56 protein-coding genes, 1 tRNA gene and 2 rRNA genes are annotated in these 55,511 nt (G+C 61.9%); 26 read left to right on the top strand and 33 right to left on the bottom strand.

The annotated features are described in order from the left end of the window. Positions 1 to 219 precede the first annotated feature (219 nt). The 3 genes from AAF563_14780 to AAF563_14770 all read left to right on the top strand — a co-directional run bounded on the left by AAF563_14780 (position 220) and on the right by AAF563_14770 (position 4,106). Complete coding sequence (locus tag AAF563_14780) at positions 220 to 1,929, top strand: type I secretion system permease/ATPase (protein ID MEM7122544.1); 1,710 nt, start codon at positions 220 to 222, stop codon at positions 1,927 to 1,929. Next, on the top strand, positions 1,926 to 3,257 hold the full coding sequence (locus AAF563_14775) for an HlyD family type I secretion periplasmic adaptor subunit (GenBank protein ID MEM7122543.1): 1,332 nt from the start codon (positions 1,926 to 1,928) through the stop codon (positions 3,255 to 3,257). Before AAF563_14780 ends, AAF563_14775 begins: the two co-directional genes overlap by 4 nt. A gap of 240 nt (positions 3,258 to 3,497) precedes the next feature. Next, complete coding sequence (locus AAF563_14770) at positions 3,498 to 4,106, top strand: TetR/AcrR family transcriptional regulator (protein ID MEM7122542.1); 609 nt, start codon at positions 3,498 to 3,500, stop codon at positions 4,104 to 4,106. A gap of 5 nt (positions 4,107 to 4,111) precedes the next feature. On the opposite strand, the gene AAF563_14765 is transcribed toward AAF563_14770, so the two are convergent. Genes AAF563_14765 through AAF563_14730 form a run of 8 tightly spaced genes read right to left on the bottom strand, consistent with a single transcriptional unit; the run spans position 4,112 to position 9,470 of the window. Then, entirely contained in the window at positions 4,112 to 4,366 is a 255-nt protein-coding gene (locus AAF563_14765) for an acyl carrier protein (protein ID MEM7122541.1), read from the bottom strand. After that, a complete protein-coding gene (locus AAF563_14760) occupies positions 4,363 to 4,938 on the bottom strand; it encodes a ferritin-like domain-containing protein (GenBank protein MEM7122540.1) in 576 nt (191 codons plus the stop codon). Before AAF563_14760 ends, AAF563_14765 begins: the two co-directional genes overlap by 4 nt. Continuing rightward, positions 4,935 to 6,026, bottom strand: a complete 1,092-nt coding sequence (locus AAF563_14755) for an SDR family oxidoreductase (GenBank protein MEM7122539.1) — start codon at positions 6,024 to 6,026, stop codon at positions 4,935 to 4,937. The genes AAF563_14760 and AAF563_14755 overlap by 4 nt, the downstream gene beginning before the upstream one ends. Then, complete coding sequence (locus AAF563_14750) at positions 6,027 to 6,848, bottom strand: hypothetical protein (protein ID MEM7122538.1); 822 nt, start codon at positions 6,846 to 6,848, stop codon at positions 6,027 to 6,029. Next, positions 6,829 to 7,098 carry an acyl carrier protein gene (locus AAF563_14745; GenBank protein ID MEM7122537.1) on the bottom strand — a complete coding sequence of 90 codons (270 nt, stop codon included), beginning with the start codon at positions 7,096 to 7,098 and terminating at the stop codon, positions 6,829 to 6,831. Before AAF563_14745 ends, AAF563_14750 begins: the two co-directional genes overlap by 20 nt. Continuing rightward, positions 7,095 to 7,949, bottom strand: coding sequence for a diiron oxygenase (locus AAF563_14740; protein MEM7122536.1), 855 nt, complete (start codon positions 7,947 to 7,949; stop codon positions 7,095 to 7,097). The genes AAF563_14745 and AAF563_14740 overlap by 4 nt, the downstream gene beginning before the upstream one ends. Continuing rightward, positions 7,946 to 8,899, bottom strand: a complete 954-nt coding sequence (locus AAF563_14735) for a 3-oxoacyl-[acyl-carrier-protein] synthase III C-terminal domain-containing protein (GenBank protein ID MEM7122535.1) — start codon at positions 8,897 to 8,899, stop codon at positions 7,946 to 7,948. The genes AAF563_14740 and AAF563_14735 overlap by 4 nt, the downstream gene beginning before the upstream one ends. Positions 8,900 to 8,906: 7 nt before the next feature. Further along, a complete protein-coding gene (locus tag AAF563_14730) occupies positions 8,907 to 9,470 on the bottom strand; it encodes an isoprenylcysteine carboxylmethyltransferase family protein (protein ID MEM7122534.1) in 564 nt (187 codons plus the stop codon). Between the two features lie 218 nt (positions 9,471 to 9,688). On the opposite strand from AAF563_14730, the gene AAF563_14725 reads away from it, so the two are divergent. Together AAF563_14725 and AAF563_14720 are read left to right on the top strand one after the other, a co-directional pair. After that, positions 9,689 to 9,838: a hypothetical protein gene (locus AAF563_14725; GenBank protein MEM7122533.1), complete on the top strand. Its 150-nt coding sequence runs from the start codon at positions 9,689 to 9,691 to the stop codon at positions 9,836 to 9,838. Positions 9,839 to 9,897: 59 nt separating this feature from the next. Beyond that, a complete protein-coding gene (locus AAF563_14720) occupies positions 9,898 to 11,913 on the top strand; it encodes an acyltransferase family protein (protein MEM7122532.1) in 2,016 nt (671 codons plus the stop codon). A 20-nt stretch (positions 11,914 to 11,933) separates the two neighbouring features. Here AAF563_14720 and AAF563_14715 read toward each other — a convergent pair whose 3' ends face one another. Further along, on the bottom strand, positions 11,934 to 13,841 hold the full coding sequence (locus AAF563_14715) for a hypothetical protein (protein ID MEM7122531.1): 1,908 nt from the start codon (positions 13,839 to 13,841) through the stop codon (positions 11,934 to 11,936). Positions 13,842 to 14,028: 187 nt separating this feature from the next. On the opposite strand from AAF563_14715, the gene AAF563_14710 reads away from it, so the two are divergent. After that, positions 14,029 to 16,563 (top strand): hypothetical protein, encoded by a 2,535-nt coding sequence (locus tag AAF563_14710; protein ID MEM7122530.1) that lies wholly within the window; start codon positions 14,029 to 14,031, stop codon positions 16,561 to 16,563. A gap of 64 nt (positions 16,564 to 16,627) precedes the next feature. Here AAF563_14710 and AAF563_14705 read toward each other — a convergent pair whose 3' ends face one another. Both AAF563_14705 and AAF563_14700 read right to left on the bottom strand, forming a co-directional pair. After that, a complete protein-coding gene (locus tag AAF563_14705; GenBank protein ID MEM7122529.1) occupies positions 16,628 to 17,500 on the bottom strand; it encodes an isocitrate lyase/PEP mutase family protein in 873 nt (290 codons plus the stop codon). A gap of 57 nt (positions 17,501 to 17,557) precedes the next feature. Then, positions 17,558 to 18,487 (bottom strand): LysR family transcriptional regulator, encoded by a 930-nt coding sequence (locus tag AAF563_14700; GenBank protein MEM7122528.1) that lies wholly within the window; start codon positions 18,485 to 18,487, stop codon positions 17,558 to 17,560. 120 nt (positions 18,488 to 18,607) lie between these two features. Here AAF563_14700 and AAF563_14695 point away from each other — a divergent pair, with 120 nt between their 5' ends. Next, complete coding sequence (locus tag AAF563_14695) at positions 18,608 to 19,630, top strand: sterol desaturase family protein (GenBank protein MEM7122527.1); 1,023 nt, start codon at positions 18,608 to 18,610, stop codon at positions 19,628 to 19,630. A gap of 82 nt (positions 19,631 to 19,712) precedes the next feature. On the opposite strand, the gene AAF563_14690 is transcribed toward AAF563_14695, so the two are convergent. Next, on the bottom strand, positions 19,713 to 20,603 hold the full coding sequence (locus tag AAF563_14690; GenBank protein MEM7122526.1) for a LysR family transcriptional regulator: 891 nt from the start codon (positions 20,601 to 20,603) through the stop codon (positions 19,713 to 19,715). Positions 20,604 to 20,691: 88 nt separating this feature from the next. On the opposite strand from AAF563_14690, the gene AAF563_14685 reads away from it, so the two are divergent. After that, positions 20,692 to 21,360 carry a class I SAM-dependent methyltransferase gene (locus AAF563_14685; GenBank protein ID MEM7122525.1) on the top strand — a complete coding sequence of 223 codons (669 nt, stop codon included), beginning with the start codon at positions 20,692 to 20,694 and terminating at the stop codon, positions 21,358 to 21,360. A gap of 33 nt (positions 21,361 to 21,393) precedes the next feature. On the opposite strand, the gene AAF563_14680 is transcribed toward AAF563_14685, so the two are convergent. Both AAF563_14680 and yghU read right to left on the bottom strand, forming a co-directional pair. After that, positions 21,394 to 23,427: a metallophosphoesterase gene (locus tag AAF563_14680; protein ID MEM7122524.1), complete on the bottom strand. Its 2,034-nt coding sequence runs from the start codon at positions 23,425 to 23,427 to the stop codon at positions 21,394 to 21,396. A gap of 100 nt (positions 23,428 to 23,527) precedes the next feature. Next, on the bottom strand, positions 23,528 to 24,370 hold the full coding sequence (yghU, locus tag AAF563_14675) for a glutathione-dependent disulfide-bond oxidoreductase (protein ID MEM7122523.1): 843 nt from the start codon (positions 24,368 to 24,370) through the stop codon (positions 23,528 to 23,530). A gap of 147 nt (positions 24,371 to 24,517) precedes the next feature. On the opposite strand from yghU, the gene AAF563_14670 reads away from it, so the two are divergent. The 3 genes from AAF563_14670 to AAF563_14660 all read left to right on the top strand — a co-directional run bounded on the left by AAF563_14670 (position 24,518) and on the right by AAF563_14660 (position 27,308). After that, a complete protein-coding gene (locus tag AAF563_14670; protein MEM7122522.1) occupies positions 24,518 to 25,219 on the top strand; it encodes a creatininase family protein in 702 nt (233 codons plus the stop codon). Beyond that, complete coding sequence (locus tag AAF563_14665; protein ID MEM7122521.1) at positions 25,216 to 26,214, top strand: CmcJ/NvfI family oxidoreductase; 999 nt, start codon at positions 25,216 to 25,218, stop codon at positions 26,212 to 26,214. The genes AAF563_14670 and AAF563_14665 overlap by 4 nt, the downstream gene beginning before the upstream one ends. Before the next feature lie 125 nt (positions 26,215 to 26,339). Continuing rightward, positions 26,340 to 27,308: a hypothetical protein gene (locus AAF563_14660; GenBank protein ID MEM7122520.1), complete on the top strand. Its 969-nt coding sequence runs from the start codon at positions 26,340 to 26,342 to the stop codon at positions 27,306 to 27,308. Positions 27,309 to 27,461: 153 nt separating this feature from the next. On the opposite strand, the gene AAF563_14655 is transcribed toward AAF563_14660, so the two are convergent. From AAF563_14655 to AAF563_14645, 3 genes are all read right to left on the bottom strand, one after another. Continuing rightward, on the bottom strand, positions 27,462 to 27,860 hold the full coding sequence (locus AAF563_14655) for a hypothetical protein (GenBank protein ID MEM7122519.1): 399 nt from the start codon (positions 27,858 to 27,860) through the stop codon (positions 27,462 to 27,464). A gap of 118 nt (positions 27,861 to 27,978) precedes the next feature. After that, positions 27,979 to 29,154: a M24 family metallopeptidase gene (locus tag AAF563_14650; GenBank protein MEM7122518.1), complete on the bottom strand. Its 1,176-nt coding sequence runs from the start codon at positions 29,152 to 29,154 to the stop codon at positions 27,979 to 27,981. A 70-nt stretch (positions 29,155 to 29,224) separates the two neighbouring features. Beyond that, a complete protein-coding gene (locus AAF563_14645; protein ID MEM7122517.1) occupies positions 29,225 to 30,481 on the bottom strand; it encodes a CmcJ/NvfI family oxidoreductase in 1,257 nt (418 codons plus the stop codon). Between the two features lie 350 nt (positions 30,482 to 30,831). On the opposite strand from AAF563_14645, the gene AAF563_14640 reads away from it, so the two are divergent. The 4 genes from AAF563_14640 to AAF563_14625 all read left to right on the top strand — a co-directional run bounded on the left by AAF563_14640 (position 30,832) and on the right by AAF563_14625 (position 33,752). Beyond that, complete coding sequence (locus AAF563_14640) at positions 30,832 to 30,960, top strand: hypothetical protein (GenBank protein MEM7122516.1); 129 nt, start codon at positions 30,832 to 30,834, stop codon at positions 30,958 to 30,960. 151 nt (positions 30,961 to 31,111) lie between these two features. After that, complete coding sequence (locus AAF563_14635) at positions 31,112 to 31,567, top strand: GFA family protein (GenBank protein ID MEM7122515.1); 456 nt, start codon at positions 31,112 to 31,114, stop codon at positions 31,565 to 31,567. Positions 31,568 to 31,664: 97 nt separating this feature from the next. After that, positions 31,665 to 33,170, top strand: a complete 1,506-nt coding sequence (locus tag AAF563_14630) for a serine hydrolase (protein ID MEM7122514.1) — start codon at positions 31,665 to 31,667, stop codon at positions 33,168 to 33,170. 117 nt (positions 33,171 to 33,287) lie between these two features. Further along, positions 33,288 to 33,752, top strand: a complete 465-nt coding sequence (locus AAF563_14625; GenBank protein MEM7122513.1) for a hypothetical protein — start codon at positions 33,288 to 33,290, stop codon at positions 33,750 to 33,752. 78 nt (positions 33,753 to 33,830) lie between these two features. Here AAF563_14625 and AAF563_14620 read toward each other — a convergent pair whose 3' ends face one another. Together AAF563_14620 and AAF563_14615 are read right to left on the bottom strand one after the other, a co-directional pair. Next, positions 33,831 to 34,238, bottom strand: a complete 408-nt coding sequence (locus AAF563_14620) for a DUF2852 domain-containing protein (GenBank protein ID MEM7122512.1) — start codon at positions 34,236 to 34,238, stop codon at positions 33,831 to 33,833. A 115-nt stretch (positions 34,239 to 34,353) separates the two neighbouring features. Continuing rightward, entirely contained in the window at positions 34,354 to 34,992 is a 639-nt protein-coding gene (locus AAF563_14615; GenBank protein ID MEM7122511.1) for a TetR/AcrR family transcriptional regulator, read from the bottom strand. 65 nt (positions 34,993 to 35,057) lie between these two features. On the opposite strand from AAF563_14615, the gene AAF563_14610 reads away from it, so the two are divergent. Continuing rightward, a complete protein-coding gene (locus AAF563_14610; GenBank protein ID MEM7122510.1) occupies positions 35,058 to 35,624 on the top strand; it encodes a DUF1993 domain-containing protein in 567 nt (188 codons plus the stop codon). A 154-nt stretch (positions 35,625 to 35,778) separates the two neighbouring features. Further along, entirely contained in the window at positions 35,779 to 36,507 is a 729-nt protein-coding gene (locus AAF563_14605; GenBank protein MEM7122509.1) for a glutathione S-transferase family protein, read from the top strand. 38 nt (positions 36,508 to 36,545) lie between these two features. Here the strand turns inward: AAF563_14605 and AAF563_14600 are convergent, their stop codons facing one another. Beyond that, the gene (locus AAF563_14600) at positions 36,546 to 37,799 is read right to left on the bottom strand and encodes an FAD-dependent monooxygenase (protein ID MEM7122508.1); all 1,254 of its coding nucleotides are present in this window, start codon (positions 37,797 to 37,799) and stop codon (positions 36,546 to 36,548) included. A gap of 383 nt (positions 37,800 to 38,182) precedes the next feature. Here AAF563_14600 and AAF563_14595 point away from each other — a divergent pair, with 383 nt between their 5' ends. After that, complete coding sequence (locus tag AAF563_14595; protein ID MEM7122507.1) at positions 38,183 to 40,150, top strand: Na+/H+ antiporter NhaC family protein; 1,968 nt, start codon at positions 38,183 to 38,185, stop codon at positions 40,148 to 40,150. A 7-nt stretch (positions 40,151 to 40,157) separates the two neighbouring features. Here AAF563_14595 and AAF563_14590 read toward each other — a convergent pair whose 3' ends face one another. The 4 genes from AAF563_14590 to AAF563_14575 all read right to left on the bottom strand — a co-directional run bounded on the left by AAF563_14590 (position 40,158) and on the right by AAF563_14575 (position 43,277). Further along, entirely contained in the window at positions 40,158 to 40,718 is a 561-nt protein-coding gene (locus AAF563_14590; protein ID MEM7122506.1) for a plastocyanin/azurin family copper-binding protein, read from the bottom strand. A gap of 4 nt (positions 40,719 to 40,722) precedes the next feature. Next, positions 40,723 to 41,121 carry a hypothetical protein gene (locus tag AAF563_14585; GenBank protein ID MEM7122505.1) on the bottom strand — a complete coding sequence of 133 codons (399 nt, stop codon included), beginning with the start codon at positions 41,119 to 41,121 and terminating at the stop codon, positions 40,723 to 40,725. Beyond that, complete coding sequence (locus tag AAF563_14580) at positions 41,122 to 41,934, bottom strand: RNA polymerase sigma factor (GenBank protein ID MEM7122504.1); 813 nt, start codon at positions 41,932 to 41,934, stop codon at positions 41,122 to 41,124. It abuts the gene before it with no gap. A gap of 416 nt (positions 41,935 to 42,350) precedes the next feature. Then, complete coding sequence (locus AAF563_14575) at positions 42,351 to 43,277, bottom strand: transcriptional regulator GcvA (protein MEM7122503.1); 927 nt, start codon at positions 43,275 to 43,277, stop codon at positions 42,351 to 42,353. Between the two features lie 199 nt (positions 43,278 to 43,476). On the opposite strand from AAF563_14575, the gene AAF563_14570 reads away from it, so the two are divergent. Genes AAF563_14570 through AAF563_14560 form a run of 3 tightly spaced genes read left to right on the top strand, consistent with a single transcriptional unit; the run spans position 43,477 to position 45,484 of the window. Next, positions 43,477 to 44,115, top strand: coding sequence for a glutathione S-transferase family protein (locus tag AAF563_14570; GenBank protein MEM7122502.1), 639 nt, complete (start codon positions 43,477 to 43,479; stop codon positions 44,113 to 44,115). Positions 44,116 to 44,168: 53 nt separating this feature from the next. After that, positions 44,169 to 45,086: an arginase family protein gene (locus tag AAF563_14565; protein ID MEM7122501.1), complete on the top strand. Its 918-nt coding sequence runs from the start codon at positions 44,169 to 44,171 to the stop codon at positions 45,084 to 45,086. A 50-nt stretch (positions 45,087 to 45,136) separates the two neighbouring features. Then, complete coding sequence (locus tag AAF563_14560) at positions 45,137 to 45,484, top strand: RidA family protein (GenBank protein ID MEM7122500.1); 348 nt, start codon at positions 45,137 to 45,139, stop codon at positions 45,482 to 45,484. A 70-nt stretch (positions 45,485 to 45,554) separates the two neighbouring features. Here AAF563_14560 and AAF563_14555 read toward each other — a convergent pair whose 3' ends face one another. Further along, positions 45,555 to 45,866: a hypothetical protein gene (locus tag AAF563_14555; protein ID MEM7122499.1), complete on the bottom strand. Its 312-nt coding sequence runs from the start codon at positions 45,864 to 45,866 to the stop codon at positions 45,555 to 45,557. Positions 45,867 to 46,096: 230 nt separating this feature from the next. Further along, complete coding sequence (locus tag AAF563_14550; protein ID MEM7122498.1) at positions 46,097 to 47,350, bottom strand: NAD(P)/FAD-dependent oxidoreductase; 1,254 nt, start codon at positions 47,348 to 47,350, stop codon at positions 46,097 to 46,099. Between the two features lie 374 nt (positions 47,351 to 47,724). Between AAF563_14550 and AAF563_14545 the strand changes: the two genes are divergently transcribed. The 4 genes from AAF563_14545 to AAF563_14530 are packed head-to-tail and all read left to right on the top strand — an operon-like array spanning position 47,725 to position 49,466. Then, a complete protein-coding gene (locus tag AAF563_14545) occupies positions 47,725 to 48,072 on the top strand; it encodes a HupE/UreJ family protein (GenBank protein ID MEM7122497.1) in 348 nt (115 codons plus the stop codon). Then, a complete protein-coding gene (locus AAF563_14540) occupies positions 48,069 to 48,602 on the top strand; it encodes a tetratricopeptide repeat protein (protein ID MEM7122496.1) in 534 nt (177 codons plus the stop codon). Before AAF563_14545 ends, AAF563_14540 begins: the two co-directional genes overlap by 4 nt. Before the next feature lie 10 nt (positions 48,603 to 48,612). Next, a complete protein-coding gene (gene sodN / locus AAF563_14535; GenBank protein ID MEM7122495.1) occupies positions 48,613 to 49,113 on the top strand; it encodes a superoxide dismutase, Ni in 501 nt (166 codons plus the stop codon). Continuing rightward, a complete protein-coding gene (locus AAF563_14530; protein ID MEM7122494.1) occupies positions 49,110 to 49,466 on the top strand; it encodes a S24/S26 family peptidase in 357 nt (118 codons plus the stop codon). The genes sodN and AAF563_14530 overlap by 4 nt, the downstream gene beginning before the upstream one ends. Positions 49,467 to 49,475: 9 nt before the next feature. On the opposite strand, the gene AAF563_14525 is transcribed toward AAF563_14530, so the two are convergent. The 4 genes from AAF563_14525 to AAF563_14510 form a co-directional block, all read right to left on the bottom strand. Further along, positions 49,476 to 50,879, bottom strand: a complete 1,404-nt coding sequence (locus AAF563_14525; GenBank protein MEM7122493.1) for an alpha/beta fold hydrolase — start codon at positions 50,877 to 50,879, stop codon at positions 49,476 to 49,478. A 234-nt stretch (positions 50,880 to 51,113) separates the two neighbouring features. Beyond that, positions 51,114 to 51,644: an alpha/beta hydrolase gene (locus AAF563_14520; GenBank protein ID MEM7122492.1), complete on the bottom strand. Its 531-nt coding sequence runs from the start codon at positions 51,642 to 51,644 to the stop codon at positions 51,114 to 51,116. A gap of 124 nt (positions 51,645 to 51,768) precedes the next feature. Continuing rightward, complete coding sequence (locus tag AAF563_14515) at positions 51,769 to 52,758, bottom strand: SDR family oxidoreductase (protein ID MEM7122491.1); 990 nt, start codon at positions 52,756 to 52,758, stop codon at positions 51,769 to 51,771. 77 nt (positions 52,759 to 52,835) lie between these two features. Then, positions 52,836 to 53,783: an alpha/beta hydrolase gene (locus AAF563_14510; protein ID MEM7122490.1), complete on the bottom strand. Its 948-nt coding sequence runs from the start codon at positions 53,781 to 53,783 to the stop codon at positions 52,836 to 52,838. Between the two features lie 110 nt (positions 53,784 to 53,893). Between AAF563_14510 and AAF563_14505 the strand changes: the two genes are divergently transcribed. Then, positions 53,894 to 54,496, top strand: a complete 603-nt coding sequence (locus AAF563_14505) for a TetR/AcrR family transcriptional regulator (protein ID MEM7122489.1) — start codon at positions 53,894 to 53,896, stop codon at positions 54,494 to 54,496. A gap of 195 nt (positions 54,497 to 54,691) precedes the next feature. On the opposite strand, the gene AAF563_14500 is transcribed toward AAF563_14505, so the two are convergent. The 3 genes from AAF563_14500 to AAF563_14490 form a co-directional block, all read right to left on the bottom strand. Beyond that, positions 54,692 to 54,768 (bottom strand) — tRNA-Met (locus tag AAF563_14500). Positions 54,769 to 54,928: 160 nt separating this feature from the next. Continuing rightward, positions 54,929 to 55,043 (bottom strand): 5S ribosomal RNA (rrf, locus tag AAF563_14495). A gap of 132 nt (positions 55,044 to 55,175) precedes the next feature. After that, positions 55,176 to 55,511: ribosomal RNA gene (locus tag AAF563_14490) — 23S ribosomal RNA — on the bottom strand; the annotation flags it as partial.

Below are 55,511 nucleotides of genomic sequence, written 5' to 3'. Positions count from 1 at the left end.
TGTCGCCGTCGTCGAAAGAGACGTGAAGAGCACCGCCCTTTGACGAGCCGGAAGTCGCGTGACGGGCACGAAGGCGGAGGAGGACATCGGACCTTGACGGTCGGCAAGCGAGCAAGCGGAGCCTGATCCGCCGGCCGCCGCGATCGGCCGGACCACTGTCCGACATGAGCATGACGGTGATTGACGCCTTGAAGACCGCGAAGCAGCGATGACATCACGATGACCAGGGAACGCACACCGCTGAAACAAGCCGTCCGCGCCATGCGCCGGACATTTTTGGCCGTCGGTTTCTTCAGCATGTTCATCAACATCCTGATGCTGACGGCGCCGCTTTACATGCTTCAGGTGTTCGACCGCGTCCTGACCAGCGGCAGCGAATCGACTTTGGTGTCGCTTACCGTGCTGGCCGTCGGCCTGGTTATGGTTATGGGTTTCCTGGAGGTCATGCGCAGCCGCATCCTGGTGCGCATCGGGGCGCGGCTTGACGAGCAGCTTGGCGATTTCGTGTTCACCGCAACGTTCGCGCGCAGCTTGTCGGCGGCGCGGCTGGACCGCGGCGAAGCACTGCGTGACTTGGTTTCGCTGCGCCAGTTCATGGCCACGACCGGGCCGGTCGCCTTGTTCGATGCGCCGTGGACGCCGATCTATTTGCTTGTCATCTTCCTGTTCCACCCGCTGCTGGGATTCGTCGCGCTATCGAGCGCGCTGCTTCTGTTCGCGCTGGCGCTGATCAACGAAGTCCGCACCAGGCCGCCGATTGAAGAGGCCGGCAGGCATGCGGCCGAAGCCGAGATGTTCGCACAGTCCAGCCTGCGCAACGCCGAAGCCATACAGGCCATGGGCATGATGCCGGCGTTGCGCAGCATGTGGCGCGGCCGCCACCAGTCCTCGCTTCACCTGCAGAGCGTTGCCAGCGACCGCGGCGGCACAATCAGCGCGATGTCGAAGTCGATCCGCCTGATCGCGCAGCTCGCCATTCTGGGAACCGGCGCTTACCTCGCCATCATGCAGATCATCACGCCCGGCGTCATGATTGCCGCGTCCATCATCATGGCACGCGCCCTGCAACCGGTGGAGCAGGCCATCGTTAGCTGGCGCGCCTTCGTCTCGGCGCGTCAGTCCTATCGCCGCCTGAAACAGCTCCTGACCAACGTCGGCGATCAGCCCGATCGCATGCGCCTGCCCAAACCGAGTGGCGCCGTGGCGTTGGATCGCGTCGTGGCGGTCCCGCCGGGCGCCAGCGCACCGTCCCTGAATCGAATCAGTTTCGAACTGCAGCCGGGCACCGCGGTCGGCGTCATCGGACCGACCGGCGCCGGCAAATCCAGCCTGGCGCGCATCCTGGTCGGTGTCTGGCAGCCCTATGACGGAACGGTGCGGCTGGACGGCGCCGAACTCTCGAACTATCTGCCCGACGAACTGGGCAGTTGCATCGGCTACCTGCCGCAGGATGTCGAGCTTTTCGACGGCACCATCGGCCATAACATCGCACGCTTCTGCGAAGACGCGACGCCGGAGGAGATCGTCGCGGCGGCGAAGCTCGCCAACGTCCACGATATGATCCTGCACCTGCCCCAGGGCTACGATACGCCGATCGGCGAAGGCGGGCGGCGCTTGTCAGGCGGCCAACGGCAACGCATCGCGCTGGCCCGCGCGCTATTCCGCGAGCCCTCGCTGATCGTGCTCGACGAGCCCAATGCCAGCCTGGATGCCGATGGCGACAAAGCGTTGAGCGAAGCTATCGTGACCATGAAGGAACGCGGCAAGACCGTCGTCGTCATGGCGCACAGGCCAAGTGCGATTGCCGCCGTCGATCAACTCATCATGATGCGCGACGGGCGGATCGAGACCTTCGGCGAGAAGCAGGACGTCCTGCGCAAGGTCATGGTCCGGCGAACCGAAGAGGTGCAGTTGGAGGACGCGTCATGAGTATGACGCTGCTCGGATCAGACGGCCGCGAGGTCGTGCCGATAAGGCGCTCGTCGGCGCGCCGTTTCATCGTGCTGGGCTTGATCGTCGTCGTCATCTTGTTCGGCGGCATCGGGACCTGGGCGGCGACCGCCCAACTGTCCAGCGCCGCAATTGCGCCCGGGGTGGTGGCGGTCGACACCAACTGGCGTACCATCCAGCACCTGGAGGGCGGCATTGTCGCCGCGATCTTCGTGCGCGACGGTGATTACGTCGAAGAAGGCGATCTGCTGCTACGCCTCGACGCGACAAGGGCCGAAGCCTCGATCACGATTATCGAAGGCCAACTCGATCTGGCGCTCGCCACCGAGGCGCGGCTGATTGCCGAACGCGACGGCGCCGATGCGATCGTCTTTCCCACGGGGCTGTTCGAACGGCACGGTGAACCGGAAGTCGCCATGATCATGTCCGGCCAGGAGCTCTTGTTCGTTGCCAGACGCGACAGTCTGGCTGGACAAGTCAGCATCTTGAACCAGCGCATCGACCAGTTGCGCAACCAGATTAAAGGGCTGGAGGTACAGCAATCGGCAAGCTACGCCCAGATCACGCTGATCGAGCAGGAGCTTGACGGCCTGCGCGAACTTTATGACGAGGGCTATGTCACGCGCAGCCGCATTCTGGCGCTGGAACGCGAGTCCGAACGTTTGCGCGGCGAGCGCGGCGAGGATCTGGCGGCGATCGCCGAGTCCGAGGCCGCCATCGGCGAGGCGTCGCTGCAGATACTTCAGCTTGAGAAGGGTCTGCGCGAGGAAGTCGTCGCCGAATTGCGTGACGTGCAGTCTGAGATCTTCGATCTGGAGCAACGCCAGATCGGTGCCGCCGACATCCTGAACCGCATCGAGGTTCGCGCCCCGTCCAGCGGTACGGTTCTGGGCTTGAACGCTCACACGGTGGGTGGCGTCATCTCGCCGGGCGACGACATCATGAACATCGTGCCCGAGGGTGACCCGCTGATCATCGAGGCCCGCGTCCAGCCCAACGACATCGAGAACGTCATCACCGGTCAAACAGCCGAAGTCAGGTTCTCCGGCTTGAGCCAGCGCGACACCCCGACGCTGAACGGCCAGGTGCTGACCATCTCCGCCGACCGCCTGACCGACCAGCAGCGCGGCGAGGACTATTACGAGGCCCGTGTCATCATTCCGCAAGACGAGATCGAGCGACTGAACGACGTCGAGCTTGTCCCGGGCATGCCAGCGGAAGTCATGATCCTTACCGGCGAACGCACGGCGCTGAACTACCTCCTCGAACCGATCCAGGCCGGACTGAACCGATCGTTCCGGGAATAGGCCGGGTCCCCTGCTCCGGGATACCCGCCTGGACCAGAGCCGCCGTCAGCAGGCCCCAGTCTTCCGGATAGCCATATGGCTGCGCTCCCTTGATGCCGCCTGCCGTTTTGGGCCCACCTACACCACGACGTCGACAAACTCGTCTTGGCCGACATGAAACGCGCGTGAGATCCCGACGGTTGACACCGAGCGATAAACGAACATTGTTCAATTCTATCGCTCCTGGCCGAAAGGAGAACCGTGGGACGCCGCAGCGATCACACGCGTGAGGAACTGACGGAACTTGCGCTTACCGCCGGACACGACATCGTCGCGACAAAGGGGCTCGCTGCCCTCACCGCGCGCGCCGTTGCCGAACGCATCGGCTATTCGCCAGGCACGATCTACAGCCTGTTCGAGAACTTCGATGAGCTCGTGCTGCACGTCAACGCCCGCACGCTGGACCGGCTCTATGAGCAAATGGCGAAGGTCGAGCTGGGCGATGACATCACCGCCAACCTCGAGGCCTTGCTGGTCTGCTACTTCAAGTTTGCCGAAGACCACCAACGCGATTGGGCCGCCGTCCTCGACTATACCGTTCCCGGACGGGTAAGCCTGCCGCCCTGGTACACCCCGCACGTCGATCAAACGATCGCCATTCTTGAGCGCGCTGTCGCGCCTGAGATCACCGCCAACCGCCGCCGCTCATTCGCGTTGATCGCCTGGGCCAGTGTTCACGGCCTGATGGTTCTCGCCAATGCCGGCAACCTCGCGGCTTTTGGCGAGCCAAAACCCGCTGATCTGGCGCATGACATGGTGCGCTACCTGGCCACCGGCGCCGCGGCTGACGAGGCCACGTCGGCCCGTTAGGAGCGTCAATTCAGCGCCCCGTCGTTCAAGGCGGCGACGCGATCATTGATGACACCGGACAAGTCGCCGACCGTCGCCATCTCGGCTAGATCACCATCGGACAACCGCAACCCGAACTGCTCCTCCAGATCCAGCGCCAGCTCGACATACGCAAACGAGTCGGCGACCGCATCGATAATCGGCGTTGCCGGATCGAAGCTGGCGATCGGATTGATCAGATGACTATCGACAACACGGTCGATCTCATTGCGCTCAATCATGATGACACCCTCTTCACGTTAAGGCCGATTGTGCGCGCCAACCGCTCTGTCGCGTCGCTGACCGTTTCGGAGAACACCGTGCGGTCGGCATCGCGGTAGCGCGCCAGCGTGGCTTCGACCGTCGCTTCGCCGTAGTCGGCCCACATACCTTTGAGCGCTTCGCGCACCCATGCGAGATGCCAGCGTTCGTCATCCATGATAGTCCGCAACGTCGCCGCCACCTGGGGCGTCAGTTCAGGCGCCTTCAGATGACGCGCGTACTGACCGATCACGCGCTGCTCGAAGACCAGCGTCGCGGCCAGCACCTCCATCAGACTGCCCGGCGCGCCGATCACCGACGCATACTGGTCCTGATAGGCGCGATCCAGCTTCAGCGGCTCCTTGCCGAGACGTTTCAGGCAGTCGGTCCAAAGCCAGGCGTGCTGTGCTTCATCGGCGAAGTGTTTCGTCAGTTCGCCCTGCAACGGGTGATCGCCGACCGTCTTGATCACGCGGCCGAAGAACAATGACCCCGTAATCTCCGAGAGGCGGTAGTAGCTGAGTGTCCATAGGCTGTCGTTGTCGATCATCATGAAAATCCCCATCGGGTGGCGACAAGATGGCGGCAGACACGCGCCGTCAAAACGGCGCGCGATAGGCTGGTGTGACACCGAATGCCGGGCATGGCAGCGCCGGTCTCGACGGCATGGTTGACGTAAAGCTGCCGCGCGAAAGGCGCAATCACGCGGTTGGCCTGGCGCACCAGATCCGTGCTGAAGCGGTCGACCGCCTCGGATAGAGCGGTAAAGGCTTGCCAGTCGCACCATGGCGGCAACGCCATTGTTCTCGCGCGATAGCGTGGTGTATCGGAAAAGGCCTCGTGGGCGCCGGCAATGATGTCGCCCAACGACGCAGGCTCCCGCGCATCCGGCACGACGTTGAAAACCTGCTCCAGCGGAGCTGACATCACGATTTCGCGTATCGGCTGATCGAGTTCTTCGGCCGTCGCCAGATAGAGCGGCGTTTCGGACTTGCCCGGAACGACGGGAAGCAGACCGTGAAACAGGAGCCTCAGCGCGTTATGCACCGCATTGACTTGCACGACCCGGCCGGCGTCGTTGTCGGCGACGACGGTCGGCAGACGCAGGATACGCCACGGCAGGTCGCCGGCTGACCGTCCGACAATCTCCTCGGCCATCCACTTGGAACGTTCATAATGGTTGGCGAACGCCTCGGGCATGGGCAGCAATGCTTCGGCGATCGGCGCCTCCTTCAGGCCGGCCACATAGAGCGTGCTGAGCAGGTTGATGGATTGGAGCCGCGGACAGGCGCGTGCCAGATCGACCACGTGTTGTGTGCCCGCCACGTTGATCGCGACGGCTTCGTCATACGCGACACCGAACTGGGTGACGGCCGCGCCATGAACGATATCAGTGACGGCATGCTGGTCGACATCGGCAAACGGGGCGTTATTTGTAAGGTCGCCATGAAGCGTCGTGACGGTGGCGCCTTCTCGTGTGAGGTCGGCACAAAGCCGCGCCGTCCGCGCCTTCGCGTCCTCGCGCGACGGCGCACGAACCCACAGCACAAGGTGCGCATCAGGATCGCGTGCCAACGCCCGCGCCACGCGTGCGCCCATATAGCCCGCCGCACCGGTGATCAGGATGGTTCGCGTTGTCATCTAGGCCTCCAGAACCTGTTGGGGACCGGGAACGGCGGGCCACGCCGCGGCATCGGTGCCGTGGCGTTCGTTCATGGCGGCCAGCCAGCGATCCAGACCGAACGCGACACAGCCGGTCGATGCGGTGTTGCCCGCGACACGTATATCGAAAGCGTTGGCGAAGTGGTGACGATGGTTGTTGAGCGACGCGATCGCCAGATCGTCGCCGACCGTCAGCTCCGTCTTCGCGCCCGCAAGCGTCTGGTAGAAGGCTTTCGTATCGCCGGGACCAAAGAACGGATCCGAAGCCGCCATCAATGAGACATTCAGGCCCAGAAGCCGCGCGATCGTCGCCAGGTGCCCACGCCATGCGTTCAAGAACGATCTGACATCACCATCCGTCCCGATGCACACGACTTCCCGCATCGTGAACGCCCACTGGCGCCGGTGGACGGCGTAATGGCGTTCATGGCGCCAGCACGTGTTGGAGGTCGTAATCAGCAACCGCCCGTCACGATCCGTGCCGGCAATAGCGTCATACAGCGGCAGACAGGCAGCCGGAGCCAAAGCATGTGGCTGGTGCGCACAGTCGACCGCAGCCTCACGGCTTTGCGTCATGGGCACGGGAACCGTGACATGCTGAGGAAACGAGTCGCAGTATCCGGCGCGCTGCAGCGTGGACATTGCAATCAAAGGCGCGAACCGCCAGACCTCTGCGCCATCGGCACGGGCCAATGCGACAATCATCGCATCGAGGTCATCAACGAAGTCGAGTTCGACGCCGTGCAAGGGCCTTGCGCTAAGCCCTGCCAGGTCCGAATGATCAAGACAGAGATGGTTCATAAGACGTCTCCGCAAACAGATGGCGCGTCATGGCGTTAATGCTCGCAAACGCATTGGGTTCGAAACGCGCGAGGTCTACCGGCCGGCCGGTACGCTCCTCGATCACCAGCAACAGCTCGACAAAGTCGGTGGAGTCCAGGAGGCCATCAGCGAACAGCGCGGTCTCATCGTCGAACGACGACACCGGTTCGCCACTTGTCTCGGCCACCCAGTCGCGCAGCCAGCTACGAATGTCAGCGTGCGCGGTCATGACACCGCCGGACCGACAGGATCCAGACGCGACAGCAGGCGCCGGCAGCCGCGCAAGGTCCAGTCGCGACGCTGTTGTGACGCCTCGCTGGCTATGGCGCGGCGACGCAGCGCGAAGACGTCGCCAAGGCCGGCATCGGCATAGACTTCGGGATTGAACAAGAGTCGCCACGACTGATCGGCAAACCGCTCCAGCTTGTGAGCGACGGCATGGCGCTCATCCGCTGTCCAGTCTGACGCGCGCGCGGCTACAATGTCGTTCAAGAAGCTCCTGCCAAATGCCAAATGGCGGGCTTCATCAACGTGATGGCGGCGGTGGATCTCCCGCACGACGGGCGCCAGCGTTTGATCGCGCGCCATCGTGCGGTTGAACGCATCGACGATCTCCTCGAAGACGGCGATGCGGGCAAAGAACAACAGGTCGCCGTCCGGCCCGTGGTCATCGGACATGGCGAGCGAACGTTCGGCGTAAACCTTGCCGGCATAACGGCGGCAGAACGTCGCGAACATCGCGCTATGACGCACCTCCTCTTCCAGAAAGTGCTGGAGATAGCCGCGATGGGCGGCAAATCGCGGTTCGTTCAGGCGCGCGGCGATGCCTTTGATCACGTGAGTTTCGCCGTGGATGTTGAGGCTGAAAAAGTTCGCCGCCTCGAACAGGGTAAGCCGTCGCCGCGCCGCATCATCCATCCCGGCATAATCCTCGGTGCCGGCAAGCGACACCAGGTCGGGCGCGAAGCATAGATCGTCATCATCCAGGTGTTCCGGCCAACGGATCGGCGCTTCGCCGGCCGACTCTTCGGACAGTGTCACCAGGCGGTCGTAGCCCTTGGTTTTGGCGTGGTTCATCATGACGTCACCTCCAGAAGCACCGCCTGCCAGTTCATGCCGAAACCGGCCATGACCATAAGCACGCGCTCGCCTTGCTTGAGCTGACCACTCGCCGCCAGGCTGTGCAGGTTGATGATGTTGTCCGCGGCTATGACGTGGCCGACATCGCCCAGCGTGGCGCAGGCAACGCGTTCTTCGGGCAGCTGCAGCAGTCGCGCCATGACCAGCCATGCCGCGCGGTTCATGTTCTGCGGCACCAGCCAATCGACATCCGCAATGCCGAGTCCGGCACGGGCGACGGTCTCGCCGATCAGGCGCTGGGTGTGGGAAAAGTACGCGCCGACCGTCTCGTCGTCCGACGCTGCGGCCAATGTACCGTTGGTCAACTGATGGCAGGCGAGCACGCGGAAGGGACCTTCGCACTTGCTGATCCGAAATGCCGCCGACCCGTCGGAGATGACGTTGTAGCTTTGCTCATAAGTCGCACCTTCGGGAAATCGATCGGCGCTGACACAGATGACCTGACCCAGATCGGGTTCGGCGGCCAGCAGGCCGCGCGCGACCCGGATTGCGCCCAACGTTGCCGTGCACGCCTGTTGGTTCAGTCCGATGACCGCCGTATCGGCGAGGCCAAGTTGAACCTGGAGACGGCTTGCCGGGAAGTCCATGAGGTGACGGACATCGCCGGTTTCCTCGCACGTCACGGGATCACCCAGATTGCCGTTCGGCGTTAACGCCGTTGCGAAGATCAGGATCGGCGCGGCGCATAGCGGCGCTTGAAAGCGATCCAGACTCCGCGCGGCAAGATCGACCACCGTGGTCTGTGGTCGGCACAGATGGTGTGTCCGGAAACCCGCGTTTAGGAGGGCGTCGGGATCGGAGACCAGCCGGCCCGCCTTGGCGCTCTCATGCACCGTGACCGCATCGTCACCCAGCGCATAGGCAAGATCGCTTAGGAAGATGTCTTGCATGACTGTTCTATCCCCTCAACGGAAGGAAATGACCGGTGCGACGCATATAGGCCTCATACGTGGCGCCAAGCGTCGAACCCAGAAGCCGCCGCTCCTCACGGCGCGCCGTCAGGAAGAGCGCGGCAAACCCCCACAGCAGGCAGACCAATGTGACCGTTGACGGCGCGGCGAAGACGGCCGCCAGAAGCGCGGCCAGAAAGGCCGTGTAAAAGGGATGGCGCACCAGGCGATAGGGGCCGTCGGTAACGATCTCCTCGGGCGCGTCATCGCTCTGGTGCCACAGCGCAATACGGCGGCGATGGATGCCGAGCGTGTAGGTCGTCAGCGCCAGCGCGAATGACGCCGCCAGTGTCGCCAGTATCGTGAAAGCCAAGGCAACCGGTTGCGGCAACTGCCAGATCGGCGCGAGCCCCAGATAGGTGACCGGCAGCGCGGCACCGGCGACAAAGAACGGTGCCGCCGTCAGCCACCAGCGCAGGTTCAGCCCACCACGCCGCTGGAAGAAGATCACCGGCAGGGCGCCGATCAAGGCAAACAGACCGCCAATCAGAACAAACAGAACGGCATCCATGGAGAACCTCCCGCCCCTTTTGGAACATGTCCGAAAGGCGCATTAATTGAACACCGTTCAGTTATATGGGATCAATTAAACGTCGTTCAATTAATTTCTTGAGATGCCGCCGTTTTGGGCCAAATAGCCCAAAAACTGCAGGATTCAGCGGTTTTTCTGTCGTCGGGAATCGACATGGCGCGCGCCAGCGCCTATGCAGGTGGTGGGAGGCAGGTGACATGATCTCAGCGCTTTGGACGAGCTTTGCGACCATCATGGGCGTATGGTTGATCACGATGATCAGCCTGGTCGCGAACCTTCTGGCCACCGTCTACGCGACGGCGACCCGGTCGCGGCAGCTTGGCATGCGCCACGCCACCGACCGGTAAACGCATCGCGGCCATACCCACCATCGCCTCGTCACGGTTAGATCCACCAAAGCACCGCCATGCAGTACAGAGCAGAGATTGACGGCCTTCGTGCTCTCGCGGTTATCCCGGTCATCCTGTTCCATGCCGGCTTCGATCTCTTCGGCGGCGGCTATGTCGGTGTCGACGTCTTCTTTGTCATCAGCGGCTACCTGATCACCACCATCATCCACACGGAGATCCAAGCCGGTTCGTTTTCAATCCTCGGCTTCTATGACCGGCGGATCAGACGAATATTGCCGGCGCTCATGCTGGTGTGCCTGGTCTCGATCCCGTTTGCCTGGATGTGGATGCTGCCGAACGAGTTCCGGAACTTCGCCCAAAGTCTGGTCGCGATCAGCGTCTTTGCATCGAACATCCTGTTCTGGCTGGAAAGCGACTATTTCGCCGCGGCCGCCGAGCTGAAACCCATGCTGCACACATGGTCGCTGGCGGTTGAAGAGCAGTTCTATGTCTTCTTCCCGCTCTTCCTGTTGTTGTTCCGGCGCCTGACGGTCAAGTCGCTGCTCGCCGTCATCATCCTGTGCGCCATTGTCAGCCTGGCACTGGCCGAGTGGGCCTCGACAACGCACCCCATCGCCAACTTCTACCTGTTGCCGACACGCGCCTGGGAACTGGCGGTGGGCGCCATGCTGGCGCTGACAGCGCCGACCTGGCTGCGGACCGACGGCGTCGTCGCACAAACCGGATCGGCCCTTGGCTTCGGCATGATCCTTTATGCCGTCTTTGCCTTCGATGAGAGCACGCCCTTCCCCAGCCTTTGGGCGCTGATCCCGGTCATCGGCACGGCCCTGGTTGTCGCGTTCACACGACCGCGCACGCTGGTCGGCAGGATGTTGTGCTGGAGCCCGGTGGTCGGTATCGGGCTGATCAGCTACAGCGCCTATCTCTGGCACCAGCCCTTGTTCGCGTTCGCGCGTATCCGCTTGCTGGATCATGTCACGCCGGATGTCTATCTGGGCCTAAGCGTCGCCGCCCTGGTCCTGGCTTATCTGTCGTGGCGATTTGTCGAACGCCCGTTCCGACAAAGGACGGTCTTTTCACGCAGGCAGATCTTCGTCGGCGCGGCTTGCGTCTCGGTTCTGGTGGCCGGCTTCGGCATGTTTGGCCATCTCACCCGCGGCCTGCCACAACGCTTGCCGCCCGACGCCATTCAGATGGCCGCATTGAGCGGACGGCCGGATGCCAGGACCCGAGACTGCCATGCCAACATTGCCGACCAATCTGTCCTTGATGAATCCTGTCTCCACGCCGGTGAACGGTCCGACAATTTGATCATCTGGGGCGACAGCCATGCGGTCGAACTGGCGGGCGCACTGACCGATACCCTTGCCGCGCATGATACGTCGGTCCGTCAGTTCTCTAGCAGCGCCTGTGTTCCCGCTCTCGGCGTGTATCGTGCCCGAGCCGGACTCGAATGCGTCCGCTTTACAGAGCACGTCATGGACTACCTGTTGGAACAGCCGCCCACCACGATTGTCGTTGTGGCGAGATGGCCGGTGCACCTTGAACTCGAGCCATTTGACAACATGGAAGGCGGTGTCCTTCCCGATCACCTCAATGATGTATCCATCCCGCTTGGCAGTGAGCGCAGCGCGGCTTTCGATCCCGACCGTATCGACAAGGTCGGAACGCTCTATCGCGAAACGGTCGAGAGCCTTCTGGCCAACGGTCATCGCGTCGTGCTGGTCTATCCGGTGCCTGAAGTCGGATGGAGTGTCCCGATCCATCTGGCGCGCGAAATCCAGTTCGGCATCGAGCGCGAGGGGCCGCTTTCCACCAGCCACGATGTCTTTCGCGAGCGCACGGCACAATCCTACCAACAGCTCGACTTGCTGGGTGAGAACGCAAACCTGATCCGCGTCAAACCCGAGACCGCTTTCTGCGACACCTATGTCGCCGGACGGTGCGTCGCCCAGTTGGATGGTGATCCGCTCTACTTCGACGGTCACCACGTCAATACTAAGGGCGCGACGATGATCGCCGATCAGATTATTGACGCCATGACACAGAAGGGTTGGCTGGCAGGGCCCTGAAGCCGAATGGCGGCTCGCGTTTACTGCTCGGGAATGCCCGCCCGCACCAGGGATGCCGTCAGCGTCTCCCAGTCTTCCGCATTGCTGTAGGGCTGCGCACTATCGATGCTGCTAATGCTGAGGTCCGGCGACAGGGCAAGCGCCTCAGCAGCGGCGGCTTGCGCATCGTTGGGCCGCCCTGCCTGGTCGTAGACGAAGGCCAGATTGACCAGCGTCCAGGCGCGACGGTTGTCGTTCTCGGCCCGGCTCACCGCATCGAGCGCCCAGTCGACGGCCTGGTCCACCTCACCCTTGAACGTGTAGTCGCGCGACAAATAGAGCGAGTACCAGCTTGGATAAACCGGATTGATAAGCATTGCCCGGTCGATCAGCTCGATCGACTTGTCGTATTGCCGGTTGAACGACGCGAGGAACCCGGCAAGCGCCAGGACGAACGAGTTGTTGGGGTCAAGCTCGGTCGCGCTTGACGTCTTCGCCATGGCCTCGTCGTAGCGGCCCGCGACCTGATCGATAAAGGCGTTCAGAATGTCGAGCTCGGCCTGTTCGGCGTCGGAGGTCTGCTCGTCTAATGCCGCGGCCTTTTCAAGAAGCGTCGCCGCTTTCTCCAGCGACGCCGTGGGGTCGTCGCTATGGCCCCATTGGGCATCGCGGATATAGGTGCGCGCCTCCAGCAAATAGGCTTCGCGGTAATTGGGATCGAGCGCCAGAACTTCCTTGATCAATCGCCGCGCTTCCATCGACCCCTGGCGACTGTACTCGCGGAACTCGGCCTCGGCCCGCATCAGCGCCAGATAGGCATCGACATTGTCGGTGCTGGCGCCGCGAACGGCCGCCTGATAGCCCTCTGTCAACTGCACCTGGAGCGAAACGAGCACCCTGAGCGCGATCTCGTCCTGGAGACTGAAGAGATCGCCGACATGGCGATCGTAGCGGCCGGTCCATAGGTTCTCGCCACGCAAGGTATCGGCGAGCTCGACAAGTATGCGCGCGTTGTCGCCGGATAGCTGCACCGTGCCGTCAACGACATAGGCGACGTTCAGGTCCTGACCGACCTGACGGACATCGACCGGCTGATCCTTGTAGCTGTTGATGGAGTTGCGCGAGATCACGAAGATCTCGGGCACATCAGCCAGCGCGCTGATGATGGATGCCGTCATGCCGTCGGCAATCATGTTGCCCTCGTCGCTCATCGAGAGGTTCTCGAACGGCAAAACGGCGATCGAGGGCCGGTTCGGAAAACGTTCGGACGAGGTCTCCGGTATGACTGTTGTCTGATTTTGGCTCAGGACAAACCAGGCGCCGCCGGCACCGATCAGCACCAGCACCAGCGCCGCGGCGGCAGTCAACATCGTTGTCCGTTTGATCTGCCGTTTGGACCTGACCTTCGGTGGCGCTTCCACGAACGCCGCGGCCTTTTCGTCCAGCACGACGTCATAGACCGCATCGGGCTCGGGATGGATCTTGACCCGGCGCTCGACAATCTGGTCGAAGTTGAGATCGGCGGCGGGGGTGATGTCGTCATGCACCAGGCCGGAGATGCAGACACCGCCCAGGAAGGCGAGCTCGGAAAGGCCGCCGGCTACGCTCTCCGGACCGCCGGATCCTCCAGCATCGGCCTCGGGATCGGTGACGGCCTCGATGCCGATCCGGTAGTGGATCTGCCGATCCTCGCGCCGCTTCTTGTTGCGTTCGCGCATCGCGATCTGCATGTCGATCGCGAAGGCGACCGCCTGCATGCAGGTCTCGAAGGCGATCACCAGGCGATCGTCGACCGCCTTTGTTATCGAGCCGCCGTGACGGGCAAGCCGAATGTCGACAATTTCGGCGCGGATACGCTTCAAAGACGCCGCCGCGCGCGTCTCATCCATCCGCATGAGGCGCGAATATCCGACGATCGCCGTCGACAAAATGGCCGAATATTGGTTCATAGAGGCTCCGTGCAGCGGGAGATTATCGGAGCGGCCGAGAATAATCCACGCAGGCCGGAAGCCTTGGCCGGATCGGATTCATCTGAGTAAACCTCCGCAGGATTGTCCCGATCACGCCACGACCGACTTGTACCCGACACCGACACCTGGAAAACTGGCTCATGCCGCTACAAACCAGGATTGGCGTGTGACCGACGTCCCCTCGCAACAGGAAGATAGACAATCCCTCCTGCCCTGGCCCGACAACTATCGGGACCTGGAGCCTGTCCTGCGTCACGAATGGGGTGTCGAGGGTGAAATCTACCTAAACCGCCAGCTCAGCGGCAAATCTGGCGCCCTGGTGTTCGCGGCTGATCTGACCGGCAAGGACTTTGCCGGACAGGCTATTTTGAAACTTGATCGAACCTCCGGCACGGACTGGTCGCAGGATCGGGAGTTCGAGCGCCACCGCCGCGCCTTCGAGGTCAATCCGGACTACGCGGCCGCGCACCTGCCGCGCATCGTTCACGCGGTTCAAAGCGGCGACGAGGTGGCCATTCTCTCCACGATTGCCGGGCGTGGGCTGGAATACGCCCTGCCATGGGCCGAATGCGCCTGGATGCCGCAACTGAACGTCGCGGGGCGCCTGGCCGACGACCTCTTGGAGTGCTGGAACGAGAAGTCTTTTCTCGACCCGGCCATGCTGAAGCCGCGGGATCTCTTGCAATCGTGGCTCGGCTACCGGCTCGACCCCAGCGATGGCGGGCGGATTCATGACTTTATCAGTTCAACCTGCGGCTTGGACCCGCTGACGCCCGCACTGTCGTTCGAGGGCGAATGGCGCCCCAATCCCCTGGCGTTCGCGGAGGAAGTCGTCGACATCGGTCCGTCGACACTGTTGCGCGCGATCCGCGGCAACGTCCACGGCGACCTCCACGGTTTCAATGTGCTGGTGCATCGCCAGGCCGAAGTGAAGCCGGAATACTATCTCATCGATCTCGATCTCTATCGCGACGACGGTTTCCTTTTCTTCGACCACGCCTATTTCGAGCTCACCTACCTGCTCGGCGAACGCCAATCGATTGAGCCCAGCCGATGGAAGTCGATCCTCAACGCGCTCAGTCCCCGCGCCCATATGCAGGAAGATGATGTCGTCACCGGTGACGACGTCGGCATGCTGCAGCTCGTCGCCGACATGCGCGACAAGGTGAAGACATGGGTCGACCGGCACGAACCCAACCGCCTGTCCTACATGGAAAGCCAGTGCCTGATGGGCAGGATCGCCGCGGGCCTGGCCCTGACGCATCAAACGCGCTCAAACGCCGTTCGCGCCATGGCGTTCCTCTATGCGGCATCCAGCCTGCAGGACTTCCTGACGCTGCACGATATCGATTGGCCGAAGAACGGGCCGGCGTTTTCCTATGACCAAGCAGGAGCCGTCGCCAGCCCGGCCGCCGCGCCCGTGGTCTCCACGACCAAGACATACGCGGCGCCATCGCCGGCTTCCAGCGCGGCTTCGGCAGCGATCGACTCGGCCCACCCATCCAAACCCGCGATCGCCGTCTTGGCGTTTGAAAACCACAGCGACGATCCCGATCAAACCTATTTTGCCGAAGGCATAGCCGGCGAGATCATCGCGGATCTTTCGCGCATGGACTGGCTGATGGTGATCGCGCGGTCGACCAGTTTTGTCTATCGCGGCCAAAACCCGGATCCGCGCCAGGTCGGCCGCGAGCTGGACGTTCAGTATGTGGTCGAGGGCAGCGTCCGCAAGGACGGTCAGAAGCTCGACATCACAGTCCACCTCATCGAGGCCGCGACCGCGACCGAACTGTGGGCCAACCGCTACACGATGGACATGGATGTCGAGGATGTCATCGCCGCCGAAGAGGACATCGCCGCCACCATTGTCGCAACCATCGGCCTGGAGGTGAACGAGAGCGAGAGCAAACGCGCCCTGCGCAAACCACCGGAGAACCTCGACGCGTGGGACCTGTACTTGCGCGCCAGTTGGTACTTCTACCAATTGAACGAGGAAGGTTCGCGCAAGGCCTATGAGCTCTCGCTCAGGGCGATCGAAAAGGCGCCGAACTATGCGCCTCCCTATGCCCAGATTGCTCTCATTGAGGCGCGCGCCGTTTTTTGGCTGCAGACCGACGATCTGGAGGGGTCGTTGAAGCGCGGTCACGAGGCTGCCACCAAAGCCGTCTCACTGGATCCTGGCAGCAGTGCGGCACACTATGCGTTGTCCAGGACCTATACGCTGCGCGGCAAGCGGGATCGGGCAATTGCCGAAGCCGAAGCGTCAATCGCGCTCAATCCCAACTCCCAAAGGGCCCACTACTTCTTGGCACTTGCCCTGATTTGGGATGCCCAACTGACCGAGGCCATTCCGCACATCGATATCTCCATCGACCTAAGTCCGAAAGGCCCCTTGTTACCGATAAAATTGGCGACCAAAGCCGCCGTTTTGGCCTTTCTGGATCGGGGCAAGGAAGCCGAAGCGACTGCTCGCGAAGCGCTGAGTCATGGCGAGAATCTCCCGGGCCTCCACATTGTCTTGGCCCTCATCTTGGCCCACCAAGATCGCATCGATGAGGCCAATGCGGAGGCTAAGATCGTGATCGACATGCGCCCGGAGGTTACCATCGAGAGAATGTCGACAATCGGACGCGTCATGGATCCTGATCTGTGGTCGCATGCCCGAGAGGTGCTGAGTCGAGCGGGTTTCTCCGAAAGCTAATCGTGGACGTCCGGCCCGTGCTGACAACGCAGGCCGAGGCAATTCCACCTCACCATAAGTCGCTCTAACTGTCGCGTCGCGACGTCTCGTAGGCGGCGGATACGTCATAGTAGGTGTCGAAGCCAATCCGCCGGCGCAGTTCGTCAAAACCCATCAGCCGCCGGTGGCGCGGTTGTCCTTCAGCCATGTCGGCCAGGGTTTCGACCATCGCCTGCATGCTGGCGGCCATCAGGCTCAATGGATAGACGGCCAGGCGGTATCCGATGTCGTAGAGTTCGTCAGGCGGCAAGTCCGGCGTATGGCCGCCTTCGATAATATTCGCCATCTTCGGCAACGGCAGATTGTCGCAAATGGCGCGCATCTCCGCTTCATCCTTCGGCGCCTCGACGAACAGGATGTCCGCGCCTAGTTCGGCGAAGACTTCGGCGCGGTGCAGCGCCTCGCTCAGGCCATGGGTCTCGCGCGCGTCGGTGCGCGCCAGGATCAAGATGTCGGCGCCGGCATCGCGCGCATCGATGGCGGCACGGATGCGGTCAAACGCCTCCCCGCGCCCGACCACCTCTTTGCCCGGCGTGTGGCCACATCGTTTGGGCGCGAGTTGATCTTCGATCATGACCGCGGCGCCGCCGGCATGCGCCGCGCCCCGCACCGTGCGCCGCACATTCATTGCGTTGCCATAGCCGGTATCGCCGTCGACGATTAACGGGATCGAAATGGCGTCGCGAATGTTCAGGACCTGATCGATGACCTCGCCGTAACTCATCAGGCCCAGGTCGGGCTCACCGATGCGGCTGGCCGATGCGGCAAAACCCGACATGAATGTCAGATCAAAGCCTGCCTGCTCAATCAGCTTGGCCGATAGAGCGTCGTAGCAGCAGGGCGTGGTGAGCAGGCGATCCTGGTCCAGCAGCGAACGGAGTTGGTTGGCAGGCGTCATGATGTCCTCATCAATACAGTCTCGCCCGGCGTAAGCGGGTGGGCTGCGGGGATCAAGTCAGGATTTTGCCGGCACGATCAATTCACCCGCCTCGGCACGCGCGAAATAGGCGCGGCAGGCATCAGCAAAGGCCTCGACCAGGCGGCGCGGCTTTCCGCTTTGCTGACCCAGGACCAGTTTGAGCGGTTTCGCCTGCGTTCTGAGGGGTAGCGCCTTGATCTTATCGCCGGCGTAGCTGATGTCCGTCGACGGTCGCATGTTCAGGAGCGCGCACCCGACGCCAGCGCCGACCAGGCTCCTGACCATTTCCGTCGTCGATGCCGTGGCGACAAAGGTGGCCTCCAACCCGTGAGCCTCGAGCAACGCGCGGCAGTATTCGCTGGTGAACGGTAGGTCGAGCAACACCAGCGGGACTTGATCCAGATCGTCGAAGGCAAGAAATGGACGCTTGGCCAAACGATGCTTGCCGGGCACGAGTACGTAGGGCGGCGCTTCGATCAGCGCTTCCCATTCGATGCCCGGCCGAACGTTCTCAGCGACGAAGACAATCACATCAAACGCACCGTTCAACAGGCCGGCCTGCGCGCCTTCGTTATCGCACTCGACAAAGTTGATGCGAACGTCGGGGTTGTCACGAACGAGCGGTCCAACAATCGACGGCATGAACGCGGGCGCGACCGGTGCGTAGTATCCGACCGACAAGCGGCCCGAGAGTGCCGTGCGTAGTTCGGCGCCTTCAAGCATCAGGTTTCGATACTCGTCCAGCAAATGGCGGATCTTGCGCATTAGTTCGATACCCGCCGCTGTCGGCCTGATGCCTTTGGCGGGATAGCGCTGCAAGAGTTTCAGACCAAACTCCTGCTCGACCTGCTCGATGGCGCTTGCGATCGCCGACGGTACGACATGCAGCTCTTCGGCGGCCCGCGCGATCGAACCGCGTTCCGCGGCCGTCAAGAAATAGGACAGTGCCTTGATCGACAGGCGCATTACGCGCTCCGATCGCGTCTAAACCTCAATTAATCAGGTTTTATTGACCTAAAAGACAAATTTTTCAAGTGTTTGGGGTTTTGATTAGAGTGAGCCAACTCCATCAGTCAGGACGCCAGCATGAGCATCCAGGACACCGCCGGAGCCGCCGGCCAACAACGCCGCGGCGGGTTCGCCAGTCAGTGGCATTACCGCCCCGACGTGCCGATCCAGGTCTCGCCCCTGTTCGCCTGGCCGCTGGAACCCCTGAAGATCGCGCGCTGGATCTGGGGCTCCTGGTTTGTCATCACCGAACGGTCGATCCTGGTCGTTGTCGCGTTGTTGTCCTGGTTCTATTTTCAGCCGCCGCTCTCGGTCACGCGCGACCTGGCGCCCGGTTGGATCGCCGAGATCTATCTGCGCAACCTCGTCCTCATGATCATCGTCGCCGGCGGCCTCCACCTCTTTTTCCATACGTTCCGTCGCCAGGGCGATCGGCTGCGTTATGACGCCAGGGATCTCACCGGAAACAAACGCGGCTTCACGCTGGGTAGTCAGTTGCGCGACAACATGTTCTGGACGCTGACCAGCGGTGTCGCCGTTTGGACCGCCTACGAAGTCCTGATGTTCTGGGCGATGGCGAACGGCTATGCGCCGCTTTTGCTATGGGACGACAGTCCGGTCTGGTTCGTCGTCCTGTTCTTCCTGACGCCGATCTGGATTTCGTTTCATTTCTACTGGGTGCATCGCTGGCTGCACTGGCCACCGCTCTACAAGCGCGCCCATGCGTTGCACCACCGCAACGTCAATGTCGGCCCGTGGTCGGGTCTATCGATGCATCCGATCGAGCACGTGATTTTCTTTTCCTCGATCCTCATCCATTTCGTTGTTGCCGCGCATCCCATCCACATCCTGTTCCACATGCAGCATCAGGCCCTGACCGCGGCGACGTCCCATACCGGCTTCGAAGGCCTCACGGTCAAGGACAAGAACCGCCTGGCGCTCGGCACGTTCCACCATCAGATGCACCACCGGTACTTCCGCTGCAATTACGGCAACTTGGAAATGCCTTGGGACAAATGGTTTGGCTCGTTCCACGACGGCACCGAAGCCGCGCACGATCGCATGAAACAAGGCTGGCGTAAGGATACAGGCAAGGCGTGATGCCGCCTGTTCATCGTCGCACCGCCACACGCCAGGGGTTGGCTCCCAACCGACTCTAAGGGACTCTTTTAAGTGTTCGCCGCTAGCCGGTGATTAGTTCCTCGGCCAGCCAATCGAACACCAGGCGAATACGGCGGCTGGTGTTGAGTTCGCGGTGGGCAACCAGCCAGACATCAATGACAAACGGATCAAGCCAGGTAGCCGCGCGGCGCACCAGGGGCTCGGCATCGCCGACCTGCTCAATCATGACGCCGATGCCCAGGCCTTGCTTGACCAGCTCCCAATGCACGAGATGGCTGGTCGATGAGAGCGCGAAGGCCTTGGTGGTCAGAGCCATGCCGCGGTCATTCAAGGCTTCCATGTAGCGGTCGTTCTCGTGAAAGCCGATGAATGTTGCCTTCGCCATGTCGTCCGGCCCATCAAGCGGACCGATCCTGGCGAGGTAGTCGGCGTTTGCGTAAAGACGGACGATGCCATCGTTGAGACGCTTGGCGATCAGATCGGAGTCGGTCGGCCGGACACTGCGTATCGCGATGTCGGCTTCGCGGCGGCGCAAGTCGCTGATGCTGTTCGAAGCCACCACCTCGATCGCGATGCCGGGTTCTTTCGCGCGCAGCTTCGCCAGGATCGGCGGCAAGAGGTAGGCGGACGTGACCTCCGTCGCCGTAATCGACACCGTACCTTCGATCGATTGAGACTGGCCCGAGGCGGTCAGCGATACCCTATTGGCCGCATCGCCCATGGCGCGGACATGCTCGACCAGCTCCAGCCCGCTCAGTGTCAAGGTCAGCCCACGACCGACACGTTCAAAGAGGACGACGCCAAGCTCCGCCTCCAATGCGGCGACCTGGCGCCCCAGGGTCGGCTGCGTCATGCCGAGGGCGCGCGCGGCGGCCGAGAGCGAGCCCTCTTCTGCCGTTACCAGGAAGGCCCGCGCGCGATTCCAGTCAAACTTGACCGCCCGCCAATCCATGCGTTTGTGCATATCTAATAGGCAAACACTGTCAATTCATATCCTATCTATGCAGAGATAAAAGCACCGCCGAAAGGTTACTCTCAGCATGAAAGACATCGCCATGACCGTCATCGACCATCCGGCAACGCCCATGAAACCGTCAGCAAAGTTCTGGGACCGGCACGCCAAGGGCTATGCCAAACGTCCCGTCGCCAACCAGGCGGCCTACGAAGAAAAACTCCGCGTGACGCGGGCGTACTTCGATCCCACCATGGAGGTTCTGGAGTTCGGCTGCGGCACCGGGTCGACGGCGCTTGCCCATGCTCCCTTCGTAAAACACATCCTGGCGACCGACATTTCGGCGAAGATGCTGGAGATCGCCGAGGAGAAGGCCCGTTCCGGGGCTATCGAGAACGTGACCTTTCAGCGCGTCGAGTTCGACGACATCACGGCGCCGGCGGATGGCTTCGATGCTATCCTGGGCATGAGCATTCTGCACCTGCTCGACGAGCGCAATCCGGCGATTGCGAAGGTCTACGAGATGCTCAAACCCGGTGGCATCTTCGTTTCCAGCACCGCATGCCTGGGCGACACCATGAAGTGGTTCAAGATCATCGCGCCGGTCGGCCGGTTCTTCGGCCTTATCCCGCTCGTCAGGATTTTCACCGAACAGGCGCTCATCGACAGCATCACCGGTGCCGGCTTCCGAATCGAACATCAGTGGCGGCCGGAAGAAAGCGTCGGCGTCTTTATCTTGGCGAAGAAGCCCGGCTGACGGCTCCCGGGGCAAGGCCGTCCTCTGGCTCAATCAATCGCTGAGAAGCAGCAGGGCTGGTGAACGCCTGATCTTTTCCTCGGCCCGTTCGGCAATTGCCTCGTGAAGGCTTGCGCCGGTCTCAGTTCCTGTCGTCAGATCGATCAAACGGCCGCGTTTATCGGCGATTTCTTCCGCGACGCTATCCCCGTCCTCGTCCGATATCGCCAGGCTGCCTCCAGGCAGCAACAGAACCATGCCTCCGTCGTGCACCGCGGAGAGGATGCGGCAACCCAGGGCAACATGGCTCTTGAGACCCTGGAGCTTCTCAGGCAGCAGCGCATTCAAGGCCCTGACGACCCGACTGCCGATCTTCGGGTTACACAGCCTGTCGATCAGACCCCAGCAGCTACAGTACCCACGATCCAACTCGATGAAGTTGTCGATGACGATCGCAAGCTCAGGCATAGCGCGCGCCATCAAGATCGCCTCGGCCACACGGGCGAGCTCGTCGTTCTGTCCGACGTCATCGTTGGACGCCATGGTCCAGAACATGCCAACGCAAGGCACATGCAACAGAGCCTTGTATGTTGTATCGGCAAGGCACCGCTGCACCGCCAGGCAACCGTCCAACGGCGGCGTATCGCGCCTGATGCCGAAGACGAACCCGTCCACCGCGTCGACCAGGTCGGCTTGGCTCAACACCCACGCCACCTCGTCGGCCAAGTCCGCGTGCATGCCGTGATGGGTGGTCCAGCCTTCGACTTCCGGGCGAACAGCGTGCAGGTAGACCTCAAAGCCCGATGATTGACGCAGGTCCCTTAGCGGCCCGGCCAAAGCCGGCCACTGATCGAACACGGCGACCACCTCGATGGCCCTGATGTCCGCCGCGTGTGCGGCGAGTGCGGCGCGGCGTTCCTCGTTCGGCGGCCCGAACATAACAACGGTGAAGTGGTGGCCAAGCGATGACAGCAGTTTAACCCGCTCAGACACCCGCGGGTCCAAAAGGTCGGAAATTGGGATCCTCAGGTCCCTGATACCCATCTCCCAAAGAGCGGCGAGCGGGTAGTCGTTACGCACGTGTTTGCGTTCGAAGATTTCCAGCCCCCAAGGCGTCGGGATATCCACTTCATCGCACCACGGAATCCGCAGATCCACGGTGACCGATGACGCGCTATCGCGCCACGAATGCGTGCGGCAGGGGTGATCGTCGCTGGCGCGAATCAGATGCGGCACATGGCCGTCCGCGAACACGTCGACCCAGAAGAACCCGATCTTCGACGGATCGAAGCTGCCCATATCGCGCGTCGGCATGGTGCGGAAGAACTCCATGTAGTCGGCGCGGATAATACCCGTCGACGGCAGCACGAACTGGTGCATGCCGTTCAGGTGGTTATAGAAGAAATTATGAACGTGCCCGGCGTAGTAACCTTCGACCCGGTAGCGCCCCAACAGTTCGATAAGCTGTGAACGCCCGGGCTCGTCAATGTTGTCATAGAAGCCCGGCTCGTCCCTTGCGGACAGATAGAGCGGGTAGTGGGCGAAGACGAACGTCCGCTTACCGGCATTGGCCGACAGCGTCGCTTCCAGCCAATCCCATTGGTCTTGTTCCTCCTCCAAATCCGAATTGATCAACATGGTGTTGATCACAAGGAACAAGCAGCCCTCATGCTCAAAACTGTAGCGTTGCCGACCGAAGTGCTGCTCGTACTGATCGATGGCGCGCTTCGTGATGGAAACGTTGGCATCGATGTTCGGCAACGCGGGATGAAGCTTCTCGCCGATGTCGTGATTGCCCGGCACCAGGTGGTAAGGCATGGAGAACGAATCGGAGGCCTTGTGAAACGCCTGGGCCGAATCGACAAACGCCGACGACACGGGCACGGGATCGGTTATGTCGCCCAGATGAACGACAAACGCCGGCTCCATGGCATTAACGCGTGCGACCAGATCGTCATAGAGGTCGGCCAGTCTGTTACCGGATGCATCGCTGCCTTCGAAGGAGAGGTTCTCCTCCTCGGTCAGATGGGTATCGGCGACGATGGCGAAGCTGAAGAGCGGATCGTCATGTCCGTTTTGCACACGCATACCGCTTCAGCCCCCTCGCGCTCACCGCCACCGACCTCCGCGGCGACACCACCATCGGCGCGGTCGCCAACATCCCATCGATCAGTCTTTAGACGACAAACTAGTCCAGATCGCTCGCTGCGTGGCGTTCGGGCGCCTGGTGCTCTTCCGGGCCCCAGGTCCGGTTGACCTTGCGGCCGCGCTTTACCGCCGGGCGTGCCTCGATCTCCTCTGCCCACCGGATGACGTTCTTGTAGGACGCGGCGTCGATGAACTCCGACGCCTCGTAGGAATCGTTCAGCACAAGGCCGCCGTACCACGGGTAGTTCGCCATGTCGGCAATGGTGTAGTGGTCGCCGCACACGAAACGCCGCTCCTCCAGATTCTGGTCGAGCACGTGAAGCAAGCGCTTGGTTTCCATGGTGAAGCGATCGATGGCGTACTCGATTTTCACCGGCGCATAGGCATAGAAGTGGCCGAAGCCGCCGCCAAGATAAGGCGCGCTGCCCATCTGCCAGAACAGCCACGAGAAACACTCCGCCCGCTCGGCAGGCTCTTCGGGCAAGAACGCGCCGAACTTCTCGGCCAGGTAGACCAGGATCGCGCCGGATTCGAAGACGCGGGTCGGCGGCGTCGTGCTGCGGTCGACCAAGGCAGGGATCTTGGAATTGGGATTGATCTCAACAAAGCCGCTGCCGAACTGGTGGCTGTCGCCGATCTCGATCAGAAAGGCGTTGTACTCGGCGCCGGTCTCGCCGAGCGCCAGTAGCTCCTCCAGCATGATCGTCACCTTGACGCCGTTGGGCGTGGCGAGCGAATAAAGCTGAAGCGGATGGTCGCCAACCGGCAGTTCCTTATCATGGGTCGCGCCGGCGATCGGCCGGTTGATACTGGCCCAGGTGCCGCCGCTATCGGCTTCCCACTTCCAGACTTTCGGTGGTGTATAAGACGATGATTCGGACATGGTCGTTACTTTCCACGTTGTGAAGGCGCATGCGGCAGCGATGGAGATCACGCGAGCGTGAGTGACACGAAGGCCCGCGCGGATGACAGATATGGGGAGAGTTTAAGCGCGTGCCAACGCCTGTCCAACCGGCAAAGGAGAAACAGTTTGCACATCAGCCAGATGAACTGGAGCCAGGTTGAAGAATACCTGGAGGGCGACGACCGTGCCGTGCTGCCGATCGGCAGCACCGAACAGCACGCCGGGCTCAGCCTGTCGGTCGACAGCATCCTGAGCGAACGGGTTGCCGTCGAAGCCGCGGAGCCCCTTGGCGTGCCCGTGTTTCCCGTCGTGTCGTATGGCCTGACACCCTATTTCATGGCCTATCCAGGCACCGTCACCCTTAAGCGCGACACCTATGACCGATTAATCCGAGATATCCTGGAGAGCCTGGCCGCAAGCGGTTTCCGGCGGGTTCTGATCGTGAACGGCCATGGCGGCAATCAGCCTGCCCGCGCCACGGCGAAGAAATGGGTGGCTGACCATCCGGAAATCCAGATCCGCTTTCACAACTGGTGGAACGCGCCGCAGACGAAAGCCAAGGTGTTGGCGATCGATCCGGTGGCGACCCATGCTTCGTGGATGGAGAACTTTCCGTGGACTCGGCTTGACGGCATCGAAAACCCTGCGGAGGCCAAACCGCCTGTCGACATCAGCGATCAAGACGAACGCAACCCGCAGGTCCTGCGTCAGAAGCTGGGCGACGGCAACTTCGGTGGCTTCTACCAGCGCTCCGACGACGACATGCTGGCCATATGGGCGGTTGCTGTTGAAGAGACGCGCGCGCTGATTGATAGTCCGTGGTCATGACATCCAGCGTGGACACGACCAACGGCACACGCGGCGCCCTCACTTATGTGGCGCCGGTTGTCAAATCATCGCTTTACCGTACCGGTGACGTGCTGACCCGCCGCGACAAGGACGGCAGCGATGCCGGCACCGAAGGCCTGCTGATCGAGGAACGGGACGTCGCCATCCACGATGCGCGACAACTGGATGATAGCGAACGCCGGACCATCGATACCCATGGCTTCGAGATCATCAACCGGCCGCTCAGTGATCCCGGCCTCGACTTCTATGATCACAGACAGATCGTGTCGGCCTATTACGCGGATTGCGAGGCGATCATTCGCCACGAGACCGGAGCCCGAGGCGTCTTCGCCTTCGACCACAACGTGCGCTCGGCGAGCGGTAAGGAAAGCAAGAGACGGACCGCCGGCGGCCAGTCGGTGCAGAACCCCATACACATGGTGCATGGCGACTATACGCTGACCAGCGCACCCCAGCGCCTGCGTGACCTGGCCCAGACTCCGAGCGCCAACGACACCTTGCGCACCGTCTTGGCGGACGGCGAGACACTTCTCGATCCGGCCCAGGTGGAAAACGCGGTGGAGGGCGGCGGACGCTACGCGATTATCAATTTATGGCGCAGCATCGCGCCTGAACCCGTTGCGATCCATCCACTGGCGCTGTGCGACGGCCAGACGGTCGCGCCCGACGATCTCGTCGTCTTCGAGATCCACTATCACGACCGCATTGGCGAGAACTACTTTGCCAAACCCGCGGGCCAACACGGATGGTGGTACTACCCGGCGGCCAACCGCGACGAGGCGGTGCTGATCAAACAGTGGGACTCTGCGGGCGAACTCGCCCGTTCCGGCGGTGCCCACGCCGATGCCAGTGTTGGAAACGGTACGGCGCCGTGCACGTTCAGCTTCCATACGGCGTTCAAGGATCCGGCGTCACCGCCCGACGCGCCGGATCGCCAAAGCATCGAGGTGCGCTGCGTGGTGCTCTACGACTGAGTCACGGACGTTCGGTCAACCGCGAGCGTCTTGATGCGGCGGAGACATGACCGATTCAGGCTTGGCGCGGAAGGCCGGACAATTGGATAATGGCGGGCAAGACACCATTGGCATCGGGGGAGGCCATGAGATCTTCAAGAATTTTGGGTGCGATCTGTCTGTTCACCTTTGTGCTCGTCGCGCTGACGGGACCAGGAACGTCGGCACGCGCCGCCGACACGGTTGTCGACGTGACCCGCCTCATGTCCTCCGGCACCGGTAGCAGTTTGCGATTCTACGATCAGAACGCGCGTTTGATGTTGAGTGACGTGGGCCTCGTCTTCCGGCCCGACGGCGACCACAACACGGTTGCCGAGGTGGTCAATGCCGACTCAGGCGACGTCGTGGCGACCGTTGCCTTCTTTCCTGACTACCTGTGGTCGGACTCCGTCTTCGCCGCCGTCAGACCGCAGGGGCCTGGCGTGGTGGACCTGCCCGGCGCAGGCAACTACCAGCTGCATTTTCTGGTCAACGGCGAGATCGCGACGACGTTCCCGTTCGAGGTTGTCGCGGAAGAAAGCGACGATCCGTTCGATCCCGACACCAAGTTTCATTATCGCGGGCCGTGGGACGACTTCGTCTTCCTGAAGACGTCGCGGACGTTCGAAGACCATCCCGTCGAGGTCGTCTTTTGGACGAGCGCGCTCGATCTGCCGTCGCCCGACGGCAGCGGCGAACTCATGATGATGCTCTATAAGGACGGAGAACTGCTGGCGCGCAACAAGAACGCCAAGATCGTTCACAAGGGCTCCAACCTCTATGGCCAGTTCGCCATGACGCTGCACGAACCGGTGGACAACCCCAATGCCGCCGGGTTCCCCATGGAGCGCCTGCTGGGTGAAGACGCCACCTACAGCCTTGTCATGGAAATCGACGGCACGGCCGTCAGAACATTTCCTATCATCGTGAGCGGCGGCGCCATCGTCGCGAGTCCGCGCAGCGAGCCCGGTTACGAGCCGCGCGACGGCTACCTGGCACCCCGCTGGTTCGACTTCGATGAGGGCAGCGTGCCGAGCACGGCGGCCGAGGAGATCTTCTGGCTGGAAGCGAACTAGGGAAACAAAAACCGCGCCCTACGCGTTGGGCCAGATCGCGATCCACTCTAGGGCTGTGCCAAGGCGCCATGGACCCAATCAAACCCTCAGCAAGCGTTTGTTGAGGCGACGCCTTGTCGGCCGGTGGCGATACGCCCGCCTACCGGCGCAATCTCATGGTTCAGCAGCTTCGCCGTCACGAGCGATAATGGTCTTTTCGTAGTCGACCTCGCCGTCAGGCCCTATCAAGGTGATGGCGTCACCATCCAACGCAACACTCCAACAGCCGTCGTTCGACGGAAAGGTTAGTTCGATGCAGATCGTGTCACTGACGACGACCCATGTCCCGTCATAGACCCCGTCATCACCCTGCATCGTAATGGTGCCATCAGGCGCGAAGTACTCCGTGTATTCGTCGCCACCAAGGACCGTTACCAGCAGCGTGCTGCCGGCAATGGCCTGCTGGATTTCTGTCCCGGACAGCGTCGCCATCGCCTCGTCCTGCGCCGCGGCTGGTACAGCCATGGCACAGAGCGAGGCTGCCACCAGCCTCGGCTTCTTTCCAATCAGCATCCGGCCCTCATGGTTTCCTCTGACGTCTCTGCCCACCAACCTACCTGCTTTCGATGCTAGAGTAGATCCTGCTTCGAAGGCAAAGCCCCGCGATGCCGTCAAAGCAGATAACACCGACCTAGCGCTTGACGAAGAGCTTGCGCGGGAAATCGCAGAACGGGACGGCCCCGCGCTTCGTGACCCGAACACACTCGCTGATGTCGACCGCCCAGTCATCCACCGTTACGGCGGGAATGACATGAAGTGTCGCGTTCTCTCTCAGCACTGACCGGTCGTTTGGGCGAAGACTGACCGTGTGCTCTCCCCAATCCGGCGGATAGCCGAGACCGGTCGAGTAGCCGATGCGCGATTCCTTGGTTATGCCGTGACGTGAAACCACGCTTCGCCAAGCAGCCTCCACGTCATGACCGGTGACCCCTGGTCTCATGGCGTCAAAAGCCGCCTGCATACCTTCCAGCACGACCGCGGCCGTTTCGGTAACCTTTTTTGGCAGCGGCCCCAGAAACACGGTGCGCGTTATCGGACAGTGATAATGAAACCGAACGCCCGCCAGTTCGAGCACGGTTCCCTCGCCTTTCTTGAACGTCTCATCGCTCCACGTCAGGTGTGGCGCCGCGATGGCCCCGCCTGACGGCAGGACCGGCGGCAACCCCGGATAATCGCCGCCAAACTGCGGGGTGCCCTTGACCATCGCCCGCCAGATCTCCGCCGCCGCGTCACACTGTCTGACACCTGGTTTGACCGCGTTGATGCCAGTACGCATGACCTTCTCCGCGATCCTCGCGGCCTGCGTCATGTACGCTATCTCGTTCTTCGATTTCACCAGACGCACCCAGTTGACCAACCCGGTCGCATCCTGGAACGTTGCCTTTGGAAGGTGACGCTCCAACACCTCCATCGCCCTGACCGTGAAGTAATAGGCCTCCTTCTCGACACCGATACGCGCACGGGCCCATCCCTTTTCTTTCGCAATCTCGGCCAGAACCTCCATCGGGTGGAATCGGTCCGACTGCACGTAGTGATCGGGATACTCGAAGATGCTTTCGTCCTTCAGGAATGTGGTCACCCGCGCGCCGTTGGCGTCCATCGGGCGGCCGAACCAGATGGGCTCATCATCCTCCAGACCCAGGGCAACCATCTGGTGAACGAAGAAGGACCAACCGTCATAACCGGTCAAGTAGTTCATATTGGCGGGGTCGGAGACCATCAGCACATCGACACCGGCTTCACGCATGTGTCGTCTGGTGTTGTCGACACGGCGCCGATACTCGGCTCTGGAAAACGGCGGCTTCATGATGTCACGCCCCTGAACATGTCTTGCCGCCGAGGCTGCGTCTCTAAGCACAAGCTGACGTGGGCCGCCTTTAGAAGAACACGTAGGACCGCACCACGACATTCTTTCGGCAGCGCGCGTCGGCGGGCGCTGTCGGGTCGATGCAGGCGGAATGGAACGACCAGCGCGACACCGAACCGTCGGTCACGGAGTCATAGCACTTCAGCATCGAGACTTCCGTCGGTGTCTGCTGCGGGATCCAATACCACTCGTGGTCGGGGCGATAGGTGAATCGTGTCGTCTCGCCGACGCGATCGTCGTAGATCCGATAGTTGTTGATGTAAGCCTGATCGGCGAACGACGGCCAAGCAGCCAGGACGAACGGGTACTGCTCTACCGTCTCCATGGGCAGTGCCAAGTTGATCGACATGAAGCGGCGCGACATTTTCGCGTCGGCCTCGGCCTCCGTATAGTGCTGTTCGCGCCCGAAGTTCCTCAGGTTCTGCGTCAAGAGCTCACGGCAGCGCACGCGACCGCTGTTGTCGTTCAGGTCGTTGTGCACCAGGTTGACGTAGCTGGCGTTGACGCCCGGGTTCTTGGCCGCCTGATCTTCAGTGCGGTCGCCATCGTAGTCCTTGTCGAAGACGTCGTGGTTATAGACCAGTGCATCCGTCGCACCGGGGAAGAAGTCGAGCAAGAGCTCTTCCATCTCAGGATAGAAAACCCGCTCGACCTCGACCGAATCATAGAAATTCGTGCATGCGGACTCATGATGCGCCAGGGCGACACCCAGCCTGTCCATGCATTCGGGCGTATCGGGTTTGAGACCGGGGTAGTAATCGGCGATGCGTCGCGCGTCGCGCAAGACGTGCGGAAAGTAGAGAAACCGGCGCGAGAGTTCGTCTTCACCACGCCGCAACAGCGCTTGCTCCTCGGCGCGTGCGGGATCTTGCCACAACGCGTTTGACGAGACGACGACATAGGACGGTTCCTCGAGCACTGTATAGCGCAACGGCAACACCACGCCGCCTTCCGGCGCCTGGATCCCCTGCTCGCGGATATGGGCGACACATTCGTCATAATCGCGGAATCCCGGACCCCAATCTGTTTCGATCGGGCCGGGCGGTGCGGTGTCCAGCATGTCGACAAACGCCTTGACCTTGCCGCCGGTAATCTGATCAAGCGCCGCCTCAAGCGCGGCGCCGGTGCCCGCATCGCCGTTGCGTTCGAAGGACATGAAAGAGACCCCGCCATTGGCGGCGATCGGCGGCGCCTGGCCCGCCGTCAACTCCAGCGACGGCACAAAGCCCGACATTTCGTTTCCGGTTGTATCTTCTTGCCTTTCCATAGCGTGCCTCCGATGAAACACGGGCAGTCTTGGCTTAACACACCTATGTTTCCTAGGGGTGATCTCGGCTGGTCACGCGGCTCGGCGGAAGCCCGTCCATTGGCTAAATCGTTACAACACAGCGTTTCGGCGTCAACACCTACGAGCAGAGACGGCCTTCACATCATGAACGCGGCCGACCGGCGCGTCTCCACGCTACGGATGATCTGCTAGGACTTGCAGCGTGTGAATCGATCGAATTCACGGATGGTGCGACGACATTCGTGTGATGTATCCGGCGACCTTTTCACCGAACGCGGTCAATGGCCTGATTGACGGCTCGGACCGGGTGGTGGCCGGCAAGAAGTTGTTTGGCGGCGACGGTGGCCGCGCGCGCCAGCGGTGCGTTCACCAAACAGGTCGTACTGGAGGCGCTGGATCTGGGCCCGATCCTGCCCATGGCGCAGGACGCGGCTGGGGCTTTCGAACCGGCCGGCTGATACGAGCCGCTGCGCCGTCCCGGCGGCATCCATTGTTCGAATTGATCCAACACTGCGTTGCATCATTCGTGACTACGCAGACGATGGATCGTGGCGCATGGTTTGTGAGGCCGCTGGACGAACCTATCGCCAACCGTTGCAAGGACCATCCATGACCAAGAACAAACCCACCGGCGGATGCATGTGCGGCGCCGTGCGCTATGAGTTGGACGGCACGCCGACCTGGAATGTGTACTGCCACTGCACCAGTTGCCGCAAACACACGGGCGCGCCGGTCAGCGTCCTCATCACCTGCGTCCCGCAGCAGGTGCGCTGGACGGCCGGCGAACGCGCTTACTACGAGTCCTCTCCTGGCCGTTTTCGCGCCTTCTGCCGCGATTGCGGGACATCGCTGACCTGGGAGGCGGAGGTGAAGGGCAACGCTTGGCTCGGCATTCATGTCAGTACGCTCGACCATCCAGAGGACTTCCAGCCGGTCGAGCATGTATTCCACGGCCACGCGATCCCGTGGTTCGATACCGACGACGAACTGCCGCGCCACGAAAGCACCAAGTTCGCCGAGTTCGGCGTTCGCGAGCCGGGCTGGCGCGAACAAACCCCGGTGTAGCCGCCAGAAGGCATCATGGCGCACACATGCGTCATGATGCGCCGCCAACGCGCCTTCTTGGGCCGCCAACCGGAGCCGTGCTAGCTTTCCCGTAACCATGGAAAGAGACACGGGCCAATCAATCGTCGAGGCCACCGATGGCGGCGGTCACGATGATGCCGCGGTTCCCTTTACCTGGCGGCCTACCGTGCCGGAAACCCAAGGTATCGATTCGCGCCATCTCACGCGCGCCTTGCGCGCCCTTCACGATGACGGCATTGCCCTGCACAGTCTGATCATCGTGCGCAACGGCGACGTCGTTCTCGAGGTTTATGCGCCGCCCTACGACAGGAACACACTTCACAACGTGAAGTCGGTGAGCAAAAGCATCATGTCCGCTCTGGTCGGCGTGGCGCTTCGCGAGGGTCTGTTGACGGGGCTCGACCAGACCGTTCATCAGGCTTTCCCGGAGTACATCGCCGACGACACCGACCCGCGCAAGAAGTCGATCACACTCCGGCACCTCCTGACCATGACCTCAGGCCTGGATCTCGACGAGAACGGCCCGATCTGGGACGGGATCGTCTCCAGCGACGATTGGATCAAAGCGGCTCTCGACCGGCCGATGTCGGCGGATCCGGGCGAGCGTTTCCTCTATTCGACCGCACTGACACACATCGTGTCAGGCATCCTGAGCCGTGCCAGCGGCCGGCGCATGCTCAAGCTTTGCCGCGATCACCTGTTCGATCCCCTCGGCATCGGCGAGGTCCAGTGGCGGCAAGACCCGCAGGGTTATGACTTCGGCGGCGCAGAGCTCTTCATGAGACCTCGGGATATGGCGGCCTTCGGCCTCTTGTACCTCAACGGCGGGCGTTGGAACGGCAGGCAGATCGTACCTGCGGCGTGGGTCGAGGAATCGACGGGCAACCAGATGCAGGGCGTCGACGCGGACGACCGGTACGGCTACTGGTGGTGGCGGGACCTGACCGGCGATATCGGCTACCGGGCCTCAGGATGGGGCGGCCAACACATCGTCGTGCTGCCCGGACTGAACATGGTCGTGGCGGCAAACTTCGGTGACCCAAACGGACTGCGCAGGTTCTTCGAAGGCTTCGACGTCTCGCGGATCGGCAGTGAGACCTTGCCGCCCAATCCCGAAGCCGCGCGGGAACTGCAAGCGCTGGTCTCGACGATCCAGCATCCAGAGCCGACATCGGTTCCCGAACTTCCGCCCCTCACCCGTGACGTCACGGGACGGGCCTATCAAATGGACGGTACGGACCGGACGTCACCCTATGACGCCATAACGTTCGACTTTGACCGGTCCGATCGCGCTTGGATAACGTTGGCCACCAAGGACGGCTCGCACCGGCTCGCCATCGGTCTCGACGGTCTCTACCGCTCGACCGCCTCCGGCCTCTTCGGTCGCATGCCGTGCGATAACCGTATCGCGCTCAGAGGTCGGTGGACCGACGACAGTACCTTCACGATGGACTGGATCGATGTCGGCGACCCAAACCATGCGCGTCTCGTCTTCAGTTTCTGCGATGACGAGATCGTCGTTGATGTGGATGTCGACCCGGCCGGCGAGCATGTGATGTTGCGCGGAAGCTGCGGTCCATAACGAAACAAGCGAGTCCGACCGGTGACGTGAGCGCGCCTTGGCCGCCTTGCTTGACGCCACCGCCGGTGCGCTCAAGGATCAAGCGCACGAGCGCTTGTTCACAAAGAAGGTTCGGTCATGCCATCGATTGCCGCCACACTCGCCACGCTACTCGTATTGCCGCTTGCCGGTCTTGCCGTGTCACCTGCCCAAGCCGACGACATCCCTAACCTCGTCGGCGAGTGGCACGGGACGTACAACACGCTCGTCTATCACGACAACGGCACGCATATCGGCAGCGCCACCATGGTGCTGACCATCAGTCGCCAGGAGGGCGAACTCATCTTTGCCAGCCACACCTGGGAGCTCCACGAAGACAATTCCGGCCAGCCGGACGTGGCCGGTGAGGCCGTTCGTGGCGGCGACGAGACGCTGATCGGCGTCGTCGAGTTCGACGACGACGACATCACCCTGCTTGAAACGCACGACAACGGCATTTTCGAGTTGGAGCTCGAGCGACGCAATGTGATGGAAGGGATCTATCACGAACAGGGCCACCACGAGGCGACGATCTTCCGTGTACGTCTGACGCGCCAGAACTGATCGCCATCCCAAATGACAACCGGCGCCGGACGGTTGTCCGACGCCGGTGCGCCTTCAACGATTCAGGTTGGCCTTGGTTTAGGAGACGGCACTCTCGCCGGTCTCTGGACCTATGCCCTGGCGGCGGCCACGGTCGGCCATGAACTGGTCGAACTCGGCCTTGTCCTTGGCCTGGCGAAGCTGGTCCAGGAAGGCCTTGAACGCCTCTTGCTCCTCTTCCAAACGCTTCAGCGTCTCTTCGCGATACTCGTCGAACGCGTGGTTGCCGCTCGACGGTCCGGTATGCCGCTTCTCATTGCCGTTTTGCGGTTCGGAATAGTACCAACGGCCGCGGCGGCCACAGTCACGCCAGAATCCCATGCGTCCACTCCATATCAGATAGGCCAGAATCGCCAGACCAATGGGCCAGAACACGATAAAGCCAAGCACCATCAAAACGATCCAGGCTGGCTTTCCGTAGTGGTCCACCTTCGCTGCGAGTTCCATCTCAGCCTCTATGTTAATGTTTAATACATTAACATACGTAAGGTCCGCCTAACCCAGAGTCAAGGCCGGTTTGGCGAGAAATCGGTAAAAATCGGCACTTTCGCCACCCAATACCTCACGATTTGGGGTCTTTGCCCAGTCCGTCAAGATAGATGAGGAATCCGGCCTCCAGCAGCTCCTCCGGCGTCATCGGCAGTTTGCGCCGGGCCGCATCGCCACGGGCGAACAGCGAGGCGATGCCGTGGGCGAACGACCACATGTGCAGGCTCACCATGCGCGCCGGCGGGCGGCGTTCCTTGGGCAGGCGCGCCACCATCGCCTCGGCGGCGCGCTGCAGAACGGCAAAGGACTCATCCGCCGCCTTGGCCAGTTCCGGCGTCGCGTCGGGCGCCACCTGGGCCTCGAACATGGCGGCGTAGTAGGCGGGTTCGGTACGCGCAAACGCCAGATAGGCCCGGCCCACGTTGTCGAACGCGGTCACGGGATCTGGCGCGCCGTCGCTCCAGGCATTCTCCAGGAACGCGCCGAAGCGCTCGAAACCCTGACGCGCCACCTCGGCGACCAGGGCATCTCGATCGCGGAAATGGCGATAGGGCGCGGCCGCGCTGACACCGGCGCTGCGCGCGGCCTCGGCGAACGAAAACCCGGCCGGCCCCTTCTCGCCGATCAGATCCAACGCCGCCTTGATCAGCGCCTCGCGCAGATGACCGTGATGGTAGCCGCGCCGTCCCTCGTCCTTCTTGTGCCAGCTCATGTTAAAACGTTTAACATGGAGGAACCGCCGCGCGTAACCCCGTTCAAGAGGTCACCGGAGCAACCATGTCACTGACGACTCTCCTTGTCCCCACCTATAGGAACCTGCTGCAGGCCCTCTCGGCCTGGCTCGATAAAGCGCAGCAACAGGTGACGGCCGCGGACGCCGAGGCCTTGTTGTCCGCGCGGCTGGCGCCCGACATGTTTCCGTTGTCGTCGCAGATCCGCTTTGCCTGTTTGCAAGCGCGGGAAGCGGCCCACCGTCTTCGCGGCGAACCGCTGGCGGAGGCGCTCGACCAGTTGGCGCGCGAAGGCCAAAACGCCGGCGATCGGCCGGGCACTATCGCGGAGGCCCAGTCGCGGATCGGCGAAGCCCTCGAATCGCTCGACGCGCTTAAGCCGGACGCGCTTGATGATGGCGCGCAACGTCCGATCACGCTCGAGCTTCCAGGCGGCATGATCTTCGACATGACCGGCGACGCCTACGCGCGCGATTGGGCGCTGGCACAGTTCTATTTTCACGTGGTCACCGCCTACGCCATTCTGCGCGGCCAGGGCATCGAGCTCGGCAAGGCCGACTATGTCGCCCACATGTTCGCCTATCTTCGGCCTGGCACGATGCCGGCTGCTTAGTTGTTGTCCCACACGCGCCACGTCGCCATGCCGTCATCGGATTAGTTTTTCTTTCCGAAAGCGCGAACAATCTCGTTTGTCAGGGTCGCAGACGCCGTGAAAGCATCCGGCCGCGCGCCGCGCCTTGCCTGAACCACCACGGGAACGCTCATCGATGCCCTACACGCTTTACTTCAGCCCAGACAGCGCCAACATCGTTGTCCGGATGACCTTGGAGGAAATGGGTCTCGCCTATCAGGACCGCGAGGTACCGCGCAAACGTGTCGACCGCGACGATGCGTTCATGCGTCTCAACCCGCGCGGGCTGCTGCCGGTTCTGATCGATGACGACGACGACTTCGCCCTTTTCGAGACCGGCGCGATCCTGCTTTACCTGGCCGACAAGCACGGCCAGTTGGCGCCGCCCGTGACAGAGCCAAGAGCAAGGGGCGCGGCCTTGAAGTGGCTTTTCATGCTCTCCAACACACTGCACGCCGACCTCGCCATGCGCTTTTATCCCGAGCGCTACGTCATCGGCGAGGCCGAGGTCGATCCGCTCCTGTTGGCGACACGCAAACGCGTGCACGGTCACCTGCAGATGATCGATGACGTCATCGGCGCTCACGATGGCGACTGGTTCCTGGAAAGCGGGCTTTCAGTCTGCGATTTCTATCTCGGCTGCTGCGTGCGCTGGGCGCAGATCTATCCGGTCGGTGACGAAGCGATCGACGGCTCTGACGTCAAGGCAATGACGAACCTGACGACGTTCTTGAGCAAACTGCAGGAACGACCGTCCGTACAGCGGGCGCTGGCGCGAGAGGGCATCACCGGCAATGCTTTCATCGACGCCAAGGCACGCCTACCTGCCCGCGAGCGCGACAAGATTGACGCCGCCATGCCTTGACGGAATCGCCTAGCGATTCCGCCAAATGAGGATCTGTTCTAAAGGGGAACGCCGCGCAACAGGCGGGGCCGGCCAGGCGCTTCACCAAGGCCTTGACGCGTCAACGCGTGGCGCAGCGCGGGCAGCTTTTGAAGCAGAAAGGCGCCACCGCCGATCACGCCGCGGGCCAACGGGTTGGCACTGCTGCTCAACAGGCCGAACCCGCTGGTGAAGGCGCCTGTCGCTAGCGTATCGGGCAGACGGCTCGACTGATAACGCTTCAGCAGCCCCCGCGATCCTGGGTCACGGCCGTAACGATGTGCCGACACCAACAACTCCGCCAGGCACGCGACATCGCGTACCGCCAGGTTGAACCCTTGGGCGTGTATCGGGTGCATGCCGTGGGCGGCATCGCCGATCAGGGCAAGGCGATCGCCGATGAGGCGTTTGGCATGGCTGAAGGTCAACGGAAACGCGGCAAGCGGTGTTGCCGGCCGGACATCGCCGAGCCGTTCGGGCATATGGCGTCGAAGTGCCCGGGCGAACATCTCTGGCGGCGCCGCTTGCCAGCGTTCTGCCTGATCGCGGTCCCGCACCCAGGTTATTGATGCAGACGGCCGGCCCGCGCCCGTCTCCGGCAACGGCAGGAAAGCCAGGGGACCACCGGCCAGTAGGATCTCAAACCCCTCGCCGCCATGGCTTGCGCCGGTCGTCACGCCCACAGTCAGCGCGACCTGCTTGAAGTCGACCCCGGGGCCGTCAAGCCGGGCCGTCTGGCGCAGCGGCGATCGGCGTCCGTCGGCAGCAACGGCAAGCCGGCAGTCGATTGCCAGTCCTGATCGGCAAGTGATCCGGCAGCTCTCCAACCCCGCATGCTGGCACGCGAGTTCCTCGCCCCAGAACGCGTCAATGGATCCCTGATCGGCGAGGGCCCGCTCCAGGCCACGCGCCAGATCCCGGCCCGCGATGCCCCACGACAGGGCTTCGCTGCCGGTATCGCTAGCCCGGTAGAGTACATCCCGTTTGCTTGCCGGGTCGGTAACACGCATGACGGTGAGCGGCTGTGCCTGGTCGGCAAGGTAGTCCCAAAGGCCGGCGGTCCTAAGCGCGACGACACTGCCCAGATTGACCGATAGCGCCCAACCATTCGGCCGCGCGCCATCGATGGCCCCGTCGCCCGGTTTGCCGCGCTTGTCGAGCAACGCGACGCTCAAACCATGATCGGCAAGCAGCCGCGCCAACATCAGACCGGCATGGCCCGCCCCGACCACCGCGCAATCATAGAGTTGACCTTGCGCCTTGCTGTTCGTCATCAACGCCGTAACACCTTACCGATGCCGATCATGTTCACTTTATATGGGAATGACCTGCCGTGGCTGCAGAAGCGGACCGCACGGCGCGGCAATGAACGATCCAGACCGGCCAGCACCAACGATGCCTCCCGTCTGACTCCCCAATCATGGCAGCGCCGCGGGCGCCTCCCCAATACGCTGCAGCTTGAAACGTATACCGTTGCACGTCGATGTGTGTATCGTTGCCTGGCATGCAACGCCGTTCCAAGACCCGATGGACCAAGGGAGGGCATGCAAGCAAGAGGCGTCGAATCGCTCGCCGATGACGTGGCTCCAGGGCGGGAAGTCGGCAGCCCCCTTAGAAACGGTGCACGGAGAGTATCGTGGTGTTGAATCGCAAATGGATGGCATCTCTTCCGATAACCCTTGTCGTGGCCGTGATCGTGATCGGTCTGTCGTCGATAGCGTCGGCTCAGGCCGAGGATGTCGCGATCGATGCGCCGAGCGTGGTGCTCCACGGCGTGCCGTTCTCCGTCACAGTCAGCGATCCCGAAGGCGAGATCATCCCCGAGATGGGCCCGGTTCTTCAGGTTGGCGATCAGACCTACCCCATCAGCGTCGTCGACGGCGAGGCGACGGTAGAGGACATTCTTGTCGATGGTGGGGACCCCATCTTCTCGATCGCCCATGGCGGCAGTGAAGCTCTTGCCGAGGCGCAGGCCGAGGGACTTCCCGGTTGGGTGTCCGTCCTGCCCGCGCTGCTTGCGATCCTTATCGCGCTTGTCTTTCGTCAGGTCATCCCGGCTCTGTTCCTGGGCGTTTGGCTTGGCGGTTCGCTCGCCTATGGCTTTTCGCTGACCTCCCTTTGGTACGGTCTGGTGGATACCGTGCCAGTGCATGTTCTGGGCGCGCTCAACGACTGGGGTCATCTCGCGATCATCCTCTTCTCGCTCATGATCGGCGGCATGGTCGGAATCATTTCCCGCAATGGCGGCACCGCCGGCATCGTCAAGGCGATCGTCGGGATCGCAAGTTCGCCCAAGCGGGCCCAGATGACGACCTGGGGTCTGGGTATCGCGATCTTCTTCGACGACTACGCGAACACGCTGATCGTCGGCAAGACCATGCGCCCGGTCATGGACAAACTCGCCGTATCGCGTGAGAAACTCGCCTATCTCGTCGATTCAACCGCCGCGCCGGTCGCGACGATCGCGCTGGTCACGACATGGATCGGCTTCGAGGTCGGGCTCATCGGTGACAGCGTCGCGAACATCGACGGTTACGATGAAGCCGCCTATTCGATCTTTCTGAAATCGATCGCCTATAGCTTTTACCCGATCCTCACCTTGCTGTTCGTTCTCGTGATTGCCGCCTCAGGACGCGACTTCGGGCCGATGCTGAAGGCCGAACGACGCGCGTCCTCGCGCGGTCTGGTCAGCCGCGAGGGCGCCCATACGGGCGAATCGTCGGCCGATGCACAGGAACACGCGCCCAAGCCGGAGAAACCACAGCGCGGCTTCAATGCAGTGATCCCTATCCTGGTCATGGTCGCGGGAACATTCGTCGGCATCTATGTCACCGGCCAGGAAGCGGCCGGCGCGGACGCTTCCTTCCGCGATATCATCGGTAACGGCGACGCCTATCTCGCGATGGTGTGGGCCTCAACGGTAGCGGTCGTGACGGCGGCCATTCTGTCGATGGGCCAGGGTATTCTGACGCTCTCCGAGACCGTGGACGCGTGGTATGCCGGGGCCCGTTCGATGCTCTTTGCGGTCATCATCCTGACGCTCGCCTGGTCGCTGGCCAGCGTCAATGACACCATCCAAACGGGCGACTATCTGGTATCGCTCCTGGGCGATACGGTCGCGCCGCAAATGGTGCCGGCCATCGTCTTCGTGCTGGCCGCTGGGACGGCCTTTGCCACGGGGTCGAGTTGGGGCGTGATGGGCATCGTGATGCCACTGTCGATCCCACTGGTATGGGCGATCATGGCCGCCAACGGCATGACCGCCGATGACAGCAATCTGCATCTCATCTACGCAACGGCGGCGGCCGTCATGGGCGGCGCGGTTTGGGGCGACCATTGTTCGCCGATCTCCGATACGACGATCCTGTCGTCCCTGGCATCAAGTTGCGATCACATCGATCACGTCCGCACGCAGCTGCCCTATGCCATTCCGGTCGGCTTTGTCGCCGTTGTCGTCGGCCTGATACCAACGGGCTACGGCTATTCCTGGTGGCTGTGCCTGCTGGTCGGCGCCGCGATCGTCATCGCCCTGATCTTTTTGCTGGGACGACGTTCCGATGCCGGCGCACCGGGCACTCATCCGGTCGCCGCGCCCGAGCCGGTCAAATCGTCTGGCGATCGCTGAGGCGGTTTCAGTCGACCGCGATGCCAGATCGTTCGACCCGCCCGGTCTCCATGATTGCCTCGATACTTGGAAACGCCGCGCGCGCCTCCTGCGGTACCGGGATCCAGGCGGCAGCCGCCGTATCGCCCGTGAAATAGTCGAATGGCAGCGCGCCCGGGCCCGTTGGCCGGCCGACGATGATGCGCCCGACCATGCCGGCCAGCTCGTGGGGCGCACAGAAGTAGTCGTAGACGCCCTCGACCGTCAGTGTCCGCTCGAAGGCATCGCCGGGGTTGACCAGATAGTCGGAATCCCACGGTTCCGCCGCTTCGGGAATGCGCAAGGGGCGGTCGTCGTTGATGGGATGATAAGCGGTTGCCGTGTGCACATCGGCATCGACGATCCAGCGCACGGTCGTGCCCGCCGGAACCAGAATACCGACCGGGTCGAACCACGCATGGGCACCCAGATCAGCGCTGCGCATGTGGATCTCAACGACGGACGTGGCCAGGGCCGGCATGCCCGCCAGGCCGGTCGCGAGACCGGCGAGCATGCGCCCGCCGGCCCGCAACATGTCGCGGCGCTTCACGATGCTATTCGAGCTTCGCCTCGCCCTCGGGCACATGCCACAGAACCACGTGGTAATGCGGCTCTTCCACGCCTGGATGGCCGGCGTTGTAGTACATGTCGACGTCGACGACGGTTTGCGTGCCCACCGCAAGGTCGTCGAGCGCCTTCTGGGCCTCGATATCCTTGGTCGGGATCATGTAGATCGAACTGACCAGGCGATTGTCGCGGTCGTAGGCAAGAAACGGCCCGGCCGGCAACGTCGCGGGCTGGACGTAGAGCGTGCCAAGGCCCGGGATAAAGTCGGGCAACGCGACGAGTTGGCTGACCTCTTGATAGTCACCGCCTGGCGGTGCCTGGTCGGCATTGGCGACACCCATCATGGCAAGGCCGGCAATCGCACCGGCGAGAAGCGGTTTCAGCATTTAGTCCTCCTTCGTGAATATCCCATCGTCACGCGGGTGAACCGGCGAGACCGCGGACGGCGACCCGGCCGGCGATTTTGTGTGGCAGCGCACGGCTTCAAGCTGATGTCCAATGCGCGTGAGAACGCCTCTGACGATGCTGTCGCAGTGCTCGCCGCCGAACGCGAAGGTCGCCGGCATCAGCGCGTCGAACCGAGCGCCGAGGGTGTCCTGCAGATGACGTCGTGCGCGATAGTGCCGCGTCTTGACCGTCTGCGGTGGAATCGAAAGGCAGGCGGCTGTCTCAGCGGTGCTCAAACCTTCGACGGCGCGCAACACGAAGACGGCGCGGAAATGGTCCGGCAAGGCGTCGATCGCACCCTCAAGCAGAGGCCGCAGTTCGCTGCTCGCGGCCAGCCTCTCGCGATCGGGCTGTTGGCTTCTCATTGTCTCGGTTTTTGGCGCGCTCTCGCCGTTGCCCGCTACGTAATCGTCCAGTGAGATCACGCGGCCGCGCTTGCGGAGCCTTCCGAGCGCCTCATTCACCGCGATCCGGGAAAGCCAGGCCGAGAATCCGTCTGGGCCGACGAAACCGTCGATCTTCTCGTAGGCGCGAACGTAGGCCTCCTGGACCACATCCTCGGCTTCAAGGCCGTTCCTAAGGATACTGCGCGCCAGACGGTAGAGGCGCTGGTTGTAGCGACGCATGATCAGCTCGAACGCGACGGCGTCCCCGGCCCGAACGCGGTCCACCAGGCTTGCGTCAGAAGGCGGCGCCAAATCGGCTGTTGCGGTGTTGTCCGCAGGGGCTGTTTCGTCAATCCGCTGTTTCATGGCCATATCCTTTAGATGCGCGAGCGGCGAAAAGGTTCCCAAGATTGGGAAGTGGCCAGAGAGGCCAGAGCCTTCGTGCCGCGTCGCGCCACAAGCCTATCGATCGTCGTCTGCCTCGCCCATGGCGCCCCAACAAAGGGACTGTGCGTCCGTCGGCCGGGCTTCTGCGGCAGTCGTCTTGCATGGATGCAGTACGCCGCGCGGTTTCGCGGCTCCTGCGAGGTTCGCACCGCACGCGCCGTCGTTCCCAGACGTCAGCGAAGTCACACACTTGTGAGAGTTGTTTCCGTGCGGGGTCACCGCGTGCAGTCCACCGCTGAAAATCACAGTCCACGTCGTAATCGAAAGTCGACCGGATCTTGTGTCGGGCGCCGATGAGGCTATTGCAGCGTCAGCTGTGGGTCAGCAGCCTGATGTCACGATGGCTCGCGCGACCCAGGGTGTGAGCCTCGCGCCTCCACCAGCATCCAGTCGCGGAACGCCGCGATCCTCGGCTGGTCGGCGCTGTCCTTCGGTGTCAGCAGATAGAACGAGAAGGTGAGCGGCGTGCTGAGGCCGGGATCGAACGGGCGCACAAGACGGCCGGAAGCCAGCTCGTCGGCGACCAGGACATCGCCGACCAGCGCGACACCGTGACCGTCGAGCGCGGCCTGCACCGCCATGGTTTCCTGGGTAAATCGCGGCCCGCGTGTCGGATCGATGTCGTCAAGACCCGCCGCCAACAGCCACATGCGCCAGCTGGCCTCGGCGTCTTTCCATTCGACGTGCAGCAGCGTGTGGTAACGCAGATCGTCGGGCCGGCTGAGCGGATGTTCGCCCTGCAACAAGGCGGGGCTGCAGACCGGCGTGTTGCGCTGACCGAACAACCGATCTACCCGAACACCATCATAGCCGCCCGGGCCATAACGAAGCGCGACGTCGGCATCGCCGCGTGCCACATCGACCCGGCGGTCGGTGCCGTCGATGCGGACCTCGATATCAGGATGGCGAACGCGAAACTGTTCGAGGCGCGGCATCAACCACATGGCGCCAAATGACGGGCTGACGCTGATGGTCAAGACGCCGCTCTCGCTCATGGCGCGTATCTGCTCGACCGCCTGCGTCAGCTTGTCGAATCCCTGGGCAAGCGCCGGCATCGCGGCCTGACCGGCATCGGTCAAGCGTAGCGCGCGGGTTAACCGGTGAAACAGCGGCACGCCCAGCGTCTCTTCCAGCGCCCGCACCTGATGGCTGACCGCGGCCGGGGTCACGTTCAGCTCGGCCGCCGCCTTGGTGAAGCTGAGGTGCCGGCCGGCGGATTCAAAAGCCCTGAGGGCGTTTAGCGGTGGGAGCGGGCGGGTCATGACCTATAGACAAATTTTTCTTTCGTATTGTTCGAGATCATATCGTTTGTTGAGACCTGCAGAGTTTCATAGTTTCTGCTCGTCACCAAGCCACAACGCAGCGGGTGCCGAGCCGATCGAAGAACGAGATCGACCAAACCCAGTTTGATCATAGTTCGTCCGGTTGGCAATCCCGCAACCCAGAGAAGGAGCGTCCATCATGAGCCCCAATGATCTGCCCATCCTCTATGCCAACGACAGCTGCCCCTATGTGTTCCGGGCGCGCATCGCACTCGCCTACGCCGGCATCGATGTCGAACACCGGGAGGTCGACCTGGACAACAAGCCGCCCGCCCTGTTGCAGGCGTCGCCGAAAGCAACCGTGCCGGTCCTGATTTTGTCCGGCGGCGCGGTCATCGATGAGAGCTGGGCAATCATACGGTGGGCGATGCGGCAGGATGACCCCGACAACTGGTGCGGCGACAACGACGCCGCGCTCGAACTGGCCGAAGAGCTCGCCAACCTGAACGACAGCGAGTTCGGCGAACCCTCCATGTACTACAAGTTCTCCAGCTACTATCCCGATCGCGATCGACTTCAGGACAGGTCGAACTGCGAGCCGTTCCTCGATGGGCTGGAGGCGCGGCTTGCGACACAGGCGTTTATGTATGGCAACGCGCTATCGGCCGCCGATGTTCCTGTCTATCCGGCGGTCGCTGGTTTCGCAGGGATTGAGCCGACGTGGTTCGCCGACCGGTTTCCGAACGTCAATGCTTGGCTGAAGCGCGTGGCGGCCTCGCCGCACGTTCAGCGAGTCGACTTCGACCATGAGCCCTGGCGGTTCGAACATACCGGCTAGCGGTCGGCGCACCAGATCGGTGACACTGTCGGCGATTTAAGGGATCGATCGCCATGACACAAACGCTCTTCGCTGCCCCCTCGACCATGTTCTCACTGCCGCTCAGCCATGACTTCCAGAACGCACGCGCCGCTGTGGTCGGTATCCCCTTTGACTGCGGCCTTTCGTCCACGCGATTCGGGTCCCGCATGGGACCGAACGCCATTCGCCATGCCTCCGTATTGACCCGCGAACTCTTGCAGGATGCCGACATTGACGCGCTCGACCGCGTGATCGACGCCGGCAACGTGGTGATCGCCTCTGGCGCTATTCATTCGGCCTTCGACGCAATAGAGCAGGCGATGGGGGTCGTGCTCGACGCCGGCTGCGTTCCCCTTACGCTCGGCGGCGACGGTTCGGTCAGCCTGCCCCAGATGCGCGCCATTCATAAGGCCCATGGCCCCGTGGCGGTGCTGCATTTCGACGCGCACACCGATTCAGCGAAGCTCGCGACGAACGACCACTATGACAACGCGATCCAGTTCACCCATGCCGCCCACGAGAGCCTGATCGACTTATCCCATGCTCTTCACATCGGGACGCGGGCGCCGGTCAATGCCGCCAATGACATCGCCTACACACGCTCCCTTGGCTACGAGGTCATTCCCTATGACGTCGTGAGCGATTGGGGTGAAGAGAAACTGATTGCCCACATGCGCGAACGCATGCGCGGCCAGAAGGTCTACCTGTGTTTCGACATGGATTTCTTCGATCCCTCGGTCGCGCCCGGCGTTCAAACGCCGACGCCTGGCGGCGCGCTTGCTGCTGAGGGCCTGGCACTGGTCCGCGGTCTCAAGGGGCTTGATATCGTCGCACTCGATATCAACACAGTAACGCCCCTGCATGATCCCGCAGGCGTTACGGCAACTCTGGCGGCGTCCGTAGCCGGAGAAATGCTGGCGCTGCTCAAGCCGCGCCCTGGATTAGGCTGAACAAGGACTGTCTTCACCAAACTCTCACAGCGAACGAAAGGAAGAACGCCATGAAGAGAATTCCAGGAGATGCGCGCGGCCGCTGTGCCGCCGTTCAGTCGGACGGGCTTGTCTATGCGGTCGCGACCGATCCGCACTGCGCCGACGGCATCGCCGCGCAAACCAGGAATACCTTAGAGAAGCTCGACAAGGTGCTTGCCGAAGCGGGGAGCGCCAAGACCCGGATGATCCAGGCAACGGTCTACCTGGAGAACATCGCCGACAAGCCGGAAATGGATGAGGTCTGGTGCGATTGGATCGGCCCAGAGCAGAATTGGCCGCAACGCGCCTGCATCGGCGTCAACCTGGAGCCCGGCTGGCTGATCGAGGTCGTCGTCACCGCGAAGGTACTTCAATGATCCGGCGTCACCGAAACGCCATCACGACCGCTAGGCGTCAAGGGTCCGCCGAACGTTCAGGGCCCGTTGGCTACGCGCCCCACACATCATCGAAGCGCGTCGTGCCGTCCGGTGCGGGATGGTCCCGATAAATTCGCCGGTCGCGCACGGCTTGACGCTTGGTTGCGCGATGGAAGGTCAGACCGGTCGCGACCAATCCGATCGCAATGAGAACATGACCGACGATCAGTTCACCGTACCAGAACCAGGCGCCCGTCGCGGCGCAGAAGATCGCAGTCCACATCATGGCTAGAACAGTCATCATCTGGAAGCGTTGCACGGGAGGCAACTGATTAAGTGGATTGACCTCAGGGTCCATAACCGACCGATAGAGCGACAACATTGCGCTTCTCCAGCTTGCGTCTTCGTGTCCCTCTTACGTCGCTCATATCCGTTAGGATCACTGCGGGGTCACCACGGGATCACACGGGCCGCCGCGGCCGAGGCCGCCATGCAACTGGCATGGATGCACCCCTGGATGGCCGATAACCTGGCGCCCGCGCCAGAGCGGATCATGGGCGATGCGCTAACGCGGGCCGGGCTGGCGTAAGTGTGATCAAGAGCAGCGCTGTTCTAAGCGGAAACCCGATAGGCCAGATATTTGCGTTGCGTGGAGATATGATCCGCCAGATGTTTGGCGTCGTGCCAGACGCCCCAAATGAACGACGATCCCCGTCGCGACAGCCACGGCAATCCCAGGAAGTAGATCCCGGGTTCCGACGACACACCGCGTTGATGCTTGGGCCGACCGTTCTCATCGAAGGCATCAACGTTCAACCAGCTGTAGTCAACGGCAAAGCCTGTTGCCCAAATGATCGTGCCGATACCGGCGTCCGCCAGGTTCAATGAGAGAATGGGGTCGCTGACGCAAGCCGGGTCCGCTTGGATTCTCCGGGCGTCGGGCTCTTCGGGAAGATCAAGGCCATTGCGTTCGATGTAAGCATCGGCTTCGTCCAGGAGCGAAAGGTAGTTGGCATCGCCTTGCGCGAGATTGTCGGCGAGATCCTGAGCAAAGCTCAGCACGCCACCTTCGAACGACCGGGTCACGCCGAGCAGCGTCATGCCCTCTGCGGCCAACCGCCGGAAGTCGACCGTCTGGCCACCATGGGCGCCGCTGACCGAGATCGTGACATGCTCGGTGCCGGGGTCGGTGACCTCGGCGTCCCACTTACCAAGCACGCCCAACCACCAGACGAAGTCGCGCCCGCGATAGCTGCGCGGCGGACGGTCGTGTTTACCGACTGAGAGATACACGCGCTTTCCCGCGCGCGAGAGTTCGTCGGCGATTTGCACGCCCGACGATCCCGCGCCGATCACCATAACGGCGCCCTCAGGCAGTTGGTCGGGATTGCGGTAAGCGCTGGAGTGCATCTGCAGGACGCCGGCATCATCGGGCACGAGGGGCGGGATGACTGGCTTCTGGAACGGTCCGGTGGCGGCGACCACGTACCGCGCCTCGATCGCACCCTCTGACGTATCGACACGGAAGCCCGCCCGGTCGGCATGGCGATGCACATTCGTGACCTCGACGCCGCAGCGGATCGGGGCCTCGATCTTCTCCGCATACGCCGCGAAGTAGTCGGCAACCTCTTCCTTAGGGGCAAAGGCATCGGGTTCGGAGTCGGAAAACGTCATGCCCGGAAACCTGTCGTGCCAGGCTGGACCATTGGCAACCAGGGAGTCCCATCGTTCCGAGCGCCAGCGCTCGGCAATGCGGTGCCGCTCAAGAACGAGGTGCGGCACGCCGCACGCACTCAAGTGCTCGCTCATGGCGAGGCCCGCCTGACCTGCGCCGACAACAAGTGCTTCTACGTTTTCAACTGCCATGTCCGGATCCTCTGCTGACAGGGCTGGGGTCTCAGCCCGTCCAAGCGCCAGACTATGGAAACCGCTGGATAAGAAAAATATTTCTTATCTATGATTTGAATTGCTTTTCTTAAATCACGAAATCGGACACCGATGTGCCGAATCCCACACGCAAAGAGGCACCTAGCCGACCAACAAGCGTCTTGCCCTTTGACAAAGGCTATGTGAATATTGCGAATGCAATTCATTCTCATATTCTGAAGCGTAAAGTCTTCTAAGTGATGGTTAAAACTCGGCGACCAACAGACAAGCGATCTCTCACGAACAATCAAGCGCCCGTCAGCCGGTTCACGTGGCGCGGGGTCTGGCTGTGGCGCAGCATCTGGCTGACCGCCATGCCCATCACCTTGCTGGCTCCGGCAGCACTGGCCCATCCCGGCCATGAAGGCGAAATCGGCACGTTTCATGTGCTGGGGTCCATCGATCATATCGCGGTCTTTCTCGGCATCGGTGTTGCAGCCGCGCTGCTTATGCTGGTTCGCCATCCCGCGGCCATCGTGGCGGCCAATCTGATCTTGCTGGCGTTTGTGCTGATTCTCGGCGCTGGCCACGGCATCCACGGCGGCGTTCTGTTTGGCATCGAGACGGCGATCGCCGGCGCGCTTCTCGCGCTGGGCGCATGGCGGGCCACCCATGTTCTCTACGCCTACATCAAGTCACGCCGACGGGAAGAACGCGTATGAAACCTGAGACGGATCATCCCGGCGGCGACGCCGCGTCCGACCTGCCTCAACCCGACACGCGCTGGCGGGAGATGATGGAGCGCGGCAACGCCGCGTTTCTCGCCGATAGCTACGAGGCGGCGTTGGCCTTCTATCTGGGTGGTGTGCTTGAAGCCGAACGCCTGCTTTTCTCCGCCCTCGCCGGTACGGCCAGGGAAGGTGCGGCGCCGGGTCCGGCGCTCGTGGTTGCCACAAACAATGCGGCCAACGCCTATATGAACGACGGCCGGCCGCAGGAAGCGCTGCACATTCTTGAGCATGCATCATCGCTTCTTCGCAAGGCAGTTCTCGACAACGGCGCCCCCGCGGCGGTGCGCATGAATTGCCTGCGCGATATGCAGCGCGCCTACGCCAATCTTCTTGCCCACTTACACAAGACAGGCGCGCCCCAAGCAGAGATTGACCGCGCCTTCAGAATGGCCAAGAGTGCTGCCCAGTCGTGCCTGGCGGCCGTCAAACCAAAACCCAGACCTGGTCGAAACTTTCACTAGAGGACTCACGTTGCTCCACAAACTCTTGAAGTCTGCGGACCCGATGTTGCGCGTGCCTGGCGCGCGGGCCCATTGCGATATCCCCTGCAAGATCTATGACCCTGCACCGGCGCTAATCGCCGCGCTGTCGGTTGTTCGCATGATTGACATCATGAAGGAGGCGGAAGGTAGCGGGGATGCCGCATCCATAGAGCGTGCGAACACGCTTTCGCGCTGCGTGCTGCGCAAGGAAGAGGAAGCCGAAAAGGTCAAGCACGAGGTGCGCATCATCTGGGGCGACTATTTCAAGGCGCCCCAGTTCGAGGCGCATCCCGAGATCCATGACGTCACGCATCAGATCATGATGAAGGCCAGCGCGTGCAAACAAGGAACCGATCGGGCCGATGCGGAAGCGCTGGTTGAGCTGGTCAACCAGTTCGCCGAAATCTTCTGGGCGACCAAGGACATCAAGACCGAACGCAAGACCGCGCCCTACCCGCCCGCCATGCCGGTCGTCTATCCGCAGCTGTGACGACACCCGTTTGGGACCGTTGGCGCGGTCTGTTCGGCTGGTCGCTTGTGCGGGTCGACGGAAACAGCATGGCGCCGGCGCTCAACGACGGCGACTATGTCCTGGCAAGAAGGGACCGCAACTCTGTTGAGCCGAACGCCGTTGTCGTGATCCGGCATCCGTCCTTGGGTCGCATGGTGAAGCGGGTTCGCGCCCGCGACGCCGACGGACGCTATCTGGTCGCCGGCGACAACGCACTATCGATACGAAGCGATGCGATCGGTGCCCTGGACGGCGACACCATCACCGGTCGCGTCCGGTGGCGCGTCTCGCCAGATGGGCTTCAGAGGATCCGCGATGGCGCGCGGGATTAGGCCGAGGTTCTACGAAACGAAGTCTCGAATGCTCTGAACGAACTTGGGGAAATCAGGTTCGTTTTCGAAGATCATGTGGTTCTTGCTGCGCAGCATGACGAACTGGGCGCCGGGGATGCGCGAGGCCATGAATTTGCCTTCCGAGAGTGGCGCCACCGAATCCTCGTTGCAGTGCAGGATGAGCGTCGGGGCACGGACCTGCTCCAAACGTTCGGCGATGTCGAGGTCGTCGAACATCGCGCGAAAGCCCGCCATGTTTTCGCCGGGCCCGCAGGTCCGCTGAAACTCGTTGAACCACGCGGCCTCCTCGGCGCTGGCATCGGGCATGAAGAGCGACGTCATGTATTGGCGAAACGCCGGGTTGTCGGCGCCCCATCGCTGCCTGATCAACGTCACCAGCGCTTCGCTCTCGGCGTCCGCTCCGGGCTCGCCGCGATGGCGACGGCCCCGGGCATAGCCGCCATGCAACACAAGATGTGAGACGCGGTCGGGGTGGCGCACCGCAAAGGCGATCGAAACGGAGGCCGCCTGCGACGTCGCGAAAATCGCAACCTTTTCATAGTCAAAGCGGTCGACCACACGTTCGAGGTCATCGACCATCTTCTCAAACGACATCTCGACATTGTCCCAGTCGGACATGCCGTTGCCGCGCTGATCGAACCGCAGAAGGTGAAAGCTCTTGGAGAGATTGGTGAGGAAGTACCCCATCATCGGGCTTTCCCAATCCTTCTCCAGGTGCGTCATCCAGCCGCCCATGATGACCATGGGATAGCCCTCGCCGACATCCGCATAGGCAATGCTGACGCCATCGCTCGATTGCAGATAACGCACGGTACTTTGATCGGCGAGGCCGTAGCTGCCCGACCTGCCCGTGCTACCGCCATCGGTATCCGCGACCAGATAGGCGTGAATCGACTTCGACAGGTTCTTCAGCCGCTGCGGCCCGAGATCTTCGAACCGGATCCCCGCCTCCTGGCCCAGCGCATCCTTCACGACCTCCGACACGCAGATACGTCCCGGCGGCGCGATGGCTTCCAGACGCGCCGCGACATTGACGCCATCGCCCAGGAGGTCGTCGTCCTGCTGCACCACGTCGCCCAGGTTGATGCCGACACGGAAGGCGATGCGCCGGTCCTCGGCAACCGGCCCATTGCGCTCGGTCATGCCACGCTGGACCTCGACGGAAAAGCGCACGGCGTCGGACACACTCGGGAACTCGATCAGGAGGGAGTCGCCGGCCGTGTTGGCGATGCGTCCCCGGTGCGCGGCAATCCTGGGGTCGATGAACTCGCTGCGGTGCGCGCGCAACGCGGTGAGCGTGCCGGTCTCATCGGCCGCGGTCAGCCGGCTGTAGCCCGCGACGTCGGCGGCGACGATCGTCGTCAGTTTCCGGCTTTGCCCTTCGTCCGCCATAAACGCGCCTGCCCTTTCACCAAGGGAGACTAGCAGCCCCGAGGCCGGAGGCGAAACGGCGGACGCCGCAACGGCATCGGCGCGCCTTGAACGAGAACTGCCGACCTATCCTTCGGTCCGGCCGGGTTCGGTTTGATCATGTCGACCACGCCACGTCCAGCCTGCATGCCCTCACTGACTTCTTCGAAGTGGTCGTCCCAGCGCTTTTTTGGATTGACCCTCCGTCAGCCCGGGCTATCGGCCATGGCAAACAATTGAAGCGCCAAGCTCGGGAGACTGACCGGTCGTCAGGCCAAAGCGATCGGCTTCATCGGCGCTCATCCAGTGCATTTCAGCAGCCGGCGCCGCAGCAAGCGTGTACCAATAGAACTCCAGGTCCACACCCAGGTCACGATAGTAGTCGAGATACTTGGCATGTTCGTGGTGGTCCCTTGGAAGTTCAGCCGCCGGCGGGCCCTCGCCACCCCAACTATGGACACCGACACAGGCACCAGATTCGAGCGTCCGGCGGTTTCCGGCAAGAAACAGATCGGTTCCACCCGACGCGATCAATCCGTCCGAGGGCACGATCGTATCGAAGCCCAAGTCGCGGACGTCGCGGCTAAACTCAAGATTGGCGTCGTCGTCAACGGAGCCCTCGACGTATTGCAGAACTAAGGTTTTGATATGCGGATGTTGGCTCGTGATCGCCCTGAAGATCTCCGGCGTGCTCTCATCGATAACACCGGTCACCGAAAAATGTTCACCCTCGGCGTCAAACTCCAAGGGAGAGTATGGCGTCTCACAAGCCGCCAAAAGCACCGCACGTAATCCGACGAACGTCGCGAGTCCGGCTGTTCGCACTGTTCTGCCTCTTGGTTACCGTAATGACGGGAGGGGTCGCCGACCCTTAAGCCTGCGCCCGCCGTCCATTCTCAAGGCTCTCTTGATGCGATGCCAGCGCCCATGTGATGCCGGTCTCCTGCTCCGAAAGTTCCCACAGTTTGCGGGCCTGGTCCGTGTCGAGAACGCTTTCCTCAAGGGTACACTCGCCAACTGCTCCCGCCATTTCACTGCGCTTGGTCGGACCGTAGTAAGCGGTTTCCTTAAGGTTCTCTTCCGTTGCACAGAGGATCTCCGGCCACGCGCCGCGTTCAGCGGACTGCGCGAAAGGAGCCGCGATCTTCAGCATGAACTTGATGAACCCGGCGGACTCGTCTTGTGCCAGCGTTGTCTTCGCCATACCGGGATGGCACACATGGACAGAGATCGGCAGTTCGGCCTGCTTCACCCGCCGCTCAAGCTCATAGGCAAACATCATCTGCGCGAACTTGCTGTGGCAGTAGGTGTAATGCGGGTTGTAGTTCTTGTCGAAGTTCATGTCCTCGAACTGAATGCGCTTAAGGCCCATCTTGTGGCCGTTGCTGCCCACGATGACGATCCGGCCCTTGCTCTCGACAATCCGATCAAAGATCAGGCTGGTCAGCAGAAAATGGCCGTAGTGGTTCGTGCCAAGCTGACTTTCAAAGCCATCCTTCGTGAACTGCTGCGTCGCGACCTGGGCAATGGCGGCGTTGCCGATGAACGCATCGATGTGCGGCACCTCGGCGTTGACACGCTCTGCCGCCTGGCGCACGGAGGCGAGATCTGCCAAGTCCATCAGGATGTAACGCACGTCGGCGTCCGCACCCAACTCCGACTTTAGAGCTGCAATGGCGGCTTCGGATTTGGGCACACTGCGATTGAGCATGACGACGCTTGCGCCTTTGGACAGAAAGATCTTGGCTGCCTCGTAGCCGGCGCCGGCATTGGCGCCGGTAATCACGTATGTCTTTCCGGCGAGGTTGCCGACGCTGTCTGGGGTCCAGCCTTTTGGGCCGTATGGATTTTCTTTTGCCATCGTTCCAAACTCAGTTGAGGGTTGTTCACAGGCAGGACTTCCTGCCTAGGGTGTTTGCGTTTCTTCGCCGAGCGACGTCAGAGCTCGCCGTGCTTCTTGAAGAAAACATCAACGATCTCCACGACCTCGCCGATGTAGTCAGCCTGGTCATAGAGCGCGACGTGGCTTGCACCTTCGATCTCGTGAAACTCTTTCTCGGAAGTCACCTTGTCGAAGTAGACCTTGGTGCAGATACCGGTCTCGGCCTGTGATCCGACAATGCCGCAATAGGGCTGGATCATTTTGTCGGCATACTGCTCACCAAGGTTCACAAGGGCAGTCTCGTCGACCGTGGACAACAGCACGTTTGTGAAATTGGGATAGGTCTCCGTGCCGCCGCGCTTGGTACCGTAGTAGTCATAGCCTTCCAGCACGCCGGGGCTGGCGTTCGCGTTTTTCGACATGTAGTCCGGGTCGGTATAGCCGAAGTAGTCATGCGACACCGCTTGACCCGATTCGAACATCTTTTGGCGTGCAGCGTTAGCGGCCTTGATGCGCTGCTTGTACATGTCCATGTCGGCAAACTGGATCATGTCCGACGCCATCATGGCGCTGACCGAAGCGAACGCCTTCACACGCAGGTCCGTAATGATGGTGGATGACATGATGTTGCCACCGCCACAGAAGCCCAGCCCGTTGATCGCGCCGACGAACGGCAGGCTGCCCAGGAACGAGATCGCGTTGCGCAGGTCCTCCCACTTGCGTGGAAAGTCCTCGTCGTCGCGGAAGTTCGCGGCGTAGCTATCGGACTCGCCCTTCGAATTGTAGTCGAACGCCAGGGCGACATAGCCCCGCTCAGCCAATCTGGGACCATAGTTGGCGAGGACCTGATCTTTGACCTGCGGGAACGGCGGGGTCATGACGATCCCTTCATAGGTCTTACCCGGATCAAAATCCGCGGGTAGGTAGAGGTCGCCAACAAGGTTGATGCCCTTGCTTTTGAAACTGACTTTGTTCGCGCCTGCGACGAAAGTTTCAGCGGTCATGGTCTGCGTCCTTTTCACCAGATGCGTCTTGCCAAAGTAAATTATGCTGTTTACATAGTGAGGCGGAACCACGATGTAAATAGGGTATTTTACTTTTTTGGAGTCGATGCGTGAAACGCTCTGAAATGAAACGAAAAAACATCATCGACGCCGCCGTGGAGGAGTTCCGATTTCACGGATTTGAAGGCGCGCGCACGACGCGCATCGCAAAGCGGGCGAATGTTTCGAGCCGAACGCTCTATCGCCATTTCCCCACGAAAGAGGCGCTGTTTGATGAGATCGTCGAGATCATCGTCGCCGAAACCGGAGCGATCACCTCAGCGCCCTATGACCCCGCCAAGCCGGTGCGCGAGCAGCTGCTCAAGGCGCTCGGCGACTACATCGCAGCGATCACCGACGAGCGCTATATGGGCCTTAACCGGATGGCGATGACCGAATACCTGCGCGACCTGGAGCTGGCGCGCCGCGTCTTTGCCCGCGCGGAAATGAGCAACAATCCGGTGCGCGCGATTGTGGCCGGCGCGATTGACGCCAAGCAACTGAAAGAGGTCGATCCGCAATACGCCACCGAAATGCTGACCGCCGGGGCGAAGGCCTTCTTCTTCTGGCCCAGATTCCTGATCGGCGAACTGCACGTCGAAGACCCGCAGTCGGTGATGGAGGACTGCGTCGACATGTTTCTCACCTATTATGGACTTCCCTCAGAAACCTGATCGTTGCTCCACTCCCGCGACCGTGACGCCGGGTTCCATGTGCCTCCGCCGCGGCCCTCTCTGTGGCATGCGGAGGAGACGCATCTGGCACACCCACGTGCATTGACCCTATGTCGCCCAACCCATGTCTTTCGCGAGCAACAGGTTCAAACGCAAAAACGCCGCCGACCCGAATGAGTCAGCGGCGCCATGTAATGGTAGCGGGGGTAGGATTTGAACCTACGACCTTCAGGTTATGAGCCTGACGAGCTACCAGACTGCTCCACCCCGCAGCAAGCTCGTAAGAGATGACATCGTGTGACGTGACGGCCGGCGTATCGGATCTCTGCCAATCGCCGATGTGGCAGCAACGCTTTCGCCGGATCTTGGATCCGGCTGCCGCTCTCGTCCGTTTGGCCCTTCGGGCCAAACAGGAGGAGACGCGTTTCAAAAGCCTGGCAGCGTCCTACTCTCCCACGCCTTAAGACGCAGTACCATCGGCGCAGAGGGATTTAACGGCCGAGTTCGGAATGGGATCGGGTGCAGGCCCCTCGCTGTGACCACCAGGCCGTCGAAGCGCGGCCCCGCCACAGGCCCCTTGTCTGGGCGTGCGGCTTGAAACGGTGTGTTGTTGCCTTCCATGCGAAGATGACTTGATACGGTAGTCGAGCGCGGGCTTTGACCCGAACTTAAGAGTTCGGCAATCAAGCCTATCGAGCGATTAGGACCAGTTAGCTTCACGCATTGCTGCGCTTCCACACCTGGCCTATCAACGTGGTGGTCTTCCACGGCTCTCAGGGAAAACTGGTATCGAGGGGGGCTTCCCGCTTAGATGCTTTCAGCGGTTATCCCGTCCGCACATAGCTACCCGGCTGTGCCGCTGGCGCGACAACCGGTACACCAGAGGTGCGTCCATCCCGGTCCTCTCGTACTAGGGACAGCTCCTCTCAATTTTCCTACTCCCACGGCAGATAGGGACCGAACTGTCTCACGACGTTCTAAACCCATCTCACGTACCACTTTAATCGGCGAACAG

The organism is Pseudomonadota bacterium (genome assembly GCA_039028155.1).
Lineage (GTDB): Bacteria > Pseudomonadota > Alphaproteobacteria > SP197 > SP197 > JANQGO01.
The sequence above is the reverse complement of the archived record's forward strand: the minus strand, read 5'-3'. Positions and strand labels throughout refer to the sequence as shown.

Excerpts from the sequence above, each read along its gene's own strand:
- AAF563_14515 (MEM7122491.1), bottom strand. The coding sequence starts at position 52,758 with ATGGCAAAAGAAAATCCATACGGCCCAAAAGGCTGGACCCCAGACAGC.
- AAF563_14510 (MEM7122490.1), bottom strand. The coding sequence starts at position 53,783 with ATGACCGCTGAAACTTTCGTCGCAGGCGCGAACAAAGTCAGTTTCAAA.
- AAF563_14525 (MEM7122493.1), bottom strand. The coding sequence starts at position 50,879 with ATGGCGGACGAAGGGCAAAGCCGGAAACTGACGACGATCGTCGCCGCC.
- AAF563_14725 (MEM7122533.1), top strand. The coding sequence starts at position 9,689 with ATGATCTCAGCGCTTTGGACGAGCTTTGCGACCATCATGGGCGTATGG.
- AAF563_14755 (MEM7122539.1), bottom strand. The coding sequence starts at position 6,026 with ATGACAACGCGAACCATCCTGATCACCGGTGCGGCGGGCTATATGGGC.
- AAF563_14730 (MEM7122534.1), bottom strand. The coding sequence starts at position 9,470 with ATGGATGCCGTTCTGTTTGTTCTGATTGGCGGTCTGTTTGCCTTGATC.
- AAF563_14575 (MEM7122503.1), bottom strand. The coding sequence starts at position 43,277 with ATGACCCGCCCGCTCCCACCGCTAAACGCCCTCAGGGCTTTTGAATCC.
- AAF563_14570 (MEM7122502.1), top strand. The coding sequence starts at position 43,477 with ATGAGCCCCAATGATCTGCCCATCCTCTATGCCAACGACAGCTGCCCC.
- AAF563_14685 (MEM7122525.1), top strand. The coding sequence starts at position 20,692 with ATGAAAGACATCGCCATGACCGTCATCGACCATCCGGCAACGCCCATG.
- AAF563_14550 (MEM7122498.1), bottom strand. The coding sequence starts at position 47,350 with ATGGCAGTTGAAAACGTAGAAGCACTTGTTGTCGGCGCAGGTCAGGCG.
- AAF563_14565 (MEM7122501.1), top strand. The coding sequence starts at position 44,169 with ATGACACAAACGCTCTTCGCTGCCCCCTCGACCATGTTCTCACTGCCG.
- AAF563_14605 (MEM7122509.1), top strand. The coding sequence starts at position 35,779 with ATGCCCTACACGCTTTACTTCAGCCCAGACAGCGCCAACATCGTTGTC.
- AAF563_14600 (MEM7122508.1), bottom strand. The coding sequence starts at position 37,799 with ATGACGAACAGCAAGGCGCAAGGTCAACTCTATGATTGCGCGGTGGTC.
- AAF563_14715 (MEM7122531.1), bottom strand. The coding sequence starts at position 13,841 with ATGAACCAATATTCGGCCATTTTGTCGACGGCGATCGTCGGATATTCG.
- AAF563_14760 (MEM7122540.1), bottom strand. The coding sequence starts at position 4,938 with ATGATGATCGACAACGACAGCCTATGGACACTCAGCTACTACCGCCTC.
- AAF563_14750 (MEM7122538.1), bottom strand. The coding sequence starts at position 6,848 with ATGAACCATCTCTGTCTTGATCATTCGGACCTGGCAGGGCTTAGCGCA.
- AAF563_14720 (MEM7122532.1), top strand. The coding sequence starts at position 9,898 with ATGCAGTACAGAGCAGAGATTGACGGCCTTCGTGCTCTCGCGGTTATC.
- AAF563_14555 (MEM7122499.1), bottom strand. The coding sequence starts at position 45,866 with ATGTTGTCGCTCTATCGGTCGGTTATGGACCCTGAGGTCAATCCACTT.
- AAF563_14620 (MEM7122512.1), bottom strand. The coding sequence starts at position 34,238 with ATGGAACTCGCAGCGAAGGTGGACCACTACGGAAAGCCAGCCTGGATC.
- AAF563_14665 (MEM7122521.1), top strand. The coding sequence starts at position 25,216 with ATGACATCCAGCGTGGACACGACCAACGGCACACGCGGCGCCCTCACT.
- AAF563_14735 (MEM7122535.1), bottom strand. The coding sequence starts at position 8,899 with ATGCAAGACATCTTCCTAAGCGATCTTGCCTATGCGCTGGGTGACGAT.
- AAF563_14680 (MEM7122524.1), bottom strand. The coding sequence starts at position 23,427 with ATGCGTGTGCAAAACGGACATGACGATCCGCTCTTCAGCTTCGCCATC.
- yghU (MEM7122523.1), bottom strand. The coding sequence starts at position 24,370 with ATGTCCGAATCATCGTCTTATACACCACCGAAAGTCTGGAAGTGGGAA.
- AAF563_14545 (MEM7122497.1), top strand. The coding sequence starts at position 47,725 with ATGCCCATCACCTTGCTGGCTCCGGCAGCACTGGCCCATCCCGGCCAT.
- AAF563_14610 (MEM7122510.1), top strand. The coding sequence starts at position 35,058 with ATGTCACTGACGACTCTCCTTGTCCCCACCTATAGGAACCTGCTGCAG.
- AAF563_14740 (MEM7122536.1), bottom strand. The coding sequence starts at position 7,949 with ATGATGAACCACGCCAAAACCAAGGGCTACGACCGCCTGGTGACACTG.
- AAF563_14695 (MEM7122527.1), top strand. The coding sequence starts at position 18,608 with ATGAGCATCCAGGACACCGCCGGAGCCGCCGGCCAACAACGCCGCGGC.
- AAF563_14650 (MEM7122518.1), bottom strand. The coding sequence starts at position 29,154 with ATGAAGCCGCCGTTTTCCAGAGCCGAGTATCGGCGCCGTGTCGACAAC.
- AAF563_14745 (MEM7122537.1), bottom strand. The coding sequence starts at position 7,098 with ATGACCGCGCACGCTGACATTCGTAGCTGGCTGCGCGACTGGGTGGCC.
- AAF563_14615 (MEM7122511.1), bottom strand. The coding sequence starts at position 34,992 with ATGAGCTGGCACAAGAAGGACGAGGGACGGCGCGGCTACCATCACGGT.
- AAF563_14775 (MEM7122543.1), top strand. The coding sequence starts at position 1,926 with ATGAGTATGACGCTGCTCGGATCAGACGGCCGCGAGGTCGTGCCGATA.
- AAF563_14780 (MEM7122544.1), top strand. The coding sequence starts at position 220 with ATGACCAGGGAACGCACACCGCTGAAACAAGCCGTCCGCGCCATGCGC.
- AAF563_14580 (MEM7122504.1), bottom strand. The coding sequence starts at position 41,934 with ATGAAACAGCGGATTGACGAAACAGCCCCTGCGGACAACACCGCAACA.
- AAF563_14560 (MEM7122500.1), top strand. The coding sequence starts at position 45,137 with ATGAAGAGAATTCCAGGAGATGCGCGCGGCCGCTGTGCCGCCGTTCAG.
- AAF563_14540 (MEM7122496.1), top strand. The coding sequence starts at position 48,069 with ATGAAACCTGAGACGGATCATCCCGGCGGCGACGCCGCGTCCGACCTG.
- AAF563_14625 (MEM7122513.1), top strand. The coding sequence starts at position 33,288 with ATGCCATCGATTGCCGCCACACTCGCCACGCTACTCGTATTGCCGCTT.
- AAF563_14630 (MEM7122514.1), top strand. The coding sequence starts at position 31,665 with ATGGAAAGAGACACGGGCCAATCAATCGTCGAGGCCACCGATGGCGGC.
- AAF563_14595 (MEM7122507.1), top strand. The coding sequence starts at position 38,183 with ATGGCATCTCTTCCGATAACCCTTGTCGTGGCCGTGATCGTGATCGGT.
- AAF563_14765 (MEM7122541.1), bottom strand. The coding sequence starts at position 4,366 with ATGATTGAGCGCAATGAGATCGACCGTGTTGTCGATAGTCATCTGATC.
- AAF563_14660 (MEM7122520.1), top strand. The coding sequence starts at position 26,340 with ATGAGATCTTCAAGAATTTTGGGTGCGATCTGTCTGTTCACCTTTGTG.
- AAF563_14690 (MEM7122526.1), bottom strand. The coding sequence starts at position 20,603 with ATGGATTGGCGGGCGGTCAAGTTTGACTGGAATCGCGCGCGGGCCTTC.
- AAF563_14645 (MEM7122517.1), bottom strand. The coding sequence starts at position 30,481 with ATGGAAAGGCAAGAAGATACAACCGGAAACGAAATGTCGGGCTTTGTG.
- AAF563_14705 (MEM7122529.1), bottom strand. The coding sequence starts at position 17,500 with ATGACGCCTGCCAACCAACTCCGTTCGCTGCTGGACCAGGATCGCCTG.
- AAF563_14635 (MEM7122515.1), top strand. The coding sequence starts at position 31,112 with ATGACCAAGAACAAACCCACCGGCGGATGCATGTGCGGCGCCGTGCGC.
- AAF563_14700 (MEM7122528.1), bottom strand. The coding sequence starts at position 18,487 with ATGCGCCTGTCGATCAAGGCACTGTCCTATTTCTTGACGGCCGCGGAA.
- AAF563_14585 (MEM7122505.1), bottom strand. The coding sequence starts at position 41,121 with ATGCTGAAACCGCTTCTCGCCGGTGCGATTGCCGGCCTTGCCATGATG.
- AAF563_14655 (MEM7122519.1), bottom strand. The coding sequence starts at position 27,860 with ATGCTGATTGGAAAGAAGCCGAGGCTGGTGGCAGCCTCGCTCTGTGCC.